The 57,671-nt window shown below is 47.7% G+C and carries 54 protein-coding genes and 1 tRNA gene (1 of these 55 running past the window's edge); 17 read left to right on the forward strand and 38 right to left on the reverse strand.

Annotated features, from left to right (window positions below; translation table 11 throughout):
• Positions 1–177 precede the first annotated feature (177 nt).
• The 11 genes from MoGM_RS04095 to MoGM_RS04145 form a co-directional block, all read right to left on the reverse strand.
• Positions 178–251: transfer RNA gene (locus MoGM_RS04095), tRNA-His, on the reverse strand.
• A 90-nt stretch (positions 252–341) separates the two neighbouring features.
• Complete coding sequence (secG, locus tag MoGM_RS04100) at positions 342–755, reverse strand: preprotein translocase subunit SecG (RefSeq protein ID WP_104368864.1); 414 nt, start codon at positions 753–755, stop codon at positions 342–344.
• A gap of 2 nt (positions 756–757) precedes the next feature.
• The gene (locus MoGM_RS04105) at positions 758–1,519 is read right to left on the reverse strand and encodes a tetratricopeptide repeat protein (protein ID WP_104368865.1); all 762 of its coding nucleotides are present in this window, start codon (positions 1,517–1,519) and stop codon (positions 758–760) included.
• A gap of 6 nt (positions 1,520–1,525) precedes the next feature.
• Positions 1,526–2,089, reverse strand: a complete 564-nt coding sequence (lptE, locus tag MoGM_RS04110; RefSeq protein WP_371410497.1) for an LPS assembly lipoprotein LptE — start codon at positions 2,087–2,089, stop codon at positions 1,526–1,528.
• Positions 2,090–2,143: 54 nt separating this feature from the next.
• Positions 2,144–3,391: a sigma-54-dependent Fis family transcriptional regulator gene (locus MoGM_RS04115; RefSeq protein ID WP_104368866.1), complete on the reverse strand. Its 1,248-nt coding sequence runs from the start codon at positions 3,389–3,391 to the stop codon at positions 2,144–2,146.
• A gap of 95 nt (positions 3,392–3,486) precedes the next feature.
• Positions 3,487–4,536, reverse strand: coding sequence for a lysylphosphatidylglycerol synthase transmembrane domain-containing protein (locus MoGM_RS04120; RefSeq protein ID WP_104368867.1), 1,050 nt, complete (start codon positions 4,534–4,536; stop codon positions 3,487–3,489).
• Entirely contained in the window at positions 4,533–5,666 is a 1,134-nt protein-coding gene (gene pdxA / locus MoGM_RS04125) for a 4-hydroxythreonine-4-phosphate dehydrogenase PdxA (RefSeq protein WP_104368868.1), read from the reverse strand. Before pdxA ends, MoGM_RS04120 begins: the two co-directional genes overlap by 4 nt.
• Positions 5,667–5,675: 9 nt before the next feature.
• Positions 5,676–6,635, reverse strand: a complete 960-nt coding sequence (locus MoGM_RS04130; protein WP_104368869.1) for a DUF4837 family protein — start codon at positions 6,633–6,635, stop codon at positions 5,676–5,678.
• A 2-nt stretch (positions 6,636–6,637) separates the two neighbouring features.
• The gene (rlmN, locus tag MoGM_RS04135) at positions 6,638–7,669 is read right to left on the reverse strand and encodes a 23S rRNA (adenine(2503)-C(2))-methyltransferase RlmN (RefSeq protein WP_104368870.1); all 1,032 of its coding nucleotides are present in this window, start codon (positions 7,667–7,669) and stop codon (positions 6,638–6,640) included.
• Between the two features lie 332 nt (positions 7,670–8,001).
• The gene (locus MoGM_RS04140) at positions 8,002–10,101 is read right to left on the reverse strand and encodes a hypothetical protein (protein WP_104368871.1); all 2,100 of its coding nucleotides are present in this window, start codon (positions 10,099–10,101) and stop codon (positions 8,002–8,004) included.
• 59 nt (positions 10,102–10,160) lie between these two features.
• Positions 10,161–10,739, reverse strand: coding sequence for a Crp/Fnr family transcriptional regulator (locus MoGM_RS04145; protein ID WP_104368872.1), 579 nt, complete (start codon positions 10,737–10,739; stop codon positions 10,161–10,163).
• 263 nt (positions 10,740–11,002) lie between these two features.
• Here MoGM_RS04145 and MoGM_RS04150 point away from each other — a divergent pair, with 263 nt between their 5' ends.
• From MoGM_RS04150 to MoGM_RS04160, 3 genes are all read left to right on the forward strand, one after another.
• Entirely contained in the window at positions 11,003–14,860 is a 3,858-nt protein-coding gene (locus MoGM_RS04150; RefSeq protein WP_104368873.1) for a DUF4922 domain-containing protein, read from the forward strand.
• A gap of 178 nt (positions 14,861–15,038) precedes the next feature.
• Positions 15,039–16,316: an MFS transporter gene (locus MoGM_RS04155; RefSeq protein ID WP_104368874.1), complete on the forward strand. Its 1,278-nt coding sequence runs from the start codon at positions 15,039–15,041 to the stop codon at positions 16,314–16,316.
• 161 nt (positions 16,317–16,477) lie between these two features.
• Positions 16,478–16,984 carry a hypothetical protein gene (locus MoGM_RS04160; protein WP_104368875.1) on the forward strand — a complete coding sequence of 169 codons (507 nt, stop codon included), beginning with the start codon at positions 16,478–16,480 and terminating at the stop codon, positions 16,982–16,984.
• 86 nt (positions 16,985–17,070) lie between these two features.
• On the opposite strand, the gene MoGM_RS04165 is transcribed toward MoGM_RS04160, so the two are convergent.
• A complete protein-coding gene (locus MoGM_RS04165; RefSeq protein ID WP_104368876.1) occupies positions 17,071–18,012 on the reverse strand; it encodes a nitronate monooxygenase family protein in 942 nt (313 codons plus the stop codon).
• A 244-nt stretch (positions 18,013–18,256) separates the two neighbouring features.
• Here MoGM_RS04165 and MoGM_RS04170 point away from each other — a divergent pair, with 244 nt between their 5' ends.
• The 3 genes from MoGM_RS04170 (at position 18,257) to MoGM_RS04180 (ending at position 19,908) form a co-directional block, all read left to right on the forward strand.
• Entirely contained in the window at positions 18,257–18,502 is a 246-nt protein-coding gene (locus MoGM_RS04170) for a GlsB/YeaQ/YmgE family stress response membrane protein (RefSeq protein ID WP_104368877.1), read from the forward strand.
• A gap of 243 nt (positions 18,503–18,745) precedes the next feature.
• The gene (locus MoGM_RS04175) at positions 18,746–19,246 is read left to right on the forward strand and encodes a low molecular weight protein-tyrosine-phosphatase (protein ID WP_104368878.1); all 501 of its coding nucleotides are present in this window, start codon (positions 18,746–18,748) and stop codon (positions 19,244–19,246) included.
• A gap of 86 nt (positions 19,247–19,332) precedes the next feature.
• On the forward strand, positions 19,333–19,908 hold the full coding sequence (locus tag MoGM_RS04180; protein ID WP_104368879.1) for a DUF5106 domain-containing protein: 576 nt from the start codon (positions 19,333–19,335) through the stop codon (positions 19,906–19,908).
• A gap of 407 nt (positions 19,909–20,315) precedes the next feature.
• Here MoGM_RS04180 and mtgA read toward each other — a convergent pair whose 3' ends face one another.
• On the reverse strand, positions 20,316–21,029 hold the full coding sequence (mtgA, locus tag MoGM_RS04185; RefSeq protein ID WP_199181765.1) for a monofunctional biosynthetic peptidoglycan transglycosylase: 714 nt from the start codon (positions 21,027–21,029) through the stop codon (positions 20,316–20,318).
• A 1-nt stretch (position 21,030) separates the two neighbouring features.
• Positions 21,031–21,705: an OmpA family protein gene (locus MoGM_RS04190; RefSeq protein ID WP_104368880.1), complete on the reverse strand. Its 675-nt coding sequence runs from the start codon at positions 21,703–21,705 to the stop codon at positions 21,031–21,033.
• A 127-nt stretch (positions 21,706–21,832) separates the two neighbouring features.
• Between MoGM_RS04190 and proS the strand changes: the two genes are divergently transcribed.
• The gene (proS, locus tag MoGM_RS04195) at positions 21,833–23,314 is read left to right on the forward strand and encodes a proline--tRNA ligase (protein ID WP_104368881.1); all 1,482 of its coding nucleotides are present in this window, start codon (positions 21,833–21,835) and stop codon (positions 23,312–23,314) included.
• Positions 23,315–23,460: 146 nt separating this feature from the next.
• Here proS and MoGM_RS04200 read toward each other — a convergent pair whose 3' ends face one another.
• The 4 genes from MoGM_RS04200 to MoGM_RS04215 are packed head-to-tail and all read right to left on the reverse strand — an operon-like array spanning position 23,461 to position 25,867.
• Positions 23,461–24,045 (reverse strand): Maf-like protein, encoded by a 585-nt coding sequence (locus MoGM_RS04200; protein WP_104368882.1) that lies wholly within the window; start codon positions 24,043–24,045, stop codon positions 23,461–23,463.
• Between the two features lies 1 nt (position 24,046).
• Positions 24,047–24,565: an HAD family hydrolase gene (locus MoGM_RS04205; RefSeq protein WP_104368883.1), complete on the reverse strand. Its 519-nt coding sequence runs from the start codon at positions 24,563–24,565 to the stop codon at positions 24,047–24,049.
• Entirely contained in the window at positions 24,552–25,337 is a 786-nt protein-coding gene (locus MoGM_RS04210) for a Rossmann-like and DUF2520 domain-containing protein (protein WP_104368884.1), read from the reverse strand. Before MoGM_RS04210 ends, MoGM_RS04205 begins: the two co-directional genes overlap by 14 nt.
• A gap of 2 nt (positions 25,338–25,339) precedes the next feature.
• Positions 25,340–25,867: a nitroreductase family protein gene (locus MoGM_RS04215; protein WP_104368885.1), complete on the reverse strand. Its 528-nt coding sequence runs from the start codon at positions 25,865–25,867 to the stop codon at positions 25,340–25,342.
• A gap of 677 nt (positions 25,868–26,544) precedes the next feature.
• On the opposite strand from MoGM_RS04215, the gene MoGM_RS04220 reads away from it, so the two are divergent.
• The 6 genes from MoGM_RS04220 to MoGM_RS04240 all read left to right on the forward strand — a co-directional run bounded on the left by MoGM_RS04220 (position 26,545) and on the right by MoGM_RS04240 (position 32,729).
• A complete protein-coding gene (locus MoGM_RS04220) occupies positions 26,545–27,540 on the forward strand; it encodes a GNAT family N-acetyltransferase (RefSeq protein ID WP_104368886.1) in 996 nt (331 codons plus the stop codon).
• Positions 27,541–27,587: 47 nt separating this feature from the next.
• A complete protein-coding gene (locus MoGM_RS04225) occupies positions 27,588–29,975 on the forward strand; it encodes a carboxypeptidase-like regulatory domain-containing protein (RefSeq protein ID WP_371410498.1) in 2,388 nt (795 codons plus the stop codon).
• Positions 29,976–30,071: 96 nt separating this feature from the next.
• Complete coding sequence (gene mce, locus MoGM_RS04230) at positions 30,072–30,476, forward strand: methylmalonyl-CoA epimerase (protein ID WP_104368887.1); 405 nt, start codon at positions 30,072–30,074, stop codon at positions 30,474–30,476.
• Between the two features lie 12 nt (positions 30,477–30,488).
• A complete protein-coding gene (locus MoGM_RS04235) occupies positions 30,489–32,054 on the forward strand; it encodes an acyl-CoA carboxylase subunit beta (RefSeq protein WP_104368888.1) in 1,566 nt (521 codons plus the stop codon).
• Between the two features lie 81 nt (positions 32,055–32,135).
• Entirely contained in the window at positions 32,136–32,291 is a 156-nt protein-coding gene (locus MoGM_RS13150) for a hypothetical protein (protein WP_172203723.1), read from the forward strand.
• Positions 32,292–32,312: 21 nt separating this feature from the next.
• Positions 32,313–32,729, forward strand: a complete 417-nt coding sequence (locus MoGM_RS04240) for a biotin/lipoyl-containing protein (RefSeq protein WP_104368889.1) — start codon at positions 32,313–32,315, stop codon at positions 32,727–32,729.
• A gap of 195 nt (positions 32,730–32,924) precedes the next feature.
• Here the strand turns inward: MoGM_RS04240 and panD are convergent, their stop codons facing one another.
• Together panD and panC are read right to left on the reverse strand one after the other, a co-directional pair.
• A complete protein-coding gene (gene panD, locus MoGM_RS04245; protein WP_104368890.1) occupies positions 32,925–33,269 on the reverse strand; it encodes an aspartate 1-decarboxylase in 345 nt (114 codons plus the stop codon).
• A 2-nt stretch (positions 33,270–33,271) separates the two neighbouring features.
• On the reverse strand, positions 33,272–34,120 hold the full coding sequence (panC, locus tag MoGM_RS04250) for a pantoate--beta-alanine ligase (protein ID WP_104368891.1): 849 nt from the start codon (positions 34,118–34,120) through the stop codon (positions 33,272–33,274).
• A 175-nt stretch (positions 34,121–34,295) separates the two neighbouring features.
• Between panC and MoGM_RS04255 the strand changes: the two genes are divergently transcribed.
• The 3 genes from MoGM_RS04255 to MoGM_RS13295 are packed head-to-tail and all read left to right on the forward strand — an operon-like array spanning position 34,296 to position 36,733.
• On the forward strand, positions 34,296–35,102 hold the full coding sequence (locus MoGM_RS04255) for a glycogen/starch synthase (RefSeq protein WP_104368892.1): 807 nt from the start codon (positions 34,296–34,298) through the stop codon (positions 35,100–35,102).
• 51 nt (positions 35,103–35,153) lie between these two features.
• A complete protein-coding gene (locus MoGM_RS04260; RefSeq protein WP_104368893.1) occupies positions 35,154–36,617 on the forward strand; it encodes a DUF4270 domain-containing protein in 1,464 nt (487 codons plus the stop codon).
• Complete coding sequence (locus MoGM_RS13295; RefSeq protein WP_104368894.1) at positions 36,617–36,733, forward strand: dehydrogenase; 117 nt, start codon at positions 36,617–36,619, stop codon at positions 36,731–36,733. The genes MoGM_RS04260 and MoGM_RS13295 overlap by 1 nt, the downstream gene beginning before the upstream one ends.
• Before the next feature lie 419 nt (positions 36,734–37,152).
• Here the strand turns inward: MoGM_RS13295 and MoGM_RS04270 are convergent, their stop codons facing one another.
• The 18 genes from MoGM_RS04270 to MoGM_RS04355 form a co-directional block, all read right to left on the reverse strand.
• On the reverse strand, positions 37,153–39,459 hold the full coding sequence (locus MoGM_RS04270) for an ATP-dependent helicase (RefSeq protein WP_104368895.1): 2,307 nt from the start codon (positions 39,457–39,459) through the stop codon (positions 37,153–37,155).
• A gap of 167 nt (positions 39,460–39,626) precedes the next feature.
• Positions 39,627–40,592 (reverse strand): F0F1 ATP synthase subunit gamma, encoded by a 966-nt coding sequence (locus MoGM_RS04275; RefSeq protein WP_104368896.1) that lies wholly within the window; start codon positions 40,590–40,592, stop codon positions 39,627–39,629.
• Positions 40,593–40,598: 6 nt separating this feature from the next.
• Positions 40,599–42,185, reverse strand: coding sequence for a F0F1 ATP synthase subunit alpha (atpA, locus tag MoGM_RS04280; protein WP_104368897.1), 1,587 nt, complete (start codon positions 42,183–42,185; stop codon positions 40,599–40,601).
• Positions 42,186–42,243: 58 nt separating this feature from the next.
• The gene (locus MoGM_RS04285) at positions 42,244–42,780 is read right to left on the reverse strand and encodes a F0F1 ATP synthase subunit delta (protein ID WP_104368898.1); all 537 of its coding nucleotides are present in this window, start codon (positions 42,778–42,780) and stop codon (positions 42,244–42,246) included.
• Positions 42,781–42,790: 10 nt separating this feature from the next.
• Positions 42,791–43,315 carry a F0F1 ATP synthase subunit B gene (atpF, locus tag MoGM_RS04290; protein WP_104368899.1) on the reverse strand — a complete coding sequence of 175 codons (525 nt, stop codon included), beginning with the start codon at positions 43,313–43,315 and terminating at the stop codon, positions 42,791–42,793.
• 35 nt (positions 43,316–43,350) lie between these two features.
• On the reverse strand, positions 43,351–43,590 hold the full coding sequence (atpE, locus tag MoGM_RS04295; protein ID WP_104368900.1) for an ATP synthase F0 subunit C: 240 nt from the start codon (positions 43,588–43,590) through the stop codon (positions 43,351–43,353).
• Between the two features lie 228 nt (positions 43,591–43,818).
• The gene (atpB, locus tag MoGM_RS04300; protein WP_371410500.1) at positions 43,819–44,829 is read right to left on the reverse strand and encodes a F0F1 ATP synthase subunit A; all 1,011 of its coding nucleotides are present in this window, start codon (positions 44,827–44,829) and stop codon (positions 43,819–43,821) included.
• A gap of 76 nt (positions 44,830–44,905) precedes the next feature.
• Positions 44,906–45,214 carry a hypothetical protein gene (locus MoGM_RS04305; protein WP_233210160.1) on the reverse strand — a complete coding sequence of 103 codons (309 nt, stop codon included), beginning with the start codon at positions 45,212–45,214 and terminating at the stop codon, positions 44,906–44,908.
• A 120-nt stretch (positions 45,215–45,334) separates the two neighbouring features.
• Complete coding sequence (atpC, locus tag MoGM_RS04310) at positions 45,335–45,586, reverse strand: ATP synthase F1 subunit epsilon (protein WP_104368903.1); 252 nt, start codon at positions 45,584–45,586, stop codon at positions 45,335–45,337.
• A gap of 18 nt (positions 45,587–45,604) precedes the next feature.
• Positions 45,605–47,131, reverse strand: coding sequence for a F0F1 ATP synthase subunit beta (gene atpD, locus MoGM_RS04315; protein ID WP_104368904.1), 1,527 nt, complete (start codon positions 47,129–47,131; stop codon positions 45,605–45,607).
• 200 nt (positions 47,132–47,331) lie between these two features.
• Positions 47,332–48,309 carry a 6-phosphofructokinase gene (gene pfkA / locus MoGM_RS04320; protein ID WP_104368905.1) on the reverse strand — a complete coding sequence of 326 codons (978 nt, stop codon included), beginning with the start codon at positions 48,307–48,309 and terminating at the stop codon, positions 47,332–47,334.
• 33 nt (positions 48,310–48,342) lie between these two features.
• Positions 48,343–49,752 (reverse strand): SLC13 family permease, encoded by a 1,410-nt coding sequence (locus tag MoGM_RS04325; RefSeq protein ID WP_104368906.1) that lies wholly within the window; start codon positions 49,750–49,752, stop codon positions 48,343–48,345.
• Positions 49,753–50,388: 636 nt separating this feature from the next.
• Positions 50,389–51,660 (reverse strand): NADH:ubiquinone reductase (Na(+)-transporting) subunit F, encoded by a 1,272-nt coding sequence (gene nqrF / locus MoGM_RS04330; protein ID WP_104368907.1) that lies wholly within the window; start codon positions 51,658–51,660, stop codon positions 50,389–50,391.
• Between the two features lie 16 nt (positions 51,661–51,676).
• Entirely contained in the window at positions 51,677–52,303 is a 627-nt protein-coding gene (gene nqrE, locus MoGM_RS04335) for an NADH:ubiquinone reductase (Na(+)-transporting) subunit E (protein WP_104368908.1), read from the reverse strand.
• Between the two features lie 2 nt (positions 52,304–52,305).
• Positions 52,306–52,932: an NADH:ubiquinone reductase (Na(+)-transporting) subunit D gene (locus MoGM_RS04340; protein ID WP_104368909.1), complete on the reverse strand. Its 627-nt coding sequence runs from the start codon at positions 52,930–52,932 to the stop codon at positions 52,306–52,308.
• A gap of 18 nt (positions 52,933–52,950) precedes the next feature.
• The gene (gene nqrC / locus MoGM_RS04345; RefSeq protein ID WP_104368910.1) at positions 52,951–53,688 is read right to left on the reverse strand and encodes an NADH:ubiquinone reductase (Na(+)-transporting) subunit C; all 738 of its coding nucleotides are present in this window, start codon (positions 53,686–53,688) and stop codon (positions 52,951–52,953) included.
• Positions 53,689–53,694: 6 nt separating this feature from the next.
• A complete protein-coding gene (locus MoGM_RS04350) occupies positions 53,695–54,858 on the reverse strand; it encodes an NADH:ubiquinone reductase (Na(+)-transporting) subunit B (protein ID WP_104368943.1) in 1,164 nt (387 codons plus the stop codon).
• A gap of 13 nt (positions 54,859–54,871) precedes the next feature.
• Entirely contained in the window at positions 54,872–56,221 is a 1,350-nt protein-coding gene (locus MoGM_RS04355) for a Na(+)-translocating NADH-quinone reductase subunit A (RefSeq protein ID WP_104368911.1), read from the reverse strand.
• Positions 56,222–56,416: 195 nt separating this feature from the next.
• Between MoGM_RS04355 and MoGM_RS04360 the strand changes: the two genes are divergently transcribed.
• Positions 56,417–57,671 carry the beginning of a translocation/assembly module TamB domain-containing protein gene (locus MoGM_RS04360; RefSeq protein ID WP_146078640.1) on the forward strand. It continues 3,191 nt past the right edge of the window, so 1,255 of the gene's 4,446 nt are visible here — the first part of the coding sequence; the start codon lies at positions 56,417–56,419; its stop codon lies beyond the right edge, outside the window.

The following is a 57,671-nucleotide window of genomic DNA, read 5'->3' on the forward strand; positions in this document are numbered from 1 at the left end:
ATTATACTCTTGATACTCTCTCCCGCCCACCGGAAAAATCCGCTGACCCGAAAAATCCGCTGACCCCTTATTACTTGTAGCTTTTTATGTCACTTGTATAATACTTATTGCGCTTTTCCAATTATAAAGAACAAGCGGAAACCCTTTATTTATAGGATTTCCGCTTATTTACTACCGGGTGGGTGGTGGGGCTCGAACCCACGACATTCAGAACCACAATCTGACGCTCTAACCAACTGAACTACATCCACCGTGTTGTTGATTGCTCTTTTAAAGCGAGTGCAAAGGTACATGATTTATTTGAATTAACCAAATAAATCATGTACTTTTTTATCTTTTTATTACTGAGCGGGCTGTGCGGGAGCATCTTGTGATGCTGCGGGAGCCACATTCTGAGTTGTTCCTTCAGCCGGAGTCGCTGTTTCTTTGGCCGGGGCAGTCTCCTGCGTCTGGCTTGCACCGAAACCAGGCAAATTATTAGGATTTGCCGTCGGATTCTCTATATTCTCCATTACAGAACTGTTTGTTGTAGCCTGCGGAGCCACATAAGCACAAAAAATACTGATGACAACCATTGCGGCTGCCAATCCCCATGTGGTCTTCTCCACTACGTCAGTTGTTTTGCGGACACCGCCAATTTGATTGTAAGAGGCAAAATTGGAAGCAAGTCCTCCTCCTTTTGATTCCTGAATCAGCACAATGCCAATCATCAGAATGGCTGCCAATACAATAAGAATTACTAATAATGTGTACATCTTTACTTTATTTTATTATTATTTATTATTATCAATTTCTCCAAGAAACGTATTTGGTCTGCAAAGTAAGCATTTTTTTTTGGATAATTCAAACTTAATCGCTTAATAATTTCCAAAGCCTTTGAATATCTGCCTTGTTTTATGTAAATTCTGGCCAGTGTCTCTGTAAAATAGCTTTCATCTCCGTCTTTTTCCTCATTGATACCATTCGCTTCCGTCTCAGGCGTGAATTGCGGTGTTTCGCTCAGCACAATCTTGCCTTTATCGTTTTCGATAAAAGTATCTATCAGGCTTTGCCCTTTCAACAGTGGAACGTTTTCACCGTCTTTATCGCTGTCTTCCTCGCTTTCAAGAAGATACGCGACATAGTCTACCGCAGCATCAGCCGGTGTGGGACGACGTTTCTTTTTCCCTTCCTTTACCTCTTCTTTCGGTATGGAATCAAGAAAGTTGTCAATAAGATTTATGGTTCTGTTAATATCCTCTTCCGACTTTTCTTTTTCCGCTTCGTTATCTCTATGTCTCTGTGGCAACCGATAGTGCGCCGCCTCGACAAGCCGGAAGATAACTTTTCTGTCTGTGATATATATTGCCGCACGGCGCAATTCCTCATCAAACGATGGATCATGCAACAGGTATAGGTTTTGCAGCATCAGCAATCTTGCCGTCTGAAAGTATGGATACAGCGCAAGTGTGGAGCGTAGTTCGTACAGTGTCTCCCTGTCAAGTTGTTCCGGATGTTTTATAAGCTCTGTTATGTCCATTTCTTCTTACCAGTTAGCTACCGTAGCGTTGAATATCTGATCTGTTATTTCTTTTACCATTTGTGTCACAAGCTCTTCCTGGACAGAGTTCAACGACTGTGTCGTTTCGTATGTTGAAGTCGCCGTAAACTGCCTTTCAAAGTCTTCCGAGTGGTTTGCGTTATTGGTAAATCTGACATTCACGGTCATTGACAGTTCCGTCTGTGCCGAGTAGCCTTCACTCGACACGGCCTTGTTTCGCTGTTCATATCTCGTTATTTCACCTTCCACCTTCATGTCCCCGTTACGTTTAACCTGTATCAGTCGCGTATGGTTGGCATATATATCCTTTAGTTGATTATTGAAAATGCTCGCCATCGGACCCCATACATAATTCGACCGTATAGGAAAGTCGGCTATCTGTATGGTCTTTGTCTTGCTGTAATCAATGCTCGCTCCATTGAATTTATATGATATTGAACATGAGGTTACGGTAATAATAGCGATACATACCAGTAAAGACAAAAGTGCCGAGCCGGACTTTTGTCCGGTTCGGGACATCTGTTTTATGTATGATAAAATATTTGTCATCAGCTTGTCTGATATATTCTTTTGGCTTGTTTGTATTGTATTATCATATATCCTTTATTCCAGTCCGTATTGTTTGATACGCCGATACAGTGTCCTGTCCGATATACCGAGTTCCAATGCGGCTTTTTTACGGTTGCCTCCGTTCCTCTCCAATGCCTTTTCGAGCATTTGTCGCTCCACGTCACTCAGGTTGAGACTTTCAGGCTCTCTTTCCGGCTCTATATATTCTTCCGCTATTGCATCTTCCGCCACCGGCTTTTGGGGCTGTTGTATATATATTTGCGGAGTGGTGATTGTTGGTGTAGCATTATTTACGGCGATCTTCTTGTCTTCCTTTGACACTATTGCTCCGCCCTGTTTGTCATCGAGTTGTTTTTTCAACATTCCCACCTCACGTCTCAGGTCATTCACGTTTCCGCGCAGTTCGAACAGTATCTTATAGAGAATTTCCCTCTCGTTCTCAAAACTGTGATCGCTTCCTTTATTTATGGCTATGAGCTGTGTGCTCTCCTGATCCTGCGGAATAAACCTTTTCAGTATATCCGCCGTTATGGAACGCTCTGTGCTCAGGATTGAGATTTGTTCTGTGATGTTCTTCAACTGCCTCACATTTCCCGGCCATTTATATTTCATCAACATCTGTTTGGCATCTTCCGTGAGCGTCACTTTCTCCATTCTGTACTTCTCCGCCATCTGCATCGCGAACAGTCGGAAAAGCAACGCGATGTCTTCACCGCGATCACGGAGCGGAGGCATCTGTATCGGTATTGAGTTAAGGCGGTAATACAAATCTTCACGGAAACGCCCCTCGCTGATAGCTTTGCGTATGTTCACGTTCGTGGCGGCCACTATACGCACATCGGTCTTCCGCACTTCCGTGGCTCCCACGGGAATATATTCACCCGTTTCGAGCACTCTCAGCAGCCTGGCCTGTGTCGCCAAAGGCAGCTCCCCCACCTCATCAAGAAATAATGTTCCTTTGTTTGCCACTCCGAAATATCCCAGACTGTCGTTTATGGCACCAGTAAAAGAACCTTTCACATGTCCGAACAACTCGCTGTCAATAGTTCCTTCTGGTATGGATCCGCAGTTGATGGCAAAATATTTCTCGCGTTTCCTTGGCGAGTTGTCGTGTATCACCCGCGGAATTATCTCCTTTCCGACACCGCTTTCTCCCACTATAAGCACACTTAAATCTGTTGGCGAGACTTGCAGAGCCACGTCAAGCGCATGATTCAACGCTTCGCAGTTTCCCACGATGTTGTATCTTTGTTTGATATTTTGCAGTTCGGAGACTTTCATTCAGCCTACAAAATTACGAAATTTATTTGACTTCAAACCTATACTTATCGCTTTTTTACAATTTCACACATTTACGACAGTGTGCGGCAATATGCTCACCTCTTGTCGAACTTGATGAGAAGAAGCCCAATCGCGGTCCATATCAATTCCCTGATCCTTACAATCAGCGCCACGAATATACCTGCGTTTGCAGTCATTGCCAGTCCGTTTGCCGACATGAGGAACCCTCCTTCCCGTCCGCCGAGTTGCAGAGGCATGAAAAAAAGCATGTTCGCAAACAGCGATGTGAAAGCCAACGTAAGTATGCTGCTTACATAACTTGCGTCAGGCATGATAACCAACAGAATAAAATATATCTCCAATGCCGATACCACACGACAGGCAAGTTCGAGAAAAACGGCAGTCACAAATGTCCTCCTGTTTTGATTGTGCAGTGCCGCGATCTGCGTGTCTATCGCCGAGAGTTGTTCTCTATGCCGTTCGAAAAAGCCTTGCGCCTTGTGCCTGATCATCGGGAAGCGTCTCAGCACGTTCATGCACCTCACGGCTATGCCTTTCTTATAGCCTTTTAGGAAAAACCAAATAGCCAGCAGGCAGAACGCTCCAACAGCCGAAAGCATTATCCCCATGAAAAAGTTTACCCGTTGAGTAAGTATATAAAGAAATATGGATAACAGCCAAAACCAGAAATGCGAGAATATATGCGTCATGGCATACAGTATCACCGATGATGACGCTCTCTCTGTCCCTATCTTCGGTGAAAGCGACATTATACGGTAAGGCTCGCCTCCCATCAGTCCGCCCGGCGTGGCATAGTTGAGCGCAAATCCAGATACTGTGATTTTATAAAGCCACCAAAAAGCGACCTTGCTACCGCCACCATCCGCTTTTGCCTCTTCACTTCCTGCGTCATCTTTCCCATATCCGTTCTTCGCTTTATCCCTTCCACCTGACGAATTGATGATTATATACCATGCCGATGTATTGAAGATATACAGAAAAAACCACAGTGCTATCACTGCCGGAAACCAATAGCCAGCCCTCTGCAACCCAGCCCAAACCTGAGCGATGTCGAGTTGCGTGACCATTATTACAAGGACAGCGAGTCCGAAGATGAAAAATCCGTTTTGGTATTTCTTCTTCATTCCTCTTTTTGCTGTTTCTCCTCGCGTTTAAACTGTTCTCTTGCCTTAGGAATTGCAAAGCGTGTCTTCTCGCTGTCATCCCTTTTTTCGTGATATAGCTTTGGCAGTGGATTAGCCATCGGCTCATCATGGTTCTTGCGGTTGCGGAAAATATCTATCGCTGTATATACTGCCTGACGGAAAGAGTTCTCATCGGCTACACCTTTTCCGGCTATATCGTATGCCGTACCATGATCCGGAGATGTGCGGATCACCGGCAGTCCGGCCGTATAGTTCACACCGTCTTCCACCGCGAGAGCTTTAAACGGAGCCAGTCCCTGATCGTGATACATTGCCACCACGCCATCAAATCTGTTGTAAGCGCCACTACCGAAAAAGCCGTCTGCCGGATAAGGACCGAACGCCTGTATTCCCTCGGCTTCAAGCTCTTCTATTGCCGGCGCTATCACTTCCTGCTCTTCCGTGCCCAGCAGTCCATTGTCTCCGGCATGCGGATTCAGCGCAAGTACGGCGATACGCGGATTATCAATACGCAAATCGCGCTTCAGCGTCTCGTGAAATATTCTTGTTTTCTCTATTACGGCTTCCTTGGTAACAGCCTTTGCCACATCTTTTATCGGCAGATGGGTCGTCACGAGAGCCACCCTCAGATTACCGTTCATCAGTATCATCAGAGCTTTCTTACCATCGCCGATACAATGTTCGATATATTCCGTATGCCCCGGAAAACTGAACATCTCATTCTGTATCGTATTTTTATTTATCGGAGCCGTCACAAGCACGTCGTACAGTCCTGCCCGGTAGTCGGTCATTGCCCTGTCGAGAGCTTTCAGAGCGGCTTCTCCCGCCTCTATCGAAGGTTGCCCCATGTCTATTTTCACCTCTTCATCAAATGTGGTCAGCATATTTACACGCCCGTCCTGAGCCTCTTCCGCATTGCTGATGATACTGAAATTCGATTCAATGTTAAGTGCCTTGCGATGATATGCCGCCGCTTTCGGCGAACCATATATAATAGGTGTACACAATTCGAGCATGCCCGGCTCTTCAAATGTTTTAAGTATTACCTCATATCCGACGCCGTTAGTGTCGCCGTGCGTGATAGCCACGCGTATCAGTCTGTCTTCCATAAAAACGTGTTATTTTAGTGTATATAGTGCAGCTTCGAGCTGCTTTATAATGTTTCTCTTTTTCTTTCCGGGTGCATATACGAATCCTTCCGCCACGATTACCCGCCCGTTCACGCTGTCTGCCACGGCGTGCGCCACAAACGGTCCTCCCATTGCGTCTCCTTCCATCTGCCACAACCCTTTGACCACAGTCCTCACCTGTCCGTTTTCGACAATCCCGGCCGCTTGCGCTACCGCTTTCCGTTCCGTCCTCATATACATTCCATCGGTCTCTCCCGGCATGTTTACCCGCAATATGCTGTCCCGCTTTACGATTACGGTTTCCGGCGACATGTCTGTTCCTACGTAAGTATATATACAGATGTTGCGCATCGATGTGGCCGAATTGTCAGATAACCACATAAAATGCCGGCTCCGTCTCACAGGTTTCAACCCCATCGGAATATAAATGTCCACTCCGAATGACTTAGCCACCTCTTTCCCGACTTTCCTGTCGCTTGTTTTTTTAAGTTCCGATATTGCCGTCGCCGTCTCGAAACGCTCTATAAGACCGCTTACCGTCCTGCCCGTTCTTTCCAAATCGGCTTTCAGTCGCTCTACCGAGGGTGCCCCCACATATATTGTAATCTGCGGTTCGGCAAAAACGTTTCTCTCGTATCTTACCCTCGTTGCCGTATATTCGTTACCGTCTATTACGACGACTACCATGTTACGGGCGTATTTAATGACTTGCCCTATTTCACCGTTTACCGTCGAAACGTCAATTTTCGGTTCGCTCTGCGGCAGTCCTGGCACCGCATCTTTTTCTATAATGTTTTTCAACAAAGCCACGGCCGCAGGATCCTCTCCTGTGACAAGAACCTCGTATGGGTGTCCTCCGCTTTTGGGTCGAATAGATATTCCGCCATCACACCCCGCAAACGACAGGACAAGCACCAGCGACATGCTCCCCCCAAAAAATCTCATCATCCCTAATTCTGGTTCTTATGAGCCGTGGATAGCAATCCGCAGGCTGCGAAAATATCCTGCCCCCGACTTGCCCTTATGGTAGTAAACACTCCGTGCGATGTCAGATAATCGCGCAACGCTTCCATCCTCCTGTCGTCCGTAGTGCGGAGCGCCACATCAGGTATGGCGTGAAATCTGATTAGATTCATGCGGCATTCCAGACCATCGAGCAGTCTCACTATCTCACGTCCGTGTGCCTGAGTATCGTTGACACCGTCGAAGACTATATATTCAAACGATACTCTCCGTTGCCCTGTGAAATCATATTGTCTCAGAAGTTCCACCACGTCGGCTATCGGCATCTGCCGTTCCGCAGGCATGAGAGACAGCCGCAGCTCATGCAACGGCGAGTGCATGCTTATCGCCACATGGCAATCACTCTCGTCGAGAAAGCGACGCAGTTTGTTTTTCACACCCACGCTGCTCACCGTGATACGCTTAGGGCTCCATGCATAGCCGTAGGCTGACGTGAGTATCCGTGTGGCTCTCAACACGTTGTCGAGGTTATCCATCGGCTCTCCCTGCCCCATAAACACCACGTTGGTAAGCCGTTCCCTTTCGGGCAGCGAGTATATTTGGTTTATTATGTCTCCGGCTGTGAGGTTACCTTCAAATCCCTGTTTGCCAGTCTGACAGAAAAGACAATTCATCTTGCATCCCACCTGCGACGATACGCACAGCGTTCCACGTTCTTTATCGGGTATGAAAACAGTCTCCACGAACTTGCCGTCCGCCGTCGGAAACAGGTATTTCACCGTTCCGTCAACAGACCGCTGACAGTCTGCCGGCTCCATAGCCCCCACGGTGTATTCTTCGGAAAGCCGTGCCCTGTTGGCTTTCGACAGGTTTGTCATCTCGTCGATGCTTTTCACGTGCGCCGTATATAGCCAGCGTGCAATCTGCCCGGCCGTGAAACGAGGCATACCAAGAACGTCGACAACCGCTTTCAGCTCGCTGTCAGTCATTCCCATGAGTGTTTTCTTTCCGATTTTCATCGTATTTATGTCTTTCCTTTAACTTGCAAAGTTACTGCAAATCATCCGAATGACAAAATAAATCATTTGTTTTGTGTCTTTTTGCCTGTGCCTTACCATTGATGATGATTAAGTATCGAAAATTAACCGTGTTTTTTTCGCCGCATCATTACTTTTGCAATCAACCTTCAGCGAATACGGAAGGAACAACCTGGTTATACACTGGTAAAGGCCGTTTACCGACATTATCTTCCAAACTTATAAAAAACAATCCATGGAGATGCTGTGATTAGGAACTTTCACGTTTGGGCTATTATATAGAAAATTTTCATTGGGAAATATTGTAACTGCTTCTATTTCAATATTGCGGAAGCCGCACCTGACTGTTCACCGACTTCGTTGCCACGCTGTACTTTTTTGCCGTAGCCGAAAGTATAGGTAACTGATATATTTATGCGTGGATGATAATTGTTGCCATAGTTAGTGCTCGCTTCCGAATATAATGTAGTTTTGAATTCCGATGTAGAGTTTTCCCACCCCTTGTTTAAGAAATTATAGACAGAAAGTCTGATATTCCAATCCAAATCTGACCAACCTGCGGTCAAGCTGTAATAGTTACTTTTGTGATAGATGGTGTTTGTGTTAAGACTCAAACTTTTTTGCGGCGTTTCATATAATCCTTGAAAATAGAATTGATTAATGTAGTATGCAACCCTAATGCTGAGTTGGAAAGGATTATAATCCAACGGACAAGTCCCTGTTATTTTATGAAAACCCATTTCGGGATTAGCGTAAAGTTGAAGTTTCCCATTTAGCGGTTTCCAACTGAAAGCCATTCCAACCACGCCTGATAGATAATCTCCGTCATTAACCCAATTTCTGAGCAAAGCCAAGCCATCATTGTAATGAGTATAAGTCTGGAACATTCGGTCATACAAGCCGAAAAAACGTCCATAGGCACTCATGCCGAAAGAATTTGACGGCAACCATGTATAGGCAAGGTTCACCGTCATATGCCGGCTGTTTTTCAAATCAGGATTCCCAGAGATATACATCAGTTCATTTTCCTGTAATATGTCTGTCGTTTTTTCTGTTATGCCAGCGGTGTTGCTCGCATATTGAAAATAGGCCGAGAACATATTCTTGTTGTTCAAGGAATATCGCACATTTATATGGGCAAACGGATATCTGTCATCTTTCTTTTGTCCATTGATGTAACTGTTCTCCCAGGCAAATCCGGCATCACAATTTACCGCTATTTTCGGTATCTGAAAATTATACCCAACCAGACATGCGGCAAAACCATTACTGAATTTATCGTTGTAAACATTGGTTCCGGTATAATGAAGATTATTACTCCATTGTCCTCCATTTGCTCCCAACATAAGGGAGTGTTTTTGCCCGATACTCTTTCTCAGATACCCGTCTATTCTGAAATTATAGGCATCTTCCCTTGCCTGCCGTAAAATAGGAGTGGAGTTTCTTGCCGAGTACTCTGTAAAATCATCAGTATGTGTATAGTTGAATACCGGTGATACATCGAAAGAAAAGTTTTTAGGGAGAAAAAAGAAATAAGAGCCGGTATATGAACATGAATTTTTCCGTTGCGGATTATTTCGTTCAAAAGTATTATCCCCTCCACCTACCGTTTCTGGAATATAATCAAGCGTGCCCTTTCGGTAAATACATGGATTGGCAAGGTGCTGAAAACCTAAAGTGTTGCGGATCTGTATTTTATCCGAACTATATGTTGCCCGGAAAGTTATGGGATATTGATTTTGTTTGAACTTGGAACCTTCAAGGGTTTCTATCCTGTTTACAATAAACGGTTTTCCGTCTTTAAGTAATGAATAAATACCTTTGGTGGAACTCCCATCATGACTGTCGCTCCTGTTGCTCGCTCCTAAATATAAATCGTATGTCATCCGTTTGTATGTGAACTTGGAAAAGACATTAACATGACTTGACAAACCAAGCAAAAAATTCTCGTTAGCGGCCAGTTTGGTATATCCTCCGTAAACATATTCCCTGACAACGATGTTGATCACTTTATATTGCCCGCGAAAACGAGAATCTGTCGGGAATTCAAGGTATTCTACTTTCCTGACATCGGCTGTACGAAGACCATCCATTTCTTCTTTTGACGCTTGGAGATAATTGATGTATATCCCAACATCACCACCAAAGTTATCTGTCACTTTTTCGTCTATCGGATTAACTCTAATTTGAGGAATACCCATCACTTTAAGAAGATCCATGGCACTCTGTGCCGAATTTTTCTGTCTGGAAGTTGGTATATAAATTGTGCCGGTGGCAGATGTATGTTGAAGTTGTGCCTTAACCACAACTTCTTCTAATTCATGTGCTTGGATAGAATCCGTACCCTCTTTCTGCGCATTACATCCAATAAAAAAGCAAAACATCGCCGTAAAAATACATATAGTTCTGTTCATACCTGATTGATTTTTTCGGCAAAGTTATGTTTAAAAACTCACATAAGGCTTCACATTTGTTAATCCGGATATTTTTCTTTAATTTCTTTACGCAATCGACTAAGGTGCCCCGGCGTAATTCTCAGGAAAGAAGCAATGTCTTTGAGTTGGAACATTTCAAATAATCCCGGATATTTGGCGACAAGTTGCTCATACCGCTCCCTCGGCGCAATTGTATATGATTCAATCAGTCTTTCGTAAACTTGCCTGAAAAGTTTTTCGCTTGTCCTGGATACTATAAATTGAAATTCACTGTCAGCATACATGCGGTTGCGCAACATACCGGTCGAAACACAATAAATCTCACACGGAGAAATTGCCTTGATTGAAACTTTTGATGGAATGCCATAAATAGAATCAGGGAAATCGGCCACAAACTCTCCTGCAAATTCCAGATTGATGATATGCTCATTACCATCGGAATCAGTTACAATGTATTTGAGAATACCGGTCTTGACAAAACCGATAAAACGTCCTGTCTTTCCCGCTTGCAAGAAAAAATCACCTGCCCGGTAATGGCGCAGTACTCCCTCCCTGACACATAGGCCACGCCAGTAATCAATATCAATTTCTGATATGTAAGGGTTGAACTTGTCCATTCTGCTATTTGATGTTGCAAAGTTAATTAAATATTCCGGCCCAGCGATTAAGTGACTGTAATTATTTATCTTTTATTTAGACCAAACAGCTAACGGAATAAAATCCTTTCCTTATATATCGTTTTATGTCGCAAACGGCATGTTTCGCCACCCACGTTCCATTTTCGCCGGCCGAATATTCGTTTATTACACCTATTTTAATTAATTTTGCGCTACTTAGAGATTTTACGAAAGATAAAAACATAAACAATCATACAAGCATCATGACAGGAAAGATAGATTGCTTCCTCGCCTGCGGCGATTTCGCCGCATTGAAGCCTATGACAGAGGCACTGCTTGGCAGCGGTGTCGTACGCCATATCAACATAATGGCCCGCAGGGCGGATGAGGAAGACACCATACTGCCGGAAGGCTGCACTCTTATGGAGACATGCGGCATGGCAGACACCGAGACGATAAAGAGGATGGCCGCAGCAGCCACAGCCGAATACACACTGTTGCTGACCAAGCCTGTATCCGTGACCTTGGGCATGAAAGCAGTGGAGCGCATGCTCCGCGTGGCGGCGGACTCAGGGGCGGCTCTGACATACAGCGACCATTACAAGACTGTCGGCGGGGAGCGTGTCGCACATCCGGTCACAGACTACCAGGAAGGCAGCGTAAGGGATGATTTCGACTTCGGCTCGGTGCTTCTCGTCAATACGGAGCTATTGCGCAAATACGCCGACCGGCTCTCATCGTCATACCGCTATGCCGGACTTTACGACCTGCGGCTGTTTCTCAGCCGTGAGGGAACGGTGTTCCATCTCAACGAATATCTGTATACCGAAGAGGAAACGGACACGAGAGCGAGCGGCATCAAGCAGTTTGACTATGTAGACCCCGCCAACCGAGAGGTACAGATAGAAATGGAACACGCAGTGACGGCACACCTCGATGCCATCGGAGCGAGAATAGACAGCGGCACATATCCATGCCCCGACTTCGCCGAGCAGGACTTCCCCGTGGAGGCATCGGTAGTCATACCGGTGAGAAACCGTGTGGGCACAATCGGCGACGCGATTAAAAGCGCGCTGTCGCAGAAAACGGATTTCGACTACAACGTTATCGTGGTAGACAACCACTCGACCGACGGCACGACGGAACTCATCGCCAGTCATCAATCCGAACAGGCCGCCGGACGGCTCGTCGCATTACATCCGGAGCGTACGGATCTGGGCATAGGAGGGTGCTGGAACATGGCTATAAACGACTGTCGGTGCGGCCGCTTTGCCGTACAGCTCGACAGCGATGACCTTTACAGTTCCGAAAACACGCTTCAAACCATTGTCGATGCATTCCGAGAACAGAAGGCCGCCATGATAGTAGGCTCTTACAGGATGTGTGATTTCGAGCTGAACACCCTGCCTCCGGGGGTGATAGACCACCGTGAGTGGACGGACACAAACGGGCCAAACAATGCCCTGCGAATAAACGGGCTGGGTGCCCCAAGGGCGTTTTTCACCCCGTTACTACGCCAGGTGCAGTTCCCAAACACGAGCTATGGAGAGGATTACGCCCTCGGACTCATATTCTCAAGGCATTACAGGATAGGCCGCATATACAGCGAACTGTATCTATGCCGGCGATGGTCTGGCAACAGCGACGCGGCTCTCGGCATAGAGAAGATTAACGCCAACAACACTTACAAAGACCGGCTGCGCACCATAGAGATAGCGGCCCGCCGCAGGATGAACAGCGAACGGGAACACGGTAAGGAAGACTTTGCGGTGAGGCGTTTCTTCGCACGGCAGATGGAGACATGGCCGGAAGCCCGCAGACGCTACAGGGAACTCAGGGGGGCGCAGACGCGCGAACTGCCGTGCGGTGCTTTCACGCTCGTGGCTCAGTATAATCCGGCCCGCATCGTGTCTACCGGAGCAAGCATCGCCAAAAACGACATTGCCGCCCGCCCCTGTTTCCTGTGCGAGGCAAACCGCCCCGGTCTACAAATAAAACGCACCATAGACGATGATTTCGAGTTGCTTGTAAACCCGTTCCCTATATTGCCGATGCACTTCACCATACCTGCACGCACGCATCGCCCGCAACTCATAGGCTGTTGCTACGGCGAGATATATGCCATTCTCGACAAATATCCCGACATGATGGTATTCTATAACGGACCCAAGTGCGGGGCGTCGGCTCCCGACCATGCGCACTTTCAGGCCGGAACGAGCGGCGTGCTGCCTTTGCAGCGCGACTGGCAGCGGCTCTGCCGCAACCTTTCGCCTGTGATAGCGGAAGACGATACCACAGGCATTTATATGGTTACTGACTACCCCTGCACGGCATTTCTCGTGCGCAGCGGCACGGCCGAGGCCGGAACAAGGCTTTTCAACAAACTATACTCCGCACTGCCTATGGGCGCTGACGACACCGAACCGATGATGAACATCGTGAGCTGGCGGTCGGACGACGAATATATATCGGTGGTGTTCCCACGCCGCAAGCACCGTCCTGAATGCTACTCTGCGGAGGGTGACGCACGGTTTATGGTCAGCCCGGGTGCGCTCGACATGGCCGGACTCATAATAACGCCGCAAGCCGATGATTTCGACAGGCTTACTCCTGACATCGCCATAGGCATACTCAGGGAGGTGGCTATGACCGGTGAAGACGCGAAGGGCATGGCTGAACGAATGAAAGAGACTGAGAGGGCACTGCAAACGGACGACAACACCGTGTCGATATCGTTCAACGTACCAGAAGTGAACGTGGGCATAGTAAGCGGACGGAAAATATCTTTCTCGTTGAACGCCCCGTATACAGCCAAGGGCGAGACGATAGAAGGTGAGCAAACGGTAGAGTTTCTTGAAGGTACCATACTATGGAACGGAAACCAATACCACGAACTGACCTTTACGCCGCAGGCCGACGGTGCCTCATTCTCGCTGCACGACGTGACTATTGGCGTAAACTTCCACTGGGAACGAAAAGAGACACAGGTTTTCTGCGGCACCCTGCGTCTCGTGGTGGATGCCGACAATATAACGGCAATCAACATATTGCCTGTGGAAGATTACCTTGCCAGCGTGATATCAAGCGAGATGAAAGCCACGTCATCGCCCGAGTTGCTCAAAGCCCACGCCGTTATATCACGCAGCTGGCTGCTGGCTCAGATGGAGAAGCGCGGCCGATTGCAAGACGGCCATAACGGCTTTTTCTCATTCACCAAGAAAGAAGATGAGCTGATAAGGTGGTACGACCGTGAAGACCACACCATTTTCGATGTATGTGCCGACGATCACTGCCAGAGATACCAAGGCATTACGAGAGCCAACAACCGTGCGGTTGAAGAGGCGGTGAAGGCCACTCGCGGACGGATACTCACATACGGCAACGAGATTTGCGACGCAAGGTTCAGCAAGTGTTGCGGCGGAATAACGGAAGAGTTCCAGTATTGCTGGGAAGACACTCCGAAACCGTATCTCGTGGCGGTGCGTGACATTTCTCACGAAGCAAGCAAACGTGGAATGAAAGATTGCGGATGTCAAGTGAATAACGGCGACATGACGAATGCCAACGGAACATCACTATCCTCAACGCCCGATCAACAATACGCTGATATATCATCATGGCTGCGCGGTTCGCCCGACGCCTTCTGCAACACGGCGGACAAGAGCATATTGTCGCAGGTGCTGAACGACTACGACTGCGAGACACCCGACTTCTATCGCTGGCGCGTAGAGTACACGCAGGAAGAACTTTCCAAACTGATAAGCGACAAACTGAAAGACGATTTCGGAGACATTGCCGACCTCGTGCCGTTGGAACGAGGCAAGAGCGGACGCATATCAAAGTTGAAGATAGTCGGCACTAACAAGACGTTCACCATCGGTAAAGAGCTGGAAATACGCCGTACACTCAGCGATACGCATCTTTACAGCAGCGCGTTTGTCGTGGATAAGTATGATATAGTAAACGGAATACCCGGCCGTTTCACGCTAATCGGAGCCGGTTGGGGACACGGTGTCGGCCTGTGCCAAATCGGAGCGGCCGTGATGGGTGCCCGGGGATATGGCTACGACAGTATCCTGCTGCATTATTACCGTGGCGCCGAGATAAAGAAGATATATTGATTACGAAAAGAAAAAATACGGATTCCATTACAAAGAAGCGTCGATTACATTACGAAAAAGCGCAGATCTCATTGCTAAAAAGCACAAAGTCCGTTTTTTATAAAACCAAAACACCTTACGACGGGAAAACCAAATGTTTCCCGATTTAAAAAGAAAGATATAAAGATAAGCAAAGCAAATGAAGCAAACACGCAGTCCGTGGGCATGGGTTCCCACGCTATATTTCGCCGAGGGAATACCATACGTCACGGTGATGACAATATCGCTGATAATGTATAAGCGTCTCGGTATGTCAAATACCGATATCACCCTATACACATCATGGCTCTACCTGCCGTGGGTCATAAAGCCGTTTTGGAGTCCGTTCATAGACCTTGTCAAGACAAAGCGTTGGTGGATAACGGCCATGCAGCTACTCGTCGGAGCTGCGCTGGGCGGTGTGGCATTTACCGTTCCGGGACCGTGGTGGCTGCAAGGCACGCTGTTCTTCTTCTGGCTGATGGCTTTTGCGAGCGCCACTCACGACATCGCGGCCGACGGTTTCTATATGCTCGGGCTCGACCAGCACTGCCAGGCACTGTTTGTCGGCATCCGCTCCACGTTCTACCGCATAGCCACCATCGTGGGACAGGGCTTCCTCGTGATGCTGGCGGGCAACCTCGAAGTGCTCACCCGCAACGTACGCTACTCGTGGAGCCTTATGTTTTATTTCATGGCGGGAATGCTAATAGCCCTCTGGCTATATCACAACTGGGCTTTGCCGCGTCCCGACGAAGACAGCGACAGAGACGGTATGACGGGCAGCATGCTTGTCTCCGAATTGAAATACACTTTCGTCACTTTCTTCCGTAAGCCACAGGTATGGGCGGGTATATGCTTCATGCTATTCTATCGCATGCCCGAAGGCTTGCTCACAAAGGTGTCGGCCCTGTTTCTCATCGACCCCGGTCATAACGGAGGACTCGGCCTCTCGCCCGCCGAATATGGATTTGTGCAGGGCACTGTGGGCGTAGTTGGACTGACATTAGGCGGCATTCTCGGTGGGATAGCAGCCGGAAGCCACGGTCTTAAACACTGGCTCTGGCCAATGGTATGCGCCATCACGCTTCCCGATGCAGTTTATGTATATCTCAGTTATGCGATGCCTTCCGACCTGATAATAATCAATGCCTGCGTATTTGTGGAGCAGTTCGGATACGGTTTCGGCTTTTCTGCATACATGCTATACCTTATATATTATAGCAGGGGAGAGCACAAAACGTCCCATTATGCGCTGTGCACCGCCCTCATGGCTCTCTCTATGATGATACCCGGACTTTTTGCCGGCGCATTGCAGGAGGCGGTGGGCTACAGAACGTTTTTCATCATAGTCATGCTTACGTGCTCACTCACGTTCATTGTGTCGTCATTCCTGAAAATAGACCCTGAGTTTGGCAAAAAAACGAATGGCAAATAACAAACGGTTTGTCTGTCGTAAAAGCGCTCGCATATTATCGGCAAAGAGAAATCCCCTGTCAAAAGTAGGAGAAACCCTATGCCGGAATAGGATAAAAACTTTGGCGGCATGGAAAATAATTATTACTTTTGCGACATGCAAATAAATAAACACTTAATTATATGAGAAAGGTTTACAACTACACATTGACGCTTGTGATGGCTGTGTTCACGGTCTTTTCGCTTGCAAGTTGCACTGACGATGACGTGGATCAGGCATACGACATGAACGGTATCTGGCAGGGAACGATACAAGGCGAGTACTATAACGACAGATACGGACGTGACGGACAGTGGGACACTGAGATACAGTTCGTGCAAGACGGAGATTTCTCCAACGGCGGATACGGCTATGAAGAGGATTATTCATACTACTGGAACCGTGTGTACCGCTCGAAATTCTATTGGGAAGTGAGAAACGGACGGATCCTTCTCGACTACGATGACGGCTATCGGATAATAATCCGTGACTACGAGTTATACTCTGTGGGCAGAGGCATGCGTTTCAGAGGATACCTCGACGATTGGGATACCGGCGAGACACTGGCGTCGTTCAATCTGGTGAAAGTCAGCGACTGGACCGACTGGGCGAAAAAGCACAACGCCGCTTTTGACGATGCCGACGAGTAATCAGTGCCTGCGGCGCATAAAGAAAATCGGCTGAAGATGACTTCCATCTTCAGCCGATTTTCTTATATTTTCATCTTACCACCTGATTATTCTTCAGCGGCAATCCCACCGAGTGTATCACGATACTCGCTCACCAGCCGTCCTATAATCTCACCGGCGGGTATCACTTCATCCACTGCCGACGCTATCTGGCCTATCTCAAGTTCACCGTTGTCTGTATCGCCCTCGAATATTCCACGTTTTGAAGCCGCCTTGCCTATAATCTCACGCAACTCATCCGCTTCTGCCCCGCGTGCTTCCGCCTCGGCCACCTTATCATACAGGCTGTTCTTAACCAGTCTGGTCGGTGAAATCTTTTTCAGGCACAGCATGGTATCGCCTTCCGAGAGCGAGACACACTTCCGCTTGAATGCCTCCGAGGCCGAGCTTTCTGCCGCAAGGGCAAACAATGTCCCTATCTGCACGCCCTCGGCACCGAGCATCCGTGCCGCAGCAAAGGCTCTGCCGCTGCCTATTCCTCCCGCCGCTATCAGCGGCAGGTCCACAGCCTGCCTCACCTGGGGTATGAGCACCATCGTCGTAGTCTCCTCGCGGCCGTTGTGTCCTCCGGCCTCAAATCCCTCTGCAACGACAGCATCCACACCGGCCTCCTCGCATTTACGTGCAAAAAGGCTGCTCGACACCACGTGAGCGACCTTTATTCCGGCCTGGTGGAGCATCGGCGTAAACTTCTTCGGACTTCCCGCCGAAGTGAAAACTATTCTCACACCCTCCTCAACGATTATTCCCATCAGCCTGTCAATCTCAGGATACATCAGCGGAACGTTCACACCCCAAGGCTTGTCCGTGGCCGCTTTCATCTTTCTTATATGCTCCCGCAACGTTTCCGGATGCATAGACCCGGCGCCGAGCAGTCCCAGGCCGCCGGCATTGCTCACGGCAGCGGCCAGCCGCCATCCGCTGCACCACACCATACCGCCCTGTATAATAGGGTATTTGATGCCGAATAAATCACAAATTCTGTTCATAAGCTCCCTTTTTTCTTAATCTATCTTTATAATGGCAAAGATAAACTTTTTTTGTGAATACTTATCTATAAATATTTCGTTTCTCTGTCTTTCTTCCTTATTTTTGCACTGTGTCAAGACTTAAAGGCATGAACGCGAGGTCGAGCGCAACCATGATTAACACTACACTGCTTGCCCTCAGATGCCCGAAGCTGATGCATGAGATAAGTAAAAAGATTGTTTAACGCATTAAAATTTGAGAGTTATGACAGGATTAATTGGTTCGATTATTATCGGAATTTTAGCCGGTTTCTTGGCCGGTAAGATTATGAGAGGCGGCGGTTACGGCTGCTTGATCAATTTGCTTCTCGGTGTTGTCGGTGGAGCGTTTGGTGGTTGGATATTCAATGCTCTGGGGATCTATTGGGGCGGAACCATCGGTCAGCTTGCGACCGCGGTTATCGGAGCCGTTTCGTTATTGTTTATCGCATCATTATTCAAGAAAAGTTAAGGAGGTGTTCTAATACTATAATCATGGCGCGACAGGGCCGCAACCCGGTTGCGCCATGATTGTTTATCGGCGGTTTTATAAAAAAACGGGCATATCGGCCACCATACGCACACGCCATTTGGCACACTGCGGGCATGACGGCCGTTATTTGCGTAAAAATCACTATCTTTGCGGCATAGAAACCGACGCCGGCCACCGTGTGTAAAGCCTAACGATGCAGAGCGTCATCATACCAAAACGACAATGAGACAGATAAAAGAAAACACATCGTTGCTGTTCGTATGCCTCGGCAATATATGCCGGTCACCGGCCGCGGAGGGAATAATGAGACACATCGTGGAACGCAGGGGCCTGGAAGACAGGATTAAGATAGACTCGGCCGGTGTCAGCGGTTGGCATGAGGGAGAACTGCCCGACAGGCGGATGAGAAGCCACGGAGCCGACCACGGATATGATTTCAGCAGCCGTTCGAGACAGTTTTCGAGAGACGATTTCAAGCGTTTCGACCATATCGTGGTGATGGACGACGACAACTATTCCGACATTACAGCCATGGCACGCAACAAAGACGAGCGCAGCCGTGTGGTGATGATGACCGACTTTCTTCGCAATCACACCGGACACACATCCGTGCCAGACCCTTATTATGGCGGCGACAGAGGCTTCGAGCTTGTCATCGAGCTGCTCGAAGATGCATGCGAGGGGCTTCTCGAACAGGTAATAAAAGACCTTGACATCCGATGACACACGTGAACTGCACCCAAAAGTTTTTTGTCTAACTTTTGGGGTGCAGCTCACTTTTTGGGGTCACTTCACACGGCACACAGCACATGGCAGAGAAATATCTCTACGACCCAAACTCACCAATGCCCAACGAAGAACTGTATATCACTTTCCTCGAAGAAATCATGCGAAGCCCGTTGCTCGATGACACGGAAAAGACCAAACCGGCTTTCGCCCTTAAAGCGGCGAAGAAAAACCGTCTCGGAACCGTTGCGGCCGACTTCGAATACACAGACAGGCACGGCCGACGACGCTCGCTGCACGGCACAAAAGCCGAGACTACGGTACTCGTGTTCTACGACCCCGACTGCGGACACTGCACTGAAATAATGAAAGAGCTGAAAGATGATGCCGCACTGCGCAAAGCCACTCAAGAAAACAGGGTGACCGTGCTCGCTATATATTCCGACGGCGACCGCAAACTGTGGGACGAAACCAAGGACTCGCTACCGGCCGAATGGCTCGCAGGCTTCGACATTTCGGATATACAGCGGCGCGGAACTTACATTCTGAGGGCAATGCCCACCATATACATGCTCGACAGTTCGAAAACGGTGTTGGCGAAAGACGTGATGCCGACATTCATACATGCCGCACTGAGCGGAAACACCACGCAACAATAAAAAACGCGCTATAATAAAAAGCAGGAATGCCGCCATAAGCAAGACTACAGCGCAAAGCGAACGATATAGCAATACCGACACACAGTCTATATATATGAGAGCAAAAGCGCCCGACAGCCAGTAGACGGCTGTTCACAGAGGCTCCCGGAACACGTTGCCGGGAGCCTCTGTGCGCTTTACATATATGACAGAAAGCACAAAAGAAGACCGTGCACACAAGGCAAAGTCAACCGCATACAAACAGAAAAGCCCAATTGCCCCACTCCCAAAGAAAAGATACAAGAAACTTATTGCCAACTCGGCAATTGCCGGTAGGCATAATTAAGGTAAGCTATAAAATAAAAAACGGAATAAGCAATAAATAAAATGTATAAACACCCGACAAGACAATATCGAGTAAAAGAGCGTCATTTGCCTATATCCTCACCTTCACGAGGGAGTCTTTTTACGTATTTCATCTCGTGAAGTATCCTTGCTTTACGTTTTATGACATAAGGACTCGGACGAGAAGAATCAAAACGGATTGGATTAGGCAAAGTCGCGGCGATAAGCGCACATTGCCCGCTTGTAAGCTCATCGGCGCTACATCCGAAATTAGAGCGTGCCACAGCCTCAGCCCCATATATGCCGTCGCCCATCTCAATGGAATTGAGGTACACTTCCATTATGCGCTGTTTACTCCACATCAATTCGATAAGAGCGGTGAAATATACCTCAAACGCCTTTCTTGTCCACGTGCGTCCGGGCCATAAAAAAACATTTTTTGCCGTCTGCTGTGATATAGTGCTGGCACCCAACCTACGCTTGCCGTTGCTTCTGAGATTACGTCGAGCAGCGCTCTCTATAGCCTTAAAGTCAAATCCATGATGTGAAAGAAAATGTGAATCCTCGCTTGCCATGACGGCCTTGGGCAAATCGGGAGATATTTTTTCAAGCGGAACCCACGTATGACGCAAACGTATTTCCTTGCCTTCCATAACCTGTTGCCCAACCCTTATGAACATGAGCGGAGTGAAATAAACCGGCAAGAAACGTAAAGCCACAACAGAAAGAATGGTGGAGCCTAAAAAGACTACCACCATCCATCTTAAAATCTTCTTGATTTTCTTCAACAACAGCATATTATTGAAGTGTTCCGTTCTCTGCGGCCTTAACCATCTGCTCGCTTGCATACATGTAAACCTCCACGCGGCGGTTTTGCTTGCGGCCTTCAACAGTCGAGTTGTCGGCAACAGGATTTGACGAACCCTGACCCTCAACAGACTTGATCTGTGAAGCGGAAACGCCACAGCTCTTCAAGTAATTGGACACGCTGTTGGCGCGGCTTACGGAAAGCGGCTGGTTGATTGCGTCAGAACCGGTATTGTCGGTATGGCCATATATAGCCACATCACAATCCTTGTACTCGTTAAGCACCTTGGCGAAACTTGCCAGGGAATTCTTTGCCGCAGTGTTAAGGTCAGCCTTGTTTGTGGCAAAAAGGATACCGGAATCAAACGTCACCTTCACGGCAGGAAGTCCGTTAGCGTCTTTAACCTCCTGAACCTGGGCATTCTGAACAGCCTCGGCTCTCTTCTTTGCCTTGTCCATACGATTACCGATTATAGCACCCGTACCGGCACCGACAGCGGCTCCGAGAGCGGCTCCCACTCCGGTATTACCGGCTATCTTACCTACTATCGCACCCAAAACGGCTCCACCACCCGTACCGATCGCGGCACCTTTCTGAGTGTTATTACATCCTGTCAATACAATACCAAGACAGAGAACAAAAGTAAAAATCTTAAACTTTTTCATATTGCTATTAAACTATTAATTAATACTCGAATTTGATGCAAAGATAGTCTATTTATCCCAATACTGAACAGTTTACAACTTTTTTTTGTACTTTTGCAATCAAATTATGATAAAATAAGTAAGAAACATGGCTAAGGAACTAAAAGAACTAACAAAAAGAGCCGACAATTACAGTCAGTGGTACAATGATCTTATCGTAAAGGCTGAACTTGCGGAACAGTCTGCCGTCAGAGGATGTATGGTTATCAAGCCATACGGATATGCTATATGGGAAAAAATGCAACGCCAGCTTGACAACATGTTCAAGGAGACAGGCGCACAGAACGCCTATTTCCCGCTTCTTATACCCAAGTCATTCCTTTCAAGAGAGGCCGAGCACGTCGAAGGATTTGCCAAAGAGTGCGCCGTTGTCACCCATTACCGTCTCCGTGCCAAGGAAGACAAGAGCGGTGTCGAGGTAGACCCGGCCGCACGTCTCGACGAGGAGCTTATCATCCGCCCCACATCGGAAACCATCATCTGGAACACATATAAGAACTGGATTCACTCATGGCGCGACCTGCCCTTGATGTGCAACCAATGGTGCAACGTGATGCGTTGGGAAATGCGCACCCGCCCATTCCTCCGCACGAGCGAATTCCTTTGGCAGGAAGGACACACCGCCCACGCCACACGCGAGGAGGCGGAAGAGGAAGCAAAGAAAATGCTGCACGTCTATGCCGAGTTTGCCGAGCAATGGATGGCCGTGCCGGTACTGCAGGGCGTGAAAAGCGAGACCGAACGGTTTGCCGGAGCCCTCGACACATACACCATCGAGGCAATGATGCAGGACGGAAAAGCCCTTCAAAGCGGCACCAGCCACTTCCTCGGACAGAACTTCGCCAAGGCTTTTGACGTCACATACCTTAACAAAGACAACAAGCCCGAATATGTATGGGCCACATCATGGGGCGTATCGACCCGCCTTATCGGCGCCCTCATCATGACACACTCCGACGACAACGGTCTCGTACTGCCTCCGAAACTTGCTCCGATACAGGTTGTCATAGTTCCTATAACCAAGGGTGCGGAGCAATTACAAGCCATCACCGAGAAGCTCACTCCCGTGATAAGCGCCCTCAGGGCTGCCGGCATCAGTGTCAAGTATGATGATGCGGACAATAAACGCCCTGGATTCAAATTTGCCGACTATGAACTGAAAGGCGTTCCGGTACGTCTCGTCATGGGCGGACGCGACCTTGAAAACAACACCGTCGAGGTAATGCGCCGCGATACGCTTGAAAAAGAGACGGTATCATTGGACGGTATCGTGGAATATACCGGTAAGTTGCTCGATGACATACAGAAGAACATACTCGAAAAAGCGCGCAAGTATCGTGACGAGCGCGTGTATGAGTGCGACAACTACGAGGAATTCAAGGAGAAAGTGAAGAACGGCGGTTTCTTCCTTTGCCACTGGGACGGCACGGCCGAGACCGAGGCTAAAATCAAGGAAGACACCCAAGCCACGATACGCTGCGTGCCGTTTGCATACGAGCAGACTCCCGGTGTCGACATGGTAAGCGGCAAACCTGCCAAGTGCCGTGTGATAATAGCCAGAAGCTACTAATAGGACAAAATACGACAAACTTTCGGCCATCGGCCGCATGAATATACGGTGATGACAACCATCCCGTAAATAAAAGATATCCATGCGGCCGATGGCCGAAAATTTGTTTATGGCGTCGAGCCGTTTAGTACGGCAACGGAAAAAACTCAGAAATCGAGCAGTTCGCTGTATATACGCTGTACCGGCAAGCCCATTACATTAAAGTAACTGCCCTCAAGACCCGTAACACCTACATAACCTATCCACTCCTGGATACCGTATGCCCCTGCCTTATCAAACGGACGGTATTCCGATATGTAATAGTCTGTCTCCTCGTCTGTCAGAACCTTGAAGGTGACATCCGTACTGACAGAAAACGACGTTCTTCTGCCACACGTGACGATGCAGACTCCAGTGACAACCTGATGGGTTCTACCGCTGATTTTTCCCAACATCACCCTCGCCTCATCACCGTCAGCAGGCTTTCCGAGCACCTCATCGCCCACAATTACCACCGTGTCGGCCGTTATTATAAGCTCATCGCTCCCCATACGGTCAAGATAGGCTTCAGCTTTTTTCTCGGCTATATACCGGGGGATGTCGGCCGTGGCGAGTTTTCCTTCGGGATAGCTCTCGTCTATATCCGGCAATACCCGCACTTCGAAATCTATTCCAAGTCCGGCAAGCAGCTCACGCCTGCGCGGCGAGTTGCTCGCCAGCACAATCCTGTATTTCTTTAAATTATCCAACATATCACCACCCGAATGCTTTGGCACCGCTGAGCCACAGCCCTTTCGCGCGCAACACCTGTTCTATTACATCACGGCCGCAACCGTTTCCACCGGTCTTGTCGCTTACATAAACCGAAATGTCCTTTATATCGGGACAAGCGTCTGCCGGACATACCGGACAGCCCACACGCCTCATTATCTCATAGTCTGGAATGTCGTCGCCCATATATATGACCTCGTCGTCGCCAAGCCCGTACTTGGCGAGGAACTCCTCGTATGTTTTCAACTTCACGGAGCATCCCATGTATATATCCTCGACGCCAAGTCCCTCGTAACGCTTGCGTATGCTCTCAGTCTTTCCTCCCGTGAGAATAACGATGCGCAAGCCCGATTTCTGTGCCAGCTGTATCGCATAACCGTCTTTTATGTTGACGGTGCGCATAGGCTCTCCGTTCGGATGCAGCGTCACTGTCTGCATGCTCAGCACTCCGTCAACATCGAATATCACGGCACGCACTTTCTTCAAATCATAGTTTATCATTGTCCAACTCTTTTCTGTGAATACTTTTACTCATCAGTTCATATATATCTTTCATCAGCGGCCTGTCGGCAAGCATGCCGCTCTGACGGCGGATGACATTCACATCGTACCTGACGGCAGGCCCCGTCTGCGCCGATGCTGGCGACATACCGTGCACCTTGCGCGCCGTCTCGTCTATCAGCGGCAGCATAACATCAAACGGTATTCCCTCAGAGGCAAGAATGTCGGCCGACAACGCGTAGCAATGGTTCACGAAGTTGCAAGCGAATACGGCCGCGAGATGAAGCGTGCGGCGGGAAGCCGACGACAGCTTTGTGACACTACCGCCAACCGTTCCGGCCAATCCCGCTATCTCACCTGCCGTAATCTCGTCAGATGCCTCAATGAAAAACGGTATCACGCTGAAATCAGCCGTTTTCTCTTTGGAGAACGTCTGCATAGGGTAAAGCACCCCGTAGCGCTCCGCCAAGCCCTTGAACACGTCGACAGGCATGCTACCCGCCGTATGGACAAAGAGCCTGTGCTCCCGCCCGCGACATACACGGGAAGCCACATCGCGCAACGCCGAGTCGCTGACACATATTATATATATGTCGGCATCATTTATCACGGCCTCGACATCGGTAACCGAAGAGGCTCCTACCTTCTCTGCCAGTGCTGCGGCAGACTCACGGGTGCGGCTGAACACCTGCACGATATCATGTCCGGCACATAGCAACGCCTGCCCCAGATTGTGAGCCAGCCGACCGGCACCGATTAAGACGACCCTCATTGTCAGAACTTGTTTATGTGCACATTCTCCCACTTCAACTTATCCTCGTTCTGCGGTTTGCGCTCATCAGCCTTCCTGCCTACCGCCAGCACGCACAGCACGCTGTAATTGTCGGGAATGCCGAGTATGCCACGTATTATGGAGTCGGCATCCATACCGTCGCCCAGCCCCCTGCCTCGCATCTGTATCCAGCATGTGCCCAGTCCGAGTTCCTCTGCCTGATACTGCATGGATATGGCCGCTATCGAACCGTCTTCCACCCAGCAGTCGTTCCGCATGGCATCGCCAAGCACCACTATCGCCAACGGAGCGCCTTTGAGAAACTGCGACCCCATGTCCTTGGCATCGGCCAGCTTGTTTATGTCTTCCTTATCGTCGACCACTATGAAATGCCAGCCACGCTGTCCTTTTGAGGTTGGCGACATCAGTCCGGCACGGATTATTGTCTTCAAGTCATCCGCATCAATCTCGTTTCCGTCAAATTGTCTGTGACTGCGACGCAGTTTCACAAGTTCTTTAAAGTCTGTCATAACAATATATATGATTTATACACCTGTATGCAAAGATAATCGTTTTTTTTCTGTTACGTGTGTGTACCGCATTTTTTTAACGCCCGCATAATACGTCATGTAATAATATTATCATAAAAAAACGACTATGCTTTTTCTCAAACCAGAACGGCAACACGATATACATCCATATACCACACTGCGCCCAGAAACAAGTTTTTTCGCAACGAGCGGCTCGTTGCCTCACGTTTAGCACTCCGTTGCGCTGCGTTTAGCGTCCCGTCACAATACAACGGGATACCGAATGCGGGCCAACGGGACACCCGTTGCAAAATATAAATGAACAAGACAACAGAAAACCGGCATATTTCATAAGGAGAATCCGCGCCATCCACGTAACCGACTACATATCAATACTTTATAAAAACGGTTCAAAATCCGCTTATTTTCAATGCCCTGACTTTAATTTTAAAAAAAACGAAATATGAGAGGCTGTTTGTAAACATAATTCCGAATTTACGCAACCATACTCCATGTGAAGGAAAAACAATCCGAAACAGGCAGCAAACACACCGGCATAAAAACATTATCCCCACATCCGCAAACCCGCCAGGCACCCCACGGCCGTTTACAGCGCCAATCCGCATTAAATGTCTGAATAATAGCGTTTTTATCAAAAGTTTTCGTATTTTTGCACTATGAAGGATGTCGCAGTCACCATATACCGACGCAGCGAAGATCTGCCAACAATGGAATACAAGAGTTTCTTTCACGGCAAATCACTGTTCGCGCTATACGAACAGACACCCCGCCATGTGCCATACATGGCCGTAGCGACAGATGCCGACGGCAAAGTGCTATGCAACATGCTTGCCGTTGTGCGGCATAGGTTTTCAGTATTTCCTCCATACATATACCGCCACTGCCGCATACACGGAGAGGGCGACTACCACCATAATGATAAGCGCACCGAAGAGGCCGGCTATCCGAAAGGTGAACTGTTCGGCCTGGTGCTAAGCAGGCTGACAAAAGAGTTGCAGGGAAAGGTTCTTTATTTCGAGTTCAGCCACATAAGTACAAAGATGTTCGGATATAAGCAGTTCAGGACGGCCGGCTATTTCCCCGTACACTGGATGAGCATACACAACTCACTGCACAGCAAAGCACCGGAAGAACGGCTCGGCCGTAAGACAAAGCGATACATAGAAGACGGATATAAAAAGGGAGTGGAGACAAAGGAGGTAGAAGGAGACGAAGAGTTTGCCGCGTTCTCGGAACTGATGCACAGGCACAACATCCTGAAACCCAAACGCTACATACCCGGCGATATATTTTTCAGAGGTCTTAAAGACAGCGGCTCCGGCAAGCTCTTCATCACCAAATACAAAGGCATGACCATCGGATGCTGCGCCTGCGTATACTCGGACGGCAATGCTTACCTGTGGTATGCGGCTTTCAGGAGAAAGAGCTTCATCAGACTACATCCCGACACGATGACGATATGGCACGCCATCAGACATGCGTACGACAACGGGTACGGCCATATATTTTTCATGGACGTGGGACTGCCGTTCAGCAAAAACCCGTTCAGGGAGTTCATCCTGCGTTTCGGCGGCAAACCGGCAAGCACGTTCAGATGGTTCCGCATATCGGTAAGGTGGCTGAACGCCATGGCCTGCTGGATGTACCGCTAATATCCGTACCACGCAATAATAAACGAAATTATGCGTTATTTAATTTGATGGAAAAGATTTATCCGAGATATGTCATAACGCTCATCATCCTCATGGCGGCATGCACGCAAACCCTTGCAGACAACTTCACTCTTACCGGCAAGGTAGTGGACGAGGAGCACAACCCGATAGAACTGGCAACAGTGTCCTGTCTTGAACAGGGCAAGGTGACGGCAACCAATCTGAAAGGAGAGTTCAGCATAACGCTGAGCTCGGCCGACAGCGTGGTAGTCAAGTTTTCCATGATCGGCTACAACGCCCGCAAAAGAGTGTTCCGCAGGCCGAAAGGAAAACTCAACATCGAGGTGACACTACCGTCGATGGCCGCTCTCGGGGAGGTGGTAATCAGCGAGAAACGCCGCCAGACGACCGGAACCGAACGGCTGGACATAAAAGACATCAAAGGAGTGCCCACGGCTACAGGCAACGCCGTGGAGGAACTGATACAGCAGCAGGCGGGAGTGTCGACCCACAATGAGATGTCGTCGCAGTATAATGTCAGGGGCGGAAGTTTCGACGAGAACTCCGTGTACATCAACAACGTGGAGATATACCGCCCGCTTCTGATACGAAGCGGACAGCAGGAGGGTCTCAGCGTCATCAATCCGGACATGGTAGAGTCGATAGCTTTCTCGTCGGGCGGATTTGAGGCGAAGTATGGCGACAAGATGTCGTCGGCTCTCGACATAACATACAGGCGTCCGAAGAAGTTCGAAGCGAGCGTCTCGGCATCGCTGCTCGGCGCCGGGGCATACATAGGTTTCGGCAATAAGAAGTTCTCCATGAGCCACAGCGTCAGATACAAGACAAACAGGTATCTGCTCGGCTCGCTCGACACCAAAGGAGAGTATGACCCGAACTTCCTCGATTATCAGACTTACATAAGTTACAGGCCAAACCAACGGTGGACGATCGACCTGATAGGCAACATATCGGAAAACCACTACAACTTCACTCCCACAGACCGTGAGACATCGTTCGGAACGCTGGAAAACGTAAAATCGTTCCGCGTATATTTCGACGGACGCGAGAAAGACATATTCAGGACCCTGTTCGGCACGCTCAGCATATCGCGCCATTTCGGGCCGAACACATCCCTGTCGCTGCTTGCATCGGCATTTCACACAAAAGAGCAGGAAACTTATGACACGCAAGGCCAGTACTGGCTCGACGACACGCAGATGAGCACCAATCTCGGAGTAGGCACATACATGGAGCACGCGCGCAACTACCTGACAGCCGATGTACAGAACTTCAAACTGATGATGAAGCACAAGATGAAACGGCACGACCTCGAAGCAGGACTGACATACAAGATTGAAAAAGTGAAAGAGAACTCACGCGAATACGAGATGAGGGATTCCAGCGGATACTCCATCCCCCACTCTCCAGACCGGCTCGACATGATATATTCCATGAAATCACAAAACACGCTGAGCAGCAACCGTCTCGAAGGATATTTACAAGACACTTACAGATTCTCGACAGGCACGGAACGGCAGACACTGTACACACTCAACTTCGGCGTGAGGTTCAGCCACTGGTCGTTCAACAAGGAGACGGTGGTGTCGCCTCGAATGTCGCTCGCCATCATACCGGCATTCAACCAGGACATAACATTCAGGTTGGCTACCGGTATTTACTATCAGACACCGTTTTTCAAAGAACTGCGAGACACCACGACGGCAAACGGAGCCACGACGGTCACGCTCAACGAGAAAATCAAAAGCCAACGTTCGATACACTTCGTGGCGGCATTCGACTATAAATTCAAAATGAAGGAAAGACCGTACAAGTTCACGGCCGAGGCTTATTACAAGGCATTGGGAAACATAATCCCCTACAACGTGAACAACGTGAAAATAACATACTACAACGGCAACCAGTGCAGCGGATACTCGGCAGGCATAGATATCAAGCTATACGGTGAGTTTGTGCCAGGCACAGACTCATGGGTGACATTCTCACTGATGAGCACAAAACTGAAAATGAACGGTATGTGGGTTCCAATGCCTACCGACCAGAGATACGGCGTCAACCTGCACTTCACGGACTATTTCCCCGGAACGGAACGCTGGAAAATGACACTGAAACTGGCTTTCGCAGACGGTCTGCCGTTCGGAGCACCGCACAAAGGACTGGAATATCAGCATTTTCGCGCTCCGGCATACAAGCGTGCCGACGTGGGCATGAGCTACAAGGCATACGACAATGAAGACAAAAAGAAAAAAAGCGTATTCAAGAATATATGGCTCGGCATAGACTGCCTGAACCTTTTCGGCATAAGCAACGTCAACTCGTACTATTGGGTGACGGATGTCACCAACCAACAGTATGCCGTGCCCAACTATCTCACCGGCCGACAGATAAACGGAAAGGTACTGTTTGAGTTCTGACGGCTTAACAATATTTTCGTAAATACATACATAATTATTAATAATAATCATTAACTTTGCAGGAATTTAAAAGATAACATAATTAAAAATAAAGTTATGAAGATTTCACACATTGAGCACCTCGGTATCGCGGTGCAGAGCATAGAGGAGTCTCTTCCTTATTTCGAGAACGTACTTGGATTGAAGTGTTATAATATCGAAGAAGTGGCAGACCAGAAAGTGAAAACAGCCTTCCTGAAATGCGGCGAGGTCAAGCTCGAACTTCTCGAACCGACATCACCCGACAGTACTATACAGAAATGGCTTGACAAAGGCAACCACGGTGTACACCACGTGGCATTCTGCATCGAAGACGGTGTGGCAAACGCTTTGGCCGAGTGCGACGAGAAAGGAATTAAGCTAATAGACAAGGCTCCGCGCAAAGGTGCGGAAAACCTGAACATCGCGTTCCTGCATCCGAAATCTACTGTCGGCATTCTTACAGAACTTTGCGAACACTAAAAATAAAGAATAATGAGCAAACAATTAGAAAAAATCAAGCAACTCATCGAAAAGCGCGAACAGGCCCGTATCGGCGGTGGTGAGAAAGCAATAGAAAAACAGCACGCACGCGGCAAGTACACAGCACGCGAGCGTATAGACATGCTGCTCGACGAAGGCAGCTTCGAAGAGTATGACATGTTCAAACTGCACCGTTGCACCAACTTCGGAATGGAGAAGAAACTGTATCTCGGAGATGGCGTGGTGACTGGTTCGGGAACAATCGACGGTCGTCTTGTTTTCATTTTTGCCCAGGACTTTACCGTAAACGGAGGTTCGCTTTCGGAAACCATGTCGCAAAAGATCTGCAAGGTAATGGACATGGCCATGAAGATGGGCGCGCCGGTGATAGGCATCAACGACTCGGGCGGCGCACGTATCCAGGAAGGAATATGCGCCCTGGCCGGATATGGAGAGATCTTCGAGCGTAACATCCTCGCATCCGGTGTCATCCCACAGATAAGCGGTATTTTCGGCCCGTGTGCTGGCGGAGCGGTTTACTCTCCGGCACTCACAGACTTCACGCTTATGATGGAGAACACCTCATATATGTTCCTCACGGGTCCGAAAGTGGTGAAGACCGTGACAGGAGAGGATATCGACCAGGAACATCTCGGCGGCGCAAGCGTTCACGCAACCAAGAGCGGCGTGACCCATTTCACCGCGTCGACAGAGGAAGAGGGTATCCAGATGATTAAAACCCTGCTCAGCTACATACCTTCCAACAATATGGAGACGGCTCCGAGAAAGAACTGCGACGACCCGATCGACCGCCTGGAAGACACACTGAACGAGATCATTCCCGAGAGCCCCAACGAGGCATACGATATGTACAAGGTGATCGGCTCTATCGTTGACAACGGTGAGTTTTTCGAAGTACAACCCAAATTCGCCAAGAACATCATTGTCGGCTTCGCACGTTTCAACGGCCAGAGCGTCGGTATTGTCGCCAACCAGCCCTCATGCTATGCAGGTGTTCTCGATGTTAACGCAAGCCGTAAAGGCGCACGCTTCGTGAGATTCTGCGACGCATTCAATATTCCTATCGTTTCACTCGTAGACGTTCCCGGATTCCTGCCCGGCACGGGACAGGAGTACAACGCTGTCATACTGCACGGTGCGAAACTGCTTTACGCATACGGAGAAGCCACCGTTCCAAAGATTACGGTCACACTGCGCAAGAGCTATGGCGGAAGTCACATCGTGATGGGTTGCAAACAATTGCGTGCCGACCTCAACTACGCATGGCCCTCGGCCGAGATTGCCGTGATGGGAGCATCGGGAGCTGTTGCCGTCCTCTGCGCAAAAGAAGCAAAAGCAAAGAAAGACGCAGGCGAAGACGCCAACGCTTTCCTTGCGGAAAAAGAAGAAGAATACACAGAGATGTTCGCCAATCCTTATCAAGCGGCCAAGTATGGCTACATTGACGATGTGATAGAACCGCGCAACACACGTTTCCGCATCTGCCGCGCACTGGCTCAACTCGCCACAAAACGCGAGAGCCTGCCCGCCAAGAAGCACGGAAACATCCCTATGTAATTTCAGAGATTTCAGCAAGAACTGGGAGAATGCGTGTATATCGTTCTCTCAGTTCTTTTTAAAGAATAAAACAAATGAATCATGAAACAACAAAATGAAGTTTTCGCAGCCATTGCACTGGCCATTCATGAGTATCAAGGAAACAATGTGCACGATGACGAATCGGGCAAGATAACGATTTTGAAACATGATACCCAATGGAACGGACACGCCTTTTCAATGACCGAACATCCATAAAGATACATAGGAGAATGTAATATGAAAGAATATAAATATACGATAAACGGAAATAAATACGAAATAACAATAGACGAAATCGTTGACAACATAGCCAGCATAAAGGTTAACGGGGAAGACTATAAGGTAGAGATTGAACCGGAAGTGAAGCCGGAGAAGCCGAAAGTTGTCGTTCGTCCGGTTGTACAACAGCCGAGTCCGTCGGGCAACCGCAGGATAATCAACCAGGATGCCTTGAAAGCTCCGCTGCCGGGAGTGATAAAGGACGTGAAAGTGAACGTAGGGGATGAAATAAAGGAAGGAGATACCCTTGTTGTACTGGAAGCCATGAAAATGGCGAACAATCTCGACGCGGAAAAGTCCGGAAAGGTGAAAGCAATATGCGTGCAACCGGGACAAAGCGTTATGGAAGGGGATGATCTCGTGATAATGGAATAATCAATACAGCGTCATAATTGTAAATGAAAATCCCGGTAAAAGGCTCTTTTACCGGGATTTTCATTTACAATTATGATTTATCGAACATTAATCATGACTTATCGGCAAACTATCGGTTGCTATAAAAGCTATTTCCGACAATGGTTTTCAAATGGTTCCGATACTGTCTAATGACAAGGATGAAACCAATCCTTATCACAACATATTGCCCTCTTTCGGAAAGACAACTGTAGGCTTGAATGCCTTTGCCTCTTCAAAGTCCATGAGCGCATACGATATGATGATGCACACGTCACCTACCTGCACCTTACGCGCGGCGGCTCCGTTAAGACAGATGCAGCCAGAGCCTCTCTCGCCTTTTATTATATATGTTTCAAAACGCTCACCATTATTATTGTTAACTATCTGCACTTTCTCGCCAGCTATCATGCCTGCCGCATCCATCAAATCCTCATCAATGGTGATACTTCCCATATAATTAAGATTTGCCTCTGTCACAGTGACACAATGCAATTTTGACTTCAACACATTTATCATCATAGTCACTTATACTTTATATGATCTATAAGACGGATGGGAGTTTTACCGCAATATACGGTTATGCAGCCCACGACATGTTCCGATTCATCCCAAGAAAGAACATCCTGCAGAGTGTCTCCGTCAACGATTGAGAAATACTCCACCTCCAAACCATCAACGGAGTTTATCTTTTCTACCACAAAATCGTGCGTATCGGCAACAGTGTGGGTTGCCGAATATGATATGCTCTCGCTCAAAACCTTGTATATCTCAGGAGCGATCAGACGCTCATCCGGAGACAGCAACGTATTACGGCTTGAACGGGCAAGACCGTCCTCGTCACGTATTATAGGACACTCTACTATATTCACTCTTAACCCGAGACTGGAAACCATCGCCTTTATCACGGCTATCTGCTGCCAATCTTTCTCTCCGAAATATGCATTATCAGGCCTCACGATATAAAAAAGGCGGCTCACGACCTGGCAAACACCATTAAAATGGCCGGGACGATGAGCACCTTCCATCACGGTAGATACGGGAGGGAACTCAAAATAACGGTTGTCGGGCTGCGGATACATCTCCTCCACTGATGGGGCGAAAACTATATCGGCGCCACACTCGGAAAGCAAAGCACAATCGGCATCAAGTGTCCGCGGATAATTACGCAAATCATTCTTGTCGTTAAACTGTGTCGGATTGACAAACACGGAAACCACAGTCACATCGTTTTCCGCCACACTACGCCTGACAAGCGAGGCGTGCCCCTCATGGAGGGCACCCATCGTAGGCACAAGTCCCACCGTCTTTGCTTGTTTGCGATAAGCAAAAAGCTCGTTCTGGACATCAACAATCCTACTAAATACTTTCATTGCAATAACAACGCTTTTATTTAAATCGGGTGCAAAATAACAACTTTTTTGCCAAATAAAGGAAAGAATAGAGTAAAAATATGCCAAATAAAAAGCCTATTCGCTTAAAATCACATATTATATTTCGAAATTGCCAAATATTTTAGTAACTTTGCATTTGATTAAAAACAAAGTCATGACAAAGAAAGTATTATTCATTAACCAGGAGATTTCTCCTTACGTCCCGGAAAGCGGCCTTTCGACCATGGGACGTAATCTGCCCCAAGCAATACAGGAAAAAGGACACGAAATCCGCACGTTCATGCCTAAATGGGGAAACATAAACGAACGCCGCGGCCAACTGCATGAGGTCATAAGACTCTCCGGAATGAATCTTATCATCGACGACACTGATCATCCGCTGATTATAAAAGTAGCTTCGATACAGGCTTCCCGCATACAGGTTTACTTCATCGACAACGACGATTACTTCGCAAAGCGCCTCATGGCGGCCGATGAAAACGGAAATGACTATACCGACAACGGTGAAAGAGCCATATTTTTTGCACGCGGCGTATTGGAGACCGTGAAGAAACTACGCTGGGTTCCGGATATAATCCACTGCCAAGGGTGGATGAGCTCGGTAATTCCACTATACGTAAAGACGGCATACCACGACGAGCCGTCGTTTACCAACGCAAAGGTTGTTACCTCACTTTTCACAAACGAGCTGAAAAACGATTTGGGAAGCAACATCAAAAAATGTCTCGAATTCAGGGATGCAAAAGCTGATTTGTTTACCAAATACAACGACCCGTTTGATTTCAGGGAGCTTGGTAAACTTGCGATAGACTATTCAGACGGCGTGATAGAAGCTGACGGTAATGTTGACAGTGAACTGATAAAATATACGGAAAACAGCAATATACCGTTGCTTAAATACCCGGGAGAAGATTTCGCAGAGCAATATGAATCTTTCTATAACAGTATCTGCGGAGAATAAACGACAACAAATAAAGAAATTTAAATCATTAAGAATCACAAGACTTCAATAATGATGAACATAAAACAATTATTCTGTATTGCCATTGCGGCAGTATGCTTTTCCGCATGCGATGACACTACCGATACATTAGGAAACTCACTTACGAACGACGTTGACAAATTCGACATCATCCCAGACACATTCAACGTCACAACAAAATCCATAATCATCGATTCCGTTTTGTCGAGTAGCCAATACAGTTATTTGGGACACATCAAAGACCCGGAGACAAAAACATACGTCACGAGCAATTATACTACCCAATTCGCCGTATTGGAATCGTTTGACGACAGCAAACTGCTTCCGGAACAGGACAGCATAGTAAGCCGTAATGAAAACAATGACATCATAGCCGACTCTTGCAAACTGAATATATATTTCTATTCGTCTATCGGCGACTCGCTAAACCCCATGCGTCTGACCGTACACGAAATGGCACAACCGATTAAAGAAGGCATCCCCTACTATACCAATTATAATCCGGAAACGGCAGGCCTTCTCAGAACCGATGCCAACGCCATAAAGAAAAGCAAGACATATACACCGGTAGATCTTAATCTCAGCGACAGCGTACGCTACAAAATCGTGGACAAGACAAACATGGAGTCTGTGAGCATACCGCTGAACGAGCCGTATATTGACGCGGCCGGAAACCAATATGAGAACTACGGAACGTACATCATGAGGAAATATTTCGATAATCCCGATGATTTCAAAAACTCATACAACTTCATTCACAACGTATGTCCTGGCTTTTACATCAAGTCTACAGACGGATTGGGCGTGATGTCGGAAGTATATCTCACAGAACTGGCGCTATATTACAAATACTTGAATGACAGTACATATAACGGTACATTGCTATTATCAGGCACAGAAGAAGTGATGCAGACAACAAACATAGTCAACGACAGGAAAACCATAGATCGGCTTGCGGCAGACAACACATGCACATATATCAAAGCGCCGGCAGGAATATTCACGGAAGTGACCATTCCCGTGGAAGAGATAAAGCTCAACCACGATAAAGACACCATCAGCTCGGCAAAAATTGTGTTCAACGCCATGAACGACGCCACGGATGAAGACTACGCCTTCGGAAAACCGCAGAACCTGCTTATGGTACACAAAGACAGCCTGTACGAATTTTTCGAGAGAAAAGAACTGCCGAACTACAAGACATCGTTCGTGGCCTCTTACAACAGTTCATACAACACATACACTTTCAACAACATATCAACGCTTATTTCGGCAATGTATGAAGCCAGAATGAGTGGGAAAGCATCAGAAGACTGGAACAAGGTAGTACTTGTACCTATCTCGATAACACGCAATTCATCGTCAACGGCATCGTCTGTGACCAACGTATCGAACGAGATGTCGCTGAAAAGCACACGACTCGTAGGCGGAAAGGACAACCCGAGAAACCCAATAAAGATAAGCGTGATATACAACAGGTTTATAAAGGAATAATGGCAGACAACTATCTTGAAAAGCATCGGGAAGAATACGAAACCAGAAAGGCCGCATATCTGAAAAAGAAAAGATCACATCTGCCAAAGAGTAAAATATCATCTTCCGATAAATAAGGAAGATGATATTTTTTTGCATTCATCGGCCGATTATTGAGACTTTCTTATTTACACGTAAAGTTATTAATCACGGCTTTTCATAAAATCCAGGCCATGCGGTTTCTCACACAAAACTCCCATGTCTTTATGAATTCCATACTGTGATTTACCGTTTATGTGTGTTGTTTTACTTGTTTTTAATATCGTGGGCTATTATGTGTTGTTTTTATCGTTATGTGACATGTGGTTACCGTTTATGTACCGTGTGTGGTGGAGGGGGTACGGTCTATGCACCGTGGCTTCCGGGCACTGGTATATTATTGACGAAACACTCCAATACACTTCGGCTGAAACATGTGAATACACTTAACAACCAAAACACATAAACCTAAAAAACAAAGTAATAGTCACTATATAATAAAGATTTAGGACAACTTTCATTCAATGATATTATATCTTGCGAATTTCAAAAGCAACTGTTTGGTTCCTGCATTTTTGAACTCAACCGTCGCCTTTGTGTTCTCACCGGTTCCTTCTATTTTCACAATACGTCCTACTCCAAAACGCTGATGCTCTATTACAGAACCTTCGCCTACCTGCCCGAAAGGCTTTGCCGTGACAGTAGAAGAAGTGGCTGTTATCGGTTTCAATCTCGAAGGCACGGGAGAAGGCGTCGCCGGTCGTGCCTGCGGCTGTGGATGTCGAACGTCATAATTATGCCTGTGACTGTATTGAGGTACGGTATACTCGGAGTCATCAAATTTATTTCCCGAGTCTATTCGTATCAGACCGGGAGCGAAATCACGTATGAAGCGTGACGGAGAACTGAACTCCATGTGCCCATATCTGAAACGACTTTTCGCACATGTCATAACACATCTTTTCTCTGCCCTTGTCACTGCCACATAAAGTAATCTACGCTCCTCTTCAAGCTCTCTCGGATTGTCACAACTGGCAGGAGAAGGAAATATATTCTCTTCCAATCCCACTATAAAGACATTCGGAAATTCAAGTCCCTTGGCACTATGAATAGTCATGAGCGATACCTTATCGTCATTATCCCCATCATCGCTGTCAAGGTCTGTAAGCAAAGCTATCTCCTGCAAGAAGTCACCAAGCGATACATGGTCTATCATACCCTCCTCCATTCTACTCTCCACAAAATCCTGCATACCGGACAAGAACTCGTCTACATTTTCCTGTCTTGACATGTCTTCCGGCTCACGTCCGCCGTAAATATCCTTGCTTATTCCGCTGCCTTGGATTATATCGTGTCCTAAATGATATGCATCGTCTGTCGCTGACCGCTCCCTCCATTCGTCTACCAACGCACGAAAGTCCGCCAGCTTTCTCAATGTTCCATTGTTCAAACCTGTAGGATAGTTGTCCGGCTCACAGATAACCGCCCACGGACCTACTCCGGCCTCATTGGCGGCATTCATTATTTTCTTCACTGTAGTGTCGCCAATGCCACGGGTAGGATAATTGATTATCCTGCGCAACGCTTCCTCATCATCAGGATTGACAACCATACGGAAATATGCCACAATGTCTTTTATCTCTTTTCGCTGATAGAAACTTAATCCGCCGTATATCCTATACGGGATGTTCATCTTACGCATGCTCTCCTCAAAACTCCGGCTTTGGGCATTTGTGCGGTAAAGAATGACAAAAGACGAATATCCGCAGTGCGTCACCGATTTTATTCGCTGTATGTCATTGCATACAATGATAGCCTCTTCCTTGTCGCTATATGCCTGCTTGAAAACCAAACGGTCACCCTGAGCATTCTCACTGAATACATTTTTAGGTATCTGACGTGAGTTTTTCTTTATCAGACTATTGGCCGCTTCCACTATCGCCTGCGTAGAACGATAGTTTTGTTCGAGCTTAAATAATTTAGCTCCATCATAAGAGTCGGTAAAACCAAGAATATTATCAATATTTGCTCCGCGGAAACCATAGATACTTTGGGCATCGTCCCCAACAACGCATATACGGCGATGCTCTTTTGTCAACTGCATCACAATGGCCTGCTGGACATAGTTTGTGTCCTGATACTCATCCACAAGAACATACATGAAGCGCTCGACATACTTACGGCGAACGTCATCGTTGGTATCGAACAATATATAGGTGTTCACCAGCAAATCATCGAAATCCATGGCGTTGGCCTGCCTGCACCTATCGGCATAACGTATATAAATATCTTTTATGGCCGGCTGCTTCCTTTCCCTGTCTGCCGCCACTTCCAAAGTATTATTGGCATACGCCATCGGCAGCAGCAAACGGTTCTTGGCCATGCTAATCCTGTCGGCCACGGTCGAGGCTTTATACACTTTATCATCAAGTGCCATCTCTTTGATTATGGTCTTTATCAAAGAGCGGGAATCATTCTGATCGTATATGGTGAAATTCCGGTTATAGCCGATTATGTCTGCCTCCGCACGCAGTATACGAGAAAAAACGGAGTGAAACGTTCCCATGTTCAGTCGACGTGCGTCGTCCGCACCTACAAGCTTACCTATGCGCTCTTTCATCTCGCGAGCCGCTTTGTTGGTAAAAGTAAGTGCCAGTATGTTCCACGGGTGCATACCTTTCTTCAAAAGATAAGCTATTTTATATGTCAACACACGTGTCTTGCCAGAACCTGCGCCGGCAATCACAAGGGAAGCGCCATCGCAATACTCAACCGCAGCACGCTGACCGTCGTTCAACCGCTCCAATAATGTCTCTTCTGTCATTTCAATATACGTTTGAAACTACAAAATTAGCACATTTATTTGGCAAACAAGAATGTCGAAAGCAAATTAAAAGGAGAGATTTGCTTTTTGGCAAACCCCTCCTCGTAAATATCTTTACCGCACCGGGCGGCCTTGATACACAATAGTATTTATACCGTGAATGTATCTTATTTATTGACTGACCCTCCGACGATGTCGAGAAGCTCGCTCGTAATGGCTTGCTGCCTGCTCTTGTTATACTGCAAATTCAACTCTCGGAGCAATTCATCGGCATTGTCTGTAGCCGTCTGCATTGCCACCATACGGGCCGCATGCTCACTTGCGTTACTGTCGAGCAGGGCTGTGTAGAGCATCAGATGCGCCAATTTGGGGATCAGCAGGCCGAGCACTGTATTCATGTCAGGCTCCACGATAAAATTGTCATTGAGCGGTTTGGCCATCTCGGTATTGCGCACAGCCTCCTGCTGCTTCTTGCGAAGATACTCCTGAGTCTGTCGAGTAACAATATTGACAGACAGGTCACGCTCACGGTCACGAGCCAGCTCACTTGTCAAGTCTATCGGCAGGAAAGGTTTGCGGGTAAGTATCTGCGAACCGGCACTTTTGAAATGATGATATATCATCTCTACACGGTCAACCTCACCGCTCATGAATTTACGCCCAAGTTCCCTCGCCAACTCAATACATTGACCCACATTCGGACTGTCGGCCAAGCCAGTGAAATCACCTGCCGACTTCAACCCGAGCTTAGCCACCCTCTCTGCTACCTTACGCCCGATAGGATAGATTATGATGTTCTCTTTTCCCAAATCGGCATATTCATCAACAGCCTGCTGCATCATCTTCAATATATTTGCGTTAAATCCGCCACATAAACTGCTGTTCGAAGCATATACAATCAGTGCCACACGCTTGACGGGTCTCTCTATACTGAATACCGTCGTTGCATCGGCCTCTGATGCGAGGAATGTTTTAAGAATATGCTCGAGCATTGTCTCATAGGGAAGCATATTCTCTATCAGTATCTGGGCATGGTGCAACTTCGAGGACGCAACCATCTTCATCGCACTCGTAATCTTACGGGTACTGTTGACACTGGCTATACGGGTCTTTATTTCCTTCAATGACGGCATAGGCTGTTAGCTTTTATACTGACCGGCAATATCTGCCATCACAGACTTTATCACCGCAGTAATATCATCGTCTATCTTTCCTGATGCCAGAGCCTCTATTACCTCCGGATGGGTGGAACGCAACTTGTCGAGGAACGCATCCTGGCACTCACGAACATCCTCTATCGGCACATCATGCATAAGACCGTTCGTACCGCAGTAGATTATAGCGACTTGCTCCCCTACCGGCATAGGAGTGTACTGCTGCTGTATCAATAGCTGATTGTTCTTTCGGCCGCGGTCAAGCATCATCGCTGTCACAGAGTCCATATCGCTTGAGAACTTGGAGAAACTTTCAAGTTCACGGTATTGGGCCTGATCGATCTTCAATGTTCCCGCAACTTTCTTCATACTCTTTATCTGAGCCGAACCGCCCACACGGGATACTGATATACCAACATTGATGGCCGGTCGGAAACCTTGATTGAACAGGTCTGTCTCCAAATAAATCTGTCCGTCGGTGATTGAAATCACATTTGTAGGGATATAAGCCGATACATCTCCAGCCTGGGTTTCGATAATGGGTAGCGCCGTAAGCGAACCGCCTCCCCTTACATGACCTTTCATGCACTCGGGCAGATCGTTCATCTTCTCCGCCACTTCCTGCTGGTCATTAATACGCGCGGCACGCTCCAAAAGACGGCTGTGCAGATAGAACACATCACCGGGATATGCCTCACGGCCTGAAGGACGGCGCAAAATCAATGAGACCTCACGATAAGCGACAGCCTGTTTGGACAAGTCGTCATATACTACGAGCGCCGAATGGCCTCTATCGCGGAAATACTCACCGATTGCAGCTCCGGCAAACGGTGCATAATACTGCATGGCTGCCGGATCAGCAGCTGTCGCAGCCACGATTATTGTATATGGCATCGCACCATGCTCTTTAAGAGTAGATACAAGAGCCGCCACCGTACTGGCCTTCTGTCCTATTGCCACATAGATGCAATATACAGGCTTGCCCGCGTCATAAAAGCTCTTCTGGTTTATTATCGCGTCTACCGCAATGGCGGTTTTACCTGTCTGACGGTCGCCGATGATAAGCTCGCGCTGACCGCGCCCGATAGGTATCATGGAGTCAACGGCTTTCAATCCCGTTTGCAGCGGTTCCTTGACAGGCTGGCGATAGATAACACCCGGAGCCTTACGGTCAAGCGGCATTTCGAAAGACTCGGTCAGATCAATGTCACCTCTTCCGTCTATTGCCTCACCCAAAGGATTGATAACACGCCCAAGCATATTATCATTCACACGTATTGAGGCAATGCGCTTTGTACGCTTGACAACCATCCCTTCTTTAATGCCCGACGTAGTACCAAGAAGCACGCAACCGACATTGTCTTCTTCAAGGTTCATCACGATTGCCATCGTGCCATTTTCAAACTCAAGAAGCTCATTGGCCTCGGCATTGCGCAGTCCGTAAATACGAGCCACTCCGTCACTCACCTGAAGCACGGTACCTACCTCGTCAAACTTCTCGCTACCGCTGACACCATTAAGCTGCTCAAGCAACACCTGGGAAACTTCGCTTGGTTTAATTTTATCTGACATAAACTTAAAATCTTTATTACACTTCATGACGCATGCAGGCACACATCATGGTTTGGTTTTATTTCTTTAATGCTGTGAGAATGGCGTTAAGCTTTGATTTCACACTCGCATCCATTCTAAACGTGTCATATTCCAAGATAAATCCGCCGATTATATCCGGATCCACGTCTGTCTCAAACTCCACAGCTCCTTTAGCCTTACTTTCCACCATGGCGCGCATCTTATTCTCTGTTTCTGAGGATACCGGCACAGCGGTCGTAAGTTTTCCACGAATGATATTCTTCTGTCTCCTGTAAAGGGTTATATAAGAGTTCGCCATTAACTGCATCACATTCTCACGGTCATTCCTTAACACTAAACGTATGAACGACTTTGTCAATGCTGTAGGATTATCGCCTACGGCCGTAACCAGCAACGCCTCCTTGGTCTCTTGCGGAAGCATCGGATTCTCGATCGTAAGTCTCAATTCCGGTACCTTAACATAACTATCGGACAAAGTAAGCATTTCCGAATATACCTTATCCTCCTGTTTTGCGTCTGTGGCACTTTTGAGCAGTGCACGCGCATATCTTACCGATATTACTCCCATATCAATCAGTCTTTACTTAATTATCAGAATAGGAAGAAGATACACCATCCAACATGCGATCTATCAAATCCATCTGTGCCTTGTTGTTGCCAAGATTTTCACGCAACACCCTCTCGGCAATCTCTACACTGAGAGTAGCCACTTGATTACGAATGTCGTTGATTGCAACCTGTTTCTCATTCTCAATCTCGAGCCTTGCATCGTTAATAAGGCGCACACCCTCCTCGCGTGCTTTCTCCTGGGCTTTCTCCACGATAGCATCACGCGTCTCAGCAGCTTCTTTCAATATCTGCGCCTGCTTTTCACGGGCCTCGCGCAATATCGATTCGGCTTCTTTTTGAATATTAGCTAATTTCTCGTTCGCCTCATGTGCTTTCTGAAGACTTTCGTCTATATATCTCTTTCGATTTTCCACCATATTGACAATGGCCGGAAATCCAAACTTTGCAAGCACTATAAAGACCACTAAAAACGCTACGGACATCCAAAATAACAACCCGATGTCGGGTGTTAGTATTGATGGCAAATTAAGTGATCCCATTTATTTTTGTTATATTTATATTTATGGTTCTGCTATTATATAAGGAATGCGCAAGCCGCAATGGCAAAAAGAGCACAACCCTCGACAAAAGCAGATGTAAGAATCATGTTTGTCTGGATCTTACCGGTTGCCTCCGGCTGACGTGCAATAGCATCCATTGCGCTACCGCCAATCTTACCAATACCCAAACCTGCTCCAATTGTAGCGATACCTGCTCCGAGACCGCAGCCCAGCTGTGCCAGACCTTCCGCAGCCAATAATGTTGAAATAATCATAATCTAATCTTTTAATTTATTAATCTATACTGTTTATATTCTCTATCTGTCCTTTAATAATTAGAGTTCTGTACCCTGTCTTTTTTAACCGTTGACACCTTGCCTAACAGTCGGGTCCGCTTCGAATCCCCCATTGCCTCACCTTAAAACAGGCGGTGACACACCATTAACAAGCTATAACATTGCCCCGACAAGCCAAACCATGCGTTTACAAATCCTTTATTCTCGTCAATGACTATGCTCCTGGTGCGCCAATCCGATAAAGACGGCGCTCAGCAACGTGAAGACGTATGCCTGGACAAACGCCACCAGCAGTTCAAGACAGTTCATGAAAAGAAGCATCACGACACTGAACGTATTCAATCCGACACCATAACCAACTCCCATTGACCACCCGAGGAATATCACGCACGTGAAACTGAGTATCACAGCATGACCTGCCATCATATTGGCAAACAGACGTACCATCAGCGCAAAAGGCTTTGTAAACAAGCCGAAGAACTCTATCACAGGTATCAATGGTACGGGATACGCTTTCAAAAACAACGGCACTTCCGGCCAGAAAATCTCCTTCCAATACTCCTTATTGCCAAACAGGTTGACAACGAGCATAGTACATACTGCCAGAAACAACGTCACGTTTATATTTCCTGTAACGTTCGCACCTCCCGGGAATACAGGGATAAGCCCCACAAGATTGGATGTGAATATAAAAAAGAATACTGTCAGCAAGTAAGGAGCATAGGGCTTGTAATGCTTCTCTCCTATTGACGACTTTACCAAATCATCGTGAATGGTCATCACGAGCATTTCCATCATTCCGACAAAACCGGAAGGAGCCGCACTCTTCTCGTCATGCCTCTTATACCAACGGGCACATGACAAAAATACAATAACCAGCACGGCCACAACGATCCAGATCTGGGCAACAGCCTTGGTTATACTCAAATCTATCGGCCTGACAACACTTCCGTCCGCCAGCCTTTCATAAATCTTACCGTGATGCTCCTCGTTGAAGAAGAAACGCTCCGGCAAGTTATGAGCAGTACCGCAATACCACTCACCGGTATTATCGCTGCGCACGATTACCGGAAGAGGTATGCCAATGTGCTTGCCCTCATAAGTGGCTATATGCCATTCGTAAGAATCCGAAAGGTGTTCAAGCACAATGTGAGGAATGTCTATCTTCCCGCCATCGCTCTTTGTTTCTTCCGCATTTGACAATACCGGAAAGAGCATTAACAGAACCAATAGTATAGTTACCTTTAACTGCTTCATTATTCTTTTTTATTTATTTTATCTTGTGCGTATTCCACTAAGACTTATTAGACACTTTAGCAAAGAAAACCGCATGATGTATCAATGATGCCAAATAAAATACCATGAAAGTCAAGAAGAAGACAAGCATCGCGCCACGTCCCGCTATAAGATAATAGACAAACATTGCCGCCAAGGCCAGCAACATCCTGAAAGCAGACACTGACGTGTAGAAAGTAGGAAGATACGATGGCGCTCTTTTGGCAATCAACCGCCATACCGCCACATCCGCCATGTCTACCACAAGCATGAATACGGCACTGACAATCAGAGGTGCCATCATTCCGGGAATGTCACAAATATTCATCAGCAACACTCCCACCGGAAACAACACACAAAAAATGGCCGCACTCCCAAACGCGTAATTTCTGCTTAACCTGTCTATATCACCCATACTTCAAGATAACATTGCGATACTATGATGCCTCTAACCTGCCGCGATCTCCACACAGATATTCACGTTGTTCTTCTGCACCTCTATAAATCCTCCGGATATATTCAGTTGATATGTACCGGAGAGGGTCTTGTATTCCACCATACCGTCCAAAAGTGAAGATATTATGGGAGCATGATTGGATAACACCTCAAACCGTCCCAACTGTCCGGGCACGGTAACACTCTCCACATCTCCGTCAAACTCCACTTTTTCCGGTGATACGATTTTCAGTCTCAAACTCATATCCTTGCGCTATTAAGATTATCCTTGTGCCGCTTCCAACAGAACCTTGGCCTTAGCCTTGGCGTCTTCTATCGTACCCACGTTAAGGAAAGCCTGCTCAGGCAGGTCGTCCACCTCACCGTCGAGGATTGCGTTGAAACCTTTGATTGTGTCTTCTATCGGTACCATCACGCCGGGAAGACCGGTAAACTGCTCGGCAACGGCAAACGGCTGGGAAAGGAAGCGCTGTACACGACGCGCGCGGTTTACGGTCAGCTTATCCTCATCCGAAAGTTCGTCCATGCCCAAAATAGCAATAATATCCTGCAATTCCTTGTACCGTTGCAATATCTCTTTCACTCGCTGTGCACACTCATAATGCTCCTTGCCCACAATCAGAGGGTCAAGAATACGCGAAGTACTGCCCAGTGGGTCTACCGCAGGATAGATACCCAGCTCGGCTATCTTACGGCTAAGCTCTGTCGTGGCGTCAAGGTGGGTGAATGTCGTCGCCGGAGCCGGGTCTGTCAGGTCATCGGCCGGCACATAGACTGCCTGCACGGACGTGATTGAACCGCGCTTCGTGGACGTTATTCGCTCCTGCATCGTTCCCATCTCACTGGCCAGAGTAGGCTGATAACCCACAGCCGAAGGCATACGACCGAGCAGCGCCGACACTTCCGAACCGGCCTGCGTGAAACGGAATATATTGTCGATGAAGAACATGATGTCCGCCGCCTCACCGTCTTTTCCTCCATGGTCACGGAATTCCTCGGCCACGGTCAGCCCCGACAACGCCACCGACGCACGCGCTCCCGGCGGTTCGTTCATCTGTCCGTATACCAGTGTAGCCTGCGATTTCTTCAATTCTTCCGGGTCGATGAGAGACAAGTCCCATTTTCCTTCATCCATGGCCTTCCTGAACTTATCGCCATATCGGATAACGCCAGACTCTATCATATCTCGTATCAGGTCGTTACCTTCACGGGTGCGCTCTCCCACTCCCGCAAAAACCGAATATCCGTTATGTCCCTTGGCTATATTGTTTATAAGCTCCATGATAAGCACTGTCTTGCCCACGCCGGCACCTCCGAACAGTCCGATCTTGCCGCCTTTCATGTAAGGCTCGAGCAGGTCGATAACCTTGATACCCGTAGCGAGCATCTCTTTCCTTGTCGAGAGTTCCTCAAACTTAGGCGGCTCACGGTGAATGGGGTATGCTCCGTCCATGCTTAGGGGAGCCATACCGTCTATCGGTTCTCCGATTACGTTCATCATGCGTCCCTTGATTTGCTCTCCGGCCGGCATCACGATAGGCGATCCGGTAGGCACGGCGTCAAGCCCGCGCTGCAAACCGTCCGTATTGTCCATTGCCACACAGCGCACGGTATCCTCACCTATATGCTGCTGTACCTCAACTATAAGGTCACGTCCGTCGGGACGCTTTACTTTCAATGCCTCGTGAATTTTAGGTAACACTTTCTCCGCGTCCAGACCTTTCGTATCGAAATAAACGTCGATAACCGGTCCTATTATCTGAGAAATATGTCCGATAATTTGTGACATAAGCTTAATTATATTTAGATATTTGTTTTCTCTCCAGTAACATTATGGCAAAGGTAGCTATTTTTTTTCACAACCAAGCACATTTTACTCTTTTTATAAAATCGATAAATACACGCAAGGTAAATACGGCATTTTCCGCAAATCAGAACAAAACGGAAATACCCTTTCCATAAGGCGGCACACACCATGTACGCCCTCTGTCAGATACTCAACTCGTCAAGAACTTTTATCAGTTTCATGTCGAGCGGCTTGTCTGTCCTGACAGCGTCGGCAAAAGGCACGTAAACCACCTCATTGTTGCGCACGCCTACCATAACATTGCGCTGCCCCTGCAATATGGCCTCTATCGCGCCCACACCGGTGCGACTGGCCAGTATACGGTCGTGGGCGGTTGGACGCCCGCCTCGTTGGAGGTGTCCGAGAATAGACACGCGCACATCATAATCGGGATATTCGTTTCGCACACGATCGGCATAATACAAAGCACCGCACTTGGGACTTTCAGAAACAATCACTATGCAGCTTTTCTTTGACTTGCGTATGCCCCGCTCCATAAATCTTACCAACTGGTCCACGTCTGTCGAGTCTTCGGGAATGATGGCTGCCTCGGCCCCGCTGGCTATGGCACTGTTCTGCGCAAGAAAGCCCGCGTCCCGTCCCATGACCTCAACGAAGAATATCCGCTCATGGCTCTGCGCCGTGTCACGTATCCTGTCCACACAGTCCACGATGGTGTTCATCGTCGTATCGTATCCTATTGTAGAATCCGTGCCGTAAAGGTCATTGTCTATCGTGCCTGGCAGGCCGACGCAACACACATCATACTCGGCCGCAAAAATTCTCGCTCCGGTGAGCGAGCCGTTTCCTCCGATTACCACAAGAGCGTCTATCTCCTCCCTTTTCATCGTCTCATAGGCCTTTGCCATGCCCTCTGGAGTCATGAACTCCTTGCTGCGGGCAGTCTTCAATATCGTGCCGCCGTGCATGATTATCCCGCTCACGTTTTCAGTCGTGAACGGCTTGATCTCTCCATGTATCAGCCCTTCATATCCGCGATATATTCCTTTGATGTTAAACCCGTTGCATATACCGGCACGTGTGACGGCTCTGATTGCGGCGTTCATTCCCGGAGCGTCGCCTCCCGAGGTGAGCACACCTATTGTCTTTATCTTTGCCATATACTTAATCTTTTTACTAAAAAAAACTCACATCTACCGCATAAAAGTGATCTCAGCCCATAATATGGCCAACCCGGCAAGCCATCCAACCATGATCTTGGCCGTGCAGTGCTTGACATACCATCCGATCCGCATACGCTCGATCTTCATAAGTGCCAGACCGCTCACATTGGCAAAGCATACAAGGCATCCTCCAACGGCTGTCGAGTAGGCAATGATCTTCCAGTAGGCACCGTTGACCACAAAGTCGGACATATAAGCGGCATCGCTCCACATGCCGATATTGCCGCCATCGAGCACCGGATACATCGATATGCCGGTCATGGCGATGGTAAACATGTCTACCATTCCGCTCAACAGACCGGCCACCACCCCATAGAACCACACATTATGCACATTGTAGTCTATCCATCCGGACAGAGTGCTGAACACTCCCGTCTCAGAGGCAGCTCCCATTCCAAGCATTATGCCGATGATAAAAAGTATGGACTGTATATTGTCGTACCGCAATGCCTGCGGCATGCGGCGCTGTATCATCCTGTCGGCATCAAGAAGCTTACGGTTGATAACCTCGTCTACGACCCACAACACAGACAGGACGCAAAGCGCCCCGAGAAAAGGACTGAGCTTGGTGATGTTATGGAATGTTGGAATAAACCACAGTCCGCCTATGCCCACCACCAGCATCACAAGCCGCTGCCACCGCGTGAGGTTGGTGTCATCGCCCCGGTACCGGGCCGCCGGCCACTCCACATCGAGACGTTCGGGAAGACCGCGGCTAAGCAGATACGTGGGCAGCCCCCAGGCCGCCATTGCCGGCAACACAAGATATGCCGAGAAGTTGGTCGCCGTGACGGCTCCGTTTGTCCAAAGGGCAACACCGGCGGGGTCGCCGATTACCGTGAAACACCCTCCCGTATTCGCCGCAAGCACAATGGCGCAGCCTATTATGAGGCGCTGACGCCTGCCCTGCACGATGTTGTGCATGATGGTAAGCATCATGGTCGATGTGGTCAGATTGTCGAGATTGGCGGAAATCACGAATGTGAACAATGTTATCGTCCATATGAAACGCCTGGAGTTTCTCGTGCGCACCCATTCGCTTATGAAATCGAAACAGCCGTTGTTGTTCAATATCTCTATTATGGACATCGTGGCAAGCAGAAACAATACGATAGACGCAGTCTTGCCAAGATACATCAAAAATATATGGTCATAGATATAATACTTGACGGTCTCGCTTGATGGCGACCTACCCGCCAGAAACTCCATATATTCATGCGGATGACGCTCCATGACAAAATCCGTGCCATAGGAGATGTAGAGTATCCACCCGACCGTGCCGACAAACATGGCTATTGCCGCCTTGTTTATATTTGTCAGGTGCCCCGTGGCTATCAGGAAGTAGCCCAACAACAGTATTATTACTATCACCAACGTCATACACCGTACATTTTTATCGACAAAGATACTAATCTTTGGCCGAAAGACAATATTATTTTAACAACCTTTAATCTGTTTGCCGGTTTTTATCCGAACGGCAATGTTTGTTGTGAAATAATATTACAAAAGTGTTTCCATATTCCGATTATTCCGGAAATTAAAGTCACAAGACCGAAAATATCGTCGTATTTCACTGTTTTCGTAAAGACCTGCCTGCCAGCCAAATACATCGGTGTGCCTTGAAGCACGCAGCATCCACAATTCCATAAGCGTCTCTTTTCTCACAATAAGATACTCGTTGGGACGCGTTTAGATGCCCGTTGGGACGCAACGGGTGTCTAAACGCAGACCAATTAGCTGCCGAACGCACTCCAACGAGCGTCCCGTTGCAAGAAAAATGTAAAAATTCCATGTCACGACAGTCCTGCCGCCGCATTGTATATAGCGATGTATATCGTGTAGCCGACGTGGAACGAGAAAAAACAAAGTGTTAAATTCATGACTTTATTATTACTTTCCGCACAATAGAGGGGCTGTAATCCCAAAACAGCATACCATTACCGCCCGAACGGGGGCAAAGCCGCTGAATTTCAGCGGCTTTGCCCCCGTTCGGGCGGTATGTATGGCGGTCAGCCATTATCCTCCGAAATTATCATACATTATGGCCTCGCCATCCACTCCGAGACTGTCGAGCATCCCGACAACGGCATTTGACATCGGACACGGACCGCACATGTAGTACTCGATATCTTCCGGGGCATCATGATTTTTCAAATACGTATCATACATCACCTGATGCACAAATCCGGCCGTATACTTCACTCCGGCCTCGTCGGCCACAGGGTCGGGACGGTCAAGAGCAAGGTGGAAATGGAAATTGGAATACTCTTTTTCCAGTTCAAGGAAATCATTGAGATAGAACACTTCACACAGCGAACGGGCACCATAGAAATAATGCATCTCCCGGTCGCGCACATGCAGCGTCTTGGTCATGTGCATTATCTGGGCACGCAACGGAGCCATTCCAGCTCCTCCGCCGACCCAGACCATCTCTTTCTTCGAGTCGAATATCGGGTGGAAATCACCGTAAGGACCGCTCATTATAACCTTGTCTCCCGGTTTACGACTGAAAATATATGACGACGCTATACCCGTGGGCACATCCTGAAAGCCTACCTGCGGGCGTGGCTTGAACGGAGTTGTGGCGATGCGGACGGTAAGCATTATACGATCACCCTCTGCCGGATAGTTGGCCATTGAATATGCCCGCACGGTATCTTCGGGGTTATGAGCCTTCAATGAGAATATATTGAAATTCTCCCATGCCGGCAGATATTGGTCTCCGATATCGGTTTTGTCAAAATCCTTGTCATAATCGATACAGTCGTAAGCCGGAATTTTAATCTGGGCATACGAACCGGGCACAAAATCCATGTGCTCTCCCGGAGGAAGCGCCACGATAAACTCCTTGATGAAACTGGACACATTCTTATTCGATATAACGGTACACTCCCACTCTTTGACACCCATCACGCTCTCCGGTACCTTAATCTTCAAGTCTCCCTTGACCTTGCACTGGCATCCAAGCCTCCAGTGGTCTTTAATCTCCTTTCTTGTGAAATGGGATTTCTCCGAGTCGAGTATCTCTCCGCCGCCTTCAAGAACCTGTACCTTGCACTGTCCGCAAGACGCCTTGCCTCCGCAGGCCGACGAAAGGAATATCCCGTTGTTGTTCAATACGGACATCAGACTGTCGCCCTGCCCGGTCGTTATTGTCTTGTCTCCGTTCACAGTAATCGTCACATTACCGCCCGGTGACAGATATTTTTTTGCAATAAGGAGCAGAGCCACCAAAAGGAGAGTGGTGACGAGAAGAGCTCCAATGCTTAATAATATGAATTGTATCATTTAGAATTATCTTTTATTAAATGTTCAGACCCGAGAAACACATCATTGCCATAGCCATAAGGCCTACTGTTATAAAAGTAATGCCAAGGCCTTGCAACGGCTTAGGCACATCGCTATACTGCATCTTCTCACGTATGGCACCCATAGACACGATGGCAATCGTCCAGCCAATTCCGCTACCTACGGCGTAAACGACCGAATCGAGCACACTGCCTATATACTGTGAAGAGGCCGGATCGAGATTGATGCGCTGCTGCATGAACAGCGACGCTCCCATTATGGCACAGTTTACGGCTATCAAGGGCAGGAAAATTCCAAGCGAGGCATAAAGCGACGGAGAAAAACGCTCTACCATCATCTCCACCAACTGCACGATACCCGCTATGACCGCTATATACAGAATGAACCCGAGATAAGATAAATCCACACCCGGCAAAAGACAGTCGGGGCCGAGAACACGTGTCTGCAAGAGATAGTTTACAGGGACGGTGATGAGCAGCACGAACGTAACCGCACAACCAAGCCCCAACGATGTCTTCACATTCTTTGACACGGCAAGGTAAGAACACATGCCGAGGAAAAACGCGAATATCATATTGTCCACGAAAATGGACCTGAAAAACAAACTTACCAAATGTTCCATATTCATTTCTCCTTATAAAAATAAGCCCTGTGTATCCATATCACACATCCCACAAGTATGAGCGCCATGGCAGGCATTGTCATCATACCGTTGTTTATATAGCCGGCATCATACGCGCATTGTGGTATAATCTGAATGCCCCCGAGGCTGCCTCGGCCGAAAAACTCCCTGCATGCACCCACTATAATCAGAATCATGGCATATCCGAGACCATTTCCTATGCCGTCGAGAAAACTGGGCCAAGGCTTGTTCATCATCGCAAAGGCCTCAAGACGCCCCATCAGAATACAGTTTGTTATTATAAGGCCTACATATACGGACAACTGCACGCTGATATCATAAGAATATGCTTTGAGAACCTGACTGACAACAGTGACAAGTGTCGCCACCACGACAAGCTGCACTATGATGCGTATCCGTGTGGGAATAGTATTGCGTATCAGTGATATTATGACATTGGAAAAAGCCGTAATCACAGTAACGGCAAGTCCCATGACTATCGAAGGCTTCAACTGTGCGGTCACGGCCAACGCGGAACATATGCCCAACACCTGCACCAGCACGGGATTATCCGGATTTAAGGGGTTTGCGAGAACTTCTCTGTTCTTCTTTGAAAACAACTTGCTCATATTTCTTTCTGCTTCGTTTTACCTTTCATTCAAAAACTTCATATATTTTCCAAGACAGTCGGCAAACATGTTGCTGACGCCGTCTGAGGTGAGGGTGGCACCGGTAATGGCATCCACTTCCGACTCCGCGTTCTTTAAATCCGACGGTTTTCTCACCGCAAGCGCAATCCTCTGCCTGTCATTTTCCGCGTCAGCGAAGAGCTTCTTACCACGGAACTTATCACGCCACGCCTTATTGTCCTTTATCTCGGCACCAAGTCCCGCTGTCTCACTCTCATGATTGAAATAAGCTCCGTACACGGTCGACTTGTCACTGTCTATGGCGATATATCCCCATATAGGCCCCCACAGTCCCATACCGTATACGGGAATGACATATTTCGTCTTGCCATTCACGTCGCAAACAAAAAGTCCGAGACGCCCGGCCTTATAGTCGGAACTGTTCAACATGAAAGCGGCTTGCTCTCCACCTCTACTGCCTTCATCGGTCGTATGCCCTTCCTTGTCTATTATCTTGTCGGCAAGTACTATGCGGGAATATTCAGAAGACACGTCATCATTGCTTATGTTGTCGATGTTAAGAGCCGCGAGTATCTGCCTTTTCTTATCAAGAGCCACATTGACATCCTGTACCGGCTTCAATGTCTGAAAGACAAAAGCCAGCAGAAAAGCCACCATGACAACCATCACGGTACTGTATAATATAATGTATATGTTGGATTCTTTATTGAATCCCTTTCTATTCTGTTCTGCCATCGTGCGTTATTTTTTAGTCTTTAAACGTTTCATTCTCTTCGATATGTTTCTCTCAACGACGCAATAATCTATCAACGGAGCAAACATATTGGCAAAAAGAACGGCCAGCATCATTCCCTCCGGATAACCGGGATTCATCACGCGGATAATGACAGCCAGCGTGCCGATAATGAATCCGAATACCCATTTGCCGGCCTCGGTACGCGCACCAGTCACCGGATCCGTCGCCATGAACACCGCTCCGAAAGCAAAACCGCCAAGCACAAGATGCTCGTACCATAGCAACGGCGTCATTCCTGACGCGCTGAACAAAAATGCGGTAAGACCGCCGCCAACAAACACACTCAGCATCGTTTTCCAGCTGGCAATACCTGTCCATAGCAACACAACCGCTCCCGCCGCTATTGCTATAACGCTCGTCTCGCCTATGCTGCCGGGAATAAATCCCAAAACCATATCGCACAGTGAATATTGAGCGGCGCTGCCACTGCCTATCGCACCAAGCGGTGTGGCACAAGTGAAAGCATCGGGCAACTGATTGCCGAAACCGAAGATGCTGTCTTTAGCCACCCACACGGTATCGCCGCTCATCTCCGTAGGATAAGAGAAGAAGAGAAAGGCCCTGGCAACCAACGCCACATTAAAGATATTCATGCCGGTACCGCCAAAAATCTCTTTGGCAAACACCACGGCAAAAGCAACCGCAACGGCAAGTGCCCACAAAGGACAGTTCACCGGAACGATAAGCGGTATCAGTATTCCCGATACGAGAAAGCCCTCCTGTATCTCTTCACCCTTCCACTGCGCCCAAGCGAACTCTATGCCAAGACCTACCGCATAGCTTACGATTATCTTAGGCAATACGGCAAGAAAACCGAACAAAAACACCTCGGCGAAAGTTGCCGAAGATAATGTGCCTGCCGCGAGGTAGTTCTGATAGCCAACATTATACATTCCGAAAAGCATCGCCGGAACAAGGGCGATGACAACCATGCTCATTATACGCTTTGAATCGATGGAGTCATGAATATTGGTCCCGCTCTTTGACGTGGCATTGGGCACATACAGGAACGTGTCCATACCGTCATATATGCTTTTGAAAGCGTGTAACCTGCCGCTTTCTTCAAAGTGTGGTCTTATCTTATCAAGATAATTTCTCAATATACTCATAGTAACATTTATTTTATTCATTCTCCTTACGCAACATATCCAAGCCACTACGGACTATTCGCTGCAATTCCAACTTAGAACTGTCGACAAACTCCGCCAAGGCAAAATCTTCGGGAGAAACCTCGTAAATGCCGAGTTGTTCCATTTTATCTATATCTCCGGCTATTATGGCCTTTATCAAATACTCGGCGTAAATATCCATAGGCAGCACACGGTCGTACTCCCCACTCATTATGATATGACGCTCACCGCCCTTGATACGGGCATCGAGCGCATATTTCCTTTCACGAAAAAGCCATGAGAAATAGCTTCTACTGGACGAGTACTGGTTTAGCCGCGGCATTATCCATCCGGCAAACTCATCGGCATCATCCCCCTCCGGTATCACGGTTATTTCCGAACTATGAGCACCGAGAAAGCCGTCTTTGGATGTCTGCTTACCGGTAAGGACGTTGCCGTCTATTATCCTTACTTTCTTTTCCGTCTTAATGCTGTTGCTGAGCAGTGTAGACAGTTCTTCACCAACAAGCATATCCACATAAGCCGGCTTCTCTACCTCGCTTCCCACAAAAGCTATGGTGCGACGCAAATCCACTTTTCCCGTATTGAACAGACGCCCGAAAAACAATACGGCGGAAGGTTCTACCGTCCAAACGGTCTCTCCTTTGTTCACCGGATCCACATGATTGACATGTACACCCACATTCCCGGCCGGACAAGGACCGTCAAAAACATTGATCTCGACATTCCGCGCTTTTGTCAACGCATCGGCAGATTGGCCGACTCCTATTCCGAGGTAAGTCTTGGCCATTTTGGAAAGGGCAGTCAAACCTGTTTGAAAATCATCTTCCTGCCCTTGCAACTCAAACTCAAAATCGGCCGCCAAAGGCATATCCCTAAGCGCAGATACGAAAATTGCCTTAGGCATTGTATCAGGATCAGCCGATACCGCATAAGGCAACATGTTGATATAACCGAACAGTCCAGCCTCAAGCAAGGCATCCTTCACATCCCGGCCGCTGAGATTTGCCACATCTTTCTTTCCGAAACAAACATACTCCTGAGCATCATCAGCATCTACACGAATGCCAAGCACCTTACGCCGGTCTCCACGGACAACTTGCCTGACAATCCCGCTTACCGGCGAGGAGAACTTCACTGATGGATGGTTCTTATCAAAGAACAAAGCCTCACCGGCCTTAATCCTGTCACCTTCTTTAACAATAACTTTGGGAATCACGCCTGTAAAACTATCCGGCTGTAACGAATATTTACCATTAGAGCGTAAACGGATTTTCGTCATCTCCGCCTTGCCCGCAAGGTTAATATTCAAGCCTTTGCGTAATTTAATTACATTTGTCATATTCTGGTTTCAAATGGTTTTGTTGCAAAATTATACAAAAAAGCATATTGAATAAAAGAAAAAAACTATTAAAATTCCATGAAGACAAGTTTTTAGTGTAATTTTGTACCAGAAAATACGATTTTAGAATGAATTGTAATCTCAATTTTACGATTTAACAGGTATAAACGTACAATATTTTCATAAGAATTGAAAGTGTTAAAGCATATAATCAGCATCTTTATATGGACCGCAATCGGCCTGTATCTGCTTTTGGTCATATTGCTCCACATACCTTACATACAAAAAAATCTCGGCTCACAGGTCGCCTCTGCCATATCACACAAACTTGACGCAAAAGTGAGCATCGGCAGAGTGGATTTTGGATTTCTGAACAGATTTATCATCGATGATGTCATAATATACGACAGAAAAGGCAAAGAGATGATAAAAGCCGCAAGAATTTCCGCAAGGATAGAACTTATACCGCTAACGGAGGGAAAAGTATTAATATCGTCGGCACAGATATTCAGCTCGTATTTTTCCCTATACCGTGAAACGGAAAATGCGAAACCAAACTTTCAATTCGTATTAGACGCACTCGCATCGAAAGACACCACATCGCACACCCCTTTGGATTTAAGGATAAACACTTTCATAATACAAAGAGGCAACATAAAGTATGACAGATATGACAAGCCACATACGAGTGGCATGATAAACCCGAACCATCTTGACATAAGGAATATCAGCGCACATATATCCTTGAAAGCATTGAAAGAAGACTCTGTAAACATCGCTATAAAGAAACTTGCCTTCAATGAGCAGTCCGGATTTAAACTCAACAAGCTGTCCCTTAAAATGGAAGGCAACAGAAAAAAATGCAAGCTTAAAGAGTTTAACCTCAAATTACCCGGTACCGAGCTCACAATCGACAGCATTAAAGCAAGCTATGAGTTCAAGGGAGACAGCATCTGGCTGCCTACAATCAAATTTGCCGGAGAAATTAAAAAATCAACCGTTTCCCCATCAGACTTCGCATACTTCCTGCCCGCATTAAAATCATTTAACCACAAGCTACACATATCATCCCTATTTAATGGAAGAGATTGCGGCATTGACATTCCCAGACTTACCATAAACTCCGACGACAACAGCCTGGCCCTATCCGCCGGAGGATATATAAAAAAGAACACGGAAGGAGTCGCATGGTATGCAGATATAAAGGAGTCTCGCTGCTCACAGGAAGCCCTGCAGTCATTATTAAACTCCACACGAAACACAAATGAGGATATAAATAGAATTATCTCCAAACTCGGTGATATAAGTTTGTCCGGACGCATAAAGTCCCAAAACAAACAGAACGGAAAAGCACAATGCCAAATCGGAACCGGGGCCGGCAGCTTGAATATTTCAGCCAGTCTGGCAAACGGCCGTTTATTCAACGGAGACGTCAAGGCAAACGGCATTG

This window comes from Prevotella sp. MGM1 (genome assembly GCF_002933775.1).
In the GTDB taxonomy this organism is placed as follows: Bacteria; Bacteroidota; Bacteroidia; order Bacteroidales; family Bacteroidaceae; genus Prevotella.

What these genes read in the sequence shown, in the direction of transcription:
- atpB (WP_371410500.1), bottom strand. Translation starts at nt 44,829, where the DNA reads ATGCTCTTTCCGGTATTGTCAAATGCGGAAGAAACAAAGAGCGATGGC.
- MoGM_RS04275 (WP_104368896.1), bottom strand. Translation starts at nt 40,592, where the DNA reads ATGCCGTCATTGAAGGAAATAAAGACCCGTATAGCCAGTGTCAACAGT.
- MoGM_RS04355 (WP_104368911.1), bottom strand. Translation starts at nt 56,221, where the DNA reads ATGACAAATGTAATTAAATTACGCAAAGGCTTGAATATTAACCTTGCG.
- MoGM_RS04215 (WP_104368885.1), bottom strand. Translation starts at nt 25,867, where the DNA reads ATGACAGACTTTAAAGAACTTGTGAAACTGCGTCGCAGTCACAGACAA.
- MoGM_RS04170 (WP_104368877.1), top strand. Translation starts at nt 18,257, where the DNA reads ATGACAGGATTAATTGGTTCGATTATTATCGGAATTTTAGCCGGTTTC.
- secG (WP_104368864.1), bottom strand. Translation starts at nt 755, where the DNA reads ATGTACACATTATTAGTAATTCTTATTGTATTGGCAGCCATTCTGATG.
- MoGM_RS04140 (WP_104368871.1), bottom strand. Translation starts at nt 10,101, where the DNA reads ATGAACAGAACTATATGTATTTTTACGGCGATGTTTTGCTTTTTTATT.
- MoGM_RS04255 (WP_104368892.1), top strand. Translation starts at nt 34,296, where the DNA reads ATGACAAAGAAAGTATTATTCATTAACCAGGAGATTTCTCCTTACGTC.
- MoGM_RS04180 (WP_104368879.1), top strand. Translation starts at nt 19,333, where the DNA reads ATGGCAGAGAAATATCTCTACGACCCAAACTCACCAATGCCCAACGAA.
- MoGM_RS04305 (WP_233210160.1), bottom strand. Translation starts at nt 45,214, where the DNA reads ATGAATATTTGTGACATTCCCGGAATGATGGCACCTCTGATTGTCAGT.
- MoGM_RS04240 (WP_104368889.1), top strand. Translation starts at nt 32,313, where the DNA reads ATGAAAGAATATAAATATACGATAAACGGAAATAAATACGAAATAACA.
- MoGM_RS04145 (WP_104368872.1), bottom strand. Translation starts at nt 10,739, where the DNA reads ATGGACAAGTTCAACCCTTACATATCAGAAATTGATATTGATTACTGG.
- MoGM_RS04350 (WP_104368943.1), bottom strand. Translation starts at nt 54,858, where the DNA reads ATGAGTATATTGAGAAATTATCTTGATAAGATAAGACCACACTTTGAA.
- MoGM_RS04160 (WP_104368875.1), top strand. Translation starts at nt 16,478, where the DNA reads ATGAGAAAGGTTTACAACTACACATTGACGCTTGTGATGGCTGTGTTC.
- MoGM_RS04165 (WP_104368876.1), bottom strand. Translation starts at nt 18,012, where the DNA reads ATGAACAGAATTTGTGATTTATTCGGCATCAAATACCCTATTATACAG.
- MoGM_RS04210 (WP_104368884.1), bottom strand. Translation starts at nt 25,337, where the DNA reads ATGAGGGTCGTCTTAATCGGTGCCGGTCGGCTGGCTCACAATCTGGGG.
- nqrC (WP_104368910.1), bottom strand. Translation starts at nt 53,688, where the DNA reads ATGGCAGAACAGAATAGAAAGGGATTCAATAAAGAATCCAACATATAC.
- MoGM_RS04150 (WP_104368873.1), top strand. Translation starts at nt 11,003, where the DNA reads ATGACAGGAAAGATAGATTGCTTCCTCGCCTGCGGCGATTTCGCCGCA.
- MoGM_RS04130 (WP_104368869.1), bottom strand. Translation starts at nt 6,635, where the DNA reads ATGATGAGATTTTTTGGGGGGAGCATGTCGCTGGTGCTTGTCCTGTCG.
- proS (WP_104368881.1), top strand. Translation starts at nt 21,833, where the DNA reads ATGGCTAAGGAACTAAAAGAACTAACAAAAAGAGCCGACAATTACAGT.
- lptE (WP_371410497.1), bottom strand. Translation starts at nt 2,089, where the DNA reads ATGACAAATATTTTATCATACATAAAACAGATGTCCCGAACCGGACAA.
- MoGM_RS04220 (WP_104368886.1), top strand. Translation starts at nt 26,545, where the DNA reads ATGAAGGATGTCGCAGTCACCATATACCGACGCAGCGAAGATCTGCCA.
- MoGM_RS04235 (WP_104368888.1), top strand. Translation starts at nt 30,489, where the DNA reads ATGAGCAAACAATTAGAAAAAATCAAGCAACTCATCGAAAAGCGCGAA.
- MoGM_RS04260 (WP_104368893.1), top strand. Translation starts at nt 35,154, where the DNA reads ATGATGAACATAAAACAATTATTCTGTATTGCCATTGCGGCAGTATGC.
- atpD (WP_104368904.1), bottom strand. Translation starts at nt 47,131, where the DNA reads ATGTCACAAATTATCGGACATATTTCTCAGATAATAGGACCGGTTATC.
- mtgA (WP_199181765.1), bottom strand. Translation starts at nt 21,029, where the DNA reads ATGCTGTTGTTGAAGAAAATCAAGAAGATTTTAAGATGGATGGTGGTA.
- pdxA (WP_104368868.1), bottom strand. Translation starts at nt 5,666, where the DNA reads ATGGAAGACAGACTGATACGCGTGGCTATCACGCACGGCGACACTAAC.
- MoGM_RS13295 (WP_104368894.1), top strand. Translation starts at nt 36,617, where the DNA reads ATGGCAGACAACTATCTTGAAAAGCATCGGGAAGAATACGAAACCAGA.
- MoGM_RS04270 (WP_104368895.1), bottom strand. Translation starts at nt 39,459, where the DNA reads ATGACAGAAGAGACATTATTGGAGCGGTTGAACGACGGTCAGCGTGCT.
- MoGM_RS04325 (WP_104368906.1), bottom strand. Translation starts at nt 49,752, where the DNA reads ATGACGTTGGTGATAGTAATAATACTGTTGTTGGGCTACTTCCTGATA.
- rlmN (WP_104368870.1), bottom strand. Translation starts at nt 7,669, where the DNA reads ATGAAAATCGGAAAGAAAACACTCATGGGAATGACTGACAGCGAGCTG.
- MoGM_RS04175 (WP_104368878.1), top strand. Translation starts at nt 18,746, where the DNA reads ATGAGACAGATAAAAGAAAACACATCGTTGCTGTTCGTATGCCTCGGC.
- MoGM_RS04155 (WP_104368874.1), top strand. Translation starts at nt 15,039, where the DNA reads ATGAAGCAAACACGCAGTCCGTGGGCATGGGTTCCCACGCTATATTTC.
- panC (WP_104368891.1), bottom strand. Translation starts at nt 34,120, where the DNA reads ATGAAAGTATTTAGTAGGATTGTTGATGTCCAGAACGAGCTTTTTGCT.
- MoGM_RS04340 (WP_104368909.1), bottom strand. Translation starts at nt 52,932, where the DNA reads ATGAGCAAGTTGTTTTCAAAGAAGAACAGAGAAGTTCTCGCAAACCCC.
- MoGM_RS04105 (WP_104368865.1), bottom strand. Translation starts at nt 1,519, where the DNA reads ATGGACATAACAGAGCTTATAAAACATCCGGAACAACTTGACAGGGAG.
- nqrE (WP_104368908.1), bottom strand. Translation starts at nt 52,303, where the DNA reads ATGGAACATTTGGTAAGTTTGTTTTTCAGGTCCATTTTCGTGGACAAT.
- MoGM_RS04225 (WP_371410498.1), top strand. Translation starts at nt 27,588, where the DNA reads ATGGAAAAGATTTATCCGAGATATGTCATAACGCTCATCATCCTCATG.
- pfkA (WP_104368905.1), bottom strand. Translation starts at nt 48,309, where the DNA reads ATGGCAAAGATAAAGACAATAGGTGTGCTCACCTCGGGAGGCGACGCT.
- panD (WP_104368890.1), bottom strand. Translation starts at nt 33,269, where the DNA reads ATGATGATAAATGTGTTGAAGTCAAAATTGCATTGTGTCACTGTGACA.
- nqrF (WP_104368907.1), bottom strand. Translation starts at nt 51,660, where the DNA reads ATGATACAATTCATATTATTAAGCATTGGAGCTCTTCTCGTCACCACT.
- atpF (WP_104368899.1), bottom strand. Translation starts at nt 43,315, where the DNA reads ATGGGATCACTTAATTTGCCATCAATACTAACACCCGACATCGGGTTG.
- MoGM_RS04205 (WP_104368883.1), bottom strand. Translation starts at nt 24,565, where the DNA reads ATGATAAACTATGATTTGAAGAAAGTGCGTGCCGTGATATTCGATGTT.
- MoGM_RS04200 (WP_104368882.1), bottom strand. Translation starts at nt 24,045, where the DNA reads ATGTTGGATAATTTAAAGAAATACAGGATTGTGCTGGCGAGCAACTCG.
- atpA (WP_104368897.1), bottom strand. Translation starts at nt 42,185, where the DNA reads ATGTCAGATAAAATTAAACCAAGCGAAGTTTCCCAGGTGTTGCTTGAG.
- mce (WP_104368887.1), top strand. Translation starts at nt 30,072, where the DNA reads ATGAAGATTTCACACATTGAGCACCTCGGTATCGCGGTGCAGAGCATA.
- MoGM_RS13150 (WP_172203723.1), top strand. Translation starts at nt 32,136, where the DNA reads ATGAAACAACAAAATGAAGTTTTCGCAGCCATTGCACTGGCCATTCAT.
- MoGM_RS04115 (WP_104368866.1), bottom strand. Translation starts at nt 3,391, where the DNA reads ATGAAAGTCTCCGAACTGCAAAATATCAAACAAAGATACAACATCGTG.
- MoGM_RS04120 (WP_104368867.1), bottom strand. Translation starts at nt 4,536, where the DNA reads ATGAAGAAGAAATACCAAAACGGATTTTTCATCTTCGGACTCGCTGTC.
- MoGM_RS04190 (WP_104368880.1), bottom strand. Translation starts at nt 21,705, where the DNA reads ATGAAAAAGTTTAAGATTTTTACTTTTGTTCTCTGTCTTGGTATTGTA.
- atpC (WP_104368903.1), bottom strand. Translation starts at nt 45,586, where the DNA reads ATGAGTTTGAGACTGAAAATCGTATCACCGGAAAAAGTGGAGTTTGAC.
- atpE (WP_104368900.1), bottom strand. Translation starts at nt 43,590, where the DNA reads ATGATTATTTCAACATTATTGGCTGCGGAAGGTCTGGCACAGCTGGGC.